This is a genomic window from Sphingobacterium humi, assembly GCF_009768885.1.
Taxonomy (GTDB): Bacteria; Bacteroidota; Bacteroidia; order Sphingobacteriales; family Sphingobacteriaceae; genus Sphingobacterium; species Sphingobacterium humi.
In genome coordinates this window covers 115,343-164,120 of record NZ_WSQA01000013.1, presented here as the reverse complement: position 1 = coordinate 164,120, position 48,778 = coordinate 115,343, and the positions used below count along the sequence as shown (strand labels likewise).

General features: G+C 39.7%; 39 protein-coding genes (1 of these 39 only partly in view). 24 read left to right on the top strand and 15 right to left on the bottom strand.

Going from position 1 to position 48,778, the window contains the following annotated elements:
• The first annotated feature begins 192 nt into the window (after positions 1–192).
• The 5 genes from GQF63_RS16025 to GQF63_RS16005 are packed head-to-tail and all read left to right on the top strand — an operon-like array spanning position 193 to position 5,803.
• Positions 193–618, top strand: coding sequence for a sensor histidine kinase (locus GQF63_RS16025; protein WP_212592611.1), 426 nt, complete (start codon positions 193–195; stop codon positions 616–618).
• A complete protein-coding gene (locus tag GQF63_RS16020; protein ID WP_160370245.1) occupies positions 618–4,193 on the top strand; it encodes a response regulator in 3,576 nt (1,191 codons plus the stop codon). Before GQF63_RS16025 ends, GQF63_RS16020 begins: the two co-directional genes overlap by 1 nt.
• Positions 4,194–4,211: 18 nt before the next feature.
• Positions 4,212–4,577: a response regulator gene (locus tag GQF63_RS16015; protein ID WP_160370244.1), complete on the top strand. Its 366-nt coding sequence runs from the start codon at positions 4,212–4,214 to the stop codon at positions 4,575–4,577.
• A gap of 19 nt (positions 4,578–4,596) precedes the next feature.
• On the top strand, positions 4,597–5,388 hold the full coding sequence (locus GQF63_RS16010) for a CheR family methyltransferase (protein ID WP_160370243.1): 792 nt from the start codon (positions 4,597–4,599) through the stop codon (positions 5,386–5,388).
• Between the two features lie 52 nt (positions 5,389–5,440).
• Entirely contained in the window at positions 5,441–5,803 is a 363-nt protein-coding gene (locus tag GQF63_RS16005; RefSeq protein ID WP_160370242.1) for a response regulator, read from the top strand.
• A 1,687-nt stretch (positions 5,804–7,490) separates the two neighbouring features.
• Here GQF63_RS16005 and GQF63_RS15995 read toward each other — a convergent pair.
• Genes GQF63_RS15995 through GQF63_RS15985 form a run of 3 tightly spaced genes read right to left on the bottom strand, consistent with a single transcriptional unit; the run spans position 7,491 to position 10,297 of the window.
• Positions 7,491–8,483: an ABC transporter permease gene (locus GQF63_RS15995; RefSeq protein WP_160370240.1), complete on the bottom strand. Its 993-nt coding sequence runs from the start codon at positions 8,481–8,483 to the stop codon at positions 7,491–7,493.
• Between the two features lie 7 nt (positions 8,484–8,490).
• Positions 8,491–9,450 carry an ABC transporter ATP-binding protein gene (locus GQF63_RS15990; RefSeq protein ID WP_160370239.1) on the bottom strand — a complete coding sequence of 320 codons (960 nt, stop codon included), beginning with the start codon at positions 9,448–9,450 and terminating at the stop codon, positions 8,491–8,493.
• Between the two features lie 19 nt (positions 9,451–9,469).
• Positions 9,470–10,297 (bottom strand): COG1470 family protein, encoded by an 828-nt coding sequence (locus GQF63_RS15985; protein WP_160370238.1) that lies wholly within the window; start codon positions 10,295–10,297, stop codon positions 9,470–9,472.
• A gap of 872 nt (positions 10,298–11,169) precedes the next feature.
• Here GQF63_RS15985 and GQF63_RS15980 point away from each other — a divergent pair.
• The gene (locus GQF63_RS15980; RefSeq protein WP_160370237.1) at positions 11,170–11,349 is read left to right on the top strand and encodes a hypothetical protein; all 180 of its coding nucleotides are present in this window, start codon (positions 11,170–11,172) and stop codon (positions 11,347–11,349) included.
• A gap of 49 nt (positions 11,350–11,398) precedes the next feature.
• Complete coding sequence (locus GQF63_RS15975) at positions 11,399–13,087, top strand: fibrobacter succinogenes major paralogous domain-containing protein (RefSeq protein WP_160370236.1); 1,689 nt, start codon at positions 11,399–11,401, stop codon at positions 13,085–13,087.
• Positions 13,088–13,393: 306 nt separating this feature from the next.
• On the opposite strand, the gene GQF63_RS15970 is transcribed toward GQF63_RS15975, so the two are convergent.
• Both GQF63_RS15970 and GQF63_RS15965 read right to left on the bottom strand, forming a co-directional pair.
• On the bottom strand, positions 13,394–13,549 hold the full coding sequence (locus tag GQF63_RS15970) for a hypothetical protein (RefSeq protein WP_160370235.1): 156 nt from the start codon (positions 13,547–13,549) through the stop codon (positions 13,394–13,396).
• A gap of 387 nt (positions 13,550–13,936) precedes the next feature.
• Positions 13,937–15,283 carry an amidohydrolase gene (locus GQF63_RS15965; RefSeq protein ID WP_160370234.1) on the bottom strand — a complete coding sequence of 449 codons (1,347 nt, stop codon included), beginning with the start codon at positions 15,281–15,283 and terminating at the stop codon, positions 13,937–13,939.
• 231 nt (positions 15,284–15,514) lie between these two features.
• Between GQF63_RS15965 and GQF63_RS15960 the strand changes: the two genes are divergently transcribed.
• The 4 genes from GQF63_RS15960 (at position 15,515) to ybeY (ending at position 19,200) form a co-directional block, all read left to right on the top strand.
• Positions 15,515–16,183 carry an ankyrin repeat domain-containing protein gene (locus GQF63_RS15960; protein WP_160370233.1) on the top strand — a complete coding sequence of 223 codons (669 nt, stop codon included), beginning with the start codon at positions 15,515–15,517 and terminating at the stop codon, positions 16,181–16,183.
• 2 nt (positions 16,184–16,185) lie between these two features.
• Positions 16,186–17,397, top strand: a complete 1,212-nt coding sequence (locus GQF63_RS15955) for an amidohydrolase (RefSeq protein ID WP_160370232.1) — start codon at positions 16,186–16,188, stop codon at positions 17,395–17,397.
• 171 nt (positions 17,398–17,568) lie between these two features.
• Positions 17,569–18,426: a helix-turn-helix domain-containing protein gene (locus tag GQF63_RS15950; protein ID WP_160370231.1), complete on the top strand. Its 858-nt coding sequence runs from the start codon at positions 17,569–17,571 to the stop codon at positions 18,424–18,426.
• A gap of 336 nt (positions 18,427–18,762) precedes the next feature.
• Positions 18,763–19,200: an rRNA maturation RNase YbeY gene (gene ybeY, locus GQF63_RS15945; protein ID WP_160370230.1), complete on the top strand. Its 438-nt coding sequence runs from the start codon at positions 18,763–18,765 to the stop codon at positions 19,198–19,200.
• Between the two features lie 460 nt (positions 19,201–19,660).
• Here ybeY and GQF63_RS15940 read toward each other — a convergent pair whose 3' ends face one another.
• Both GQF63_RS15940 and GQF63_RS15935 read right to left on the bottom strand, forming a co-directional pair.
• Positions 19,661–20,419, bottom strand: a complete 759-nt coding sequence (locus tag GQF63_RS15940) for a carboxypeptidase-like regulatory domain-containing protein (RefSeq protein WP_160370229.1) — start codon at positions 20,417–20,419, stop codon at positions 19,661–19,663.
• 1,220 nt (positions 20,420–21,639) lie between these two features.
• Positions 21,640–22,059: a nucleoside-diphosphate kinase gene (locus tag GQF63_RS15935; RefSeq protein WP_160370228.1), complete on the bottom strand. Its 420-nt coding sequence runs from the start codon at positions 22,057–22,059 to the stop codon at positions 21,640–21,642.
• A 289-nt stretch (positions 22,060–22,348) separates the two neighbouring features.
• Here GQF63_RS15935 and GQF63_RS15930 point away from each other — a divergent pair, with 289 nt between their 5' ends.
• From GQF63_RS15930 to GQF63_RS15910, 5 genes are all read left to right on the top strand, one after another.
• A complete protein-coding gene (locus GQF63_RS15930; RefSeq protein WP_160370227.1) occupies positions 22,349–22,870 on the top strand; it encodes a hypothetical protein in 522 nt (173 codons plus the stop codon).
• Positions 22,871–22,928: 58 nt separating this feature from the next.
• A complete protein-coding gene (locus GQF63_RS15925; RefSeq protein ID WP_160370226.1) occupies positions 22,929–23,777 on the top strand; it encodes a 4-hydroxy-3-methylbut-2-enyl diphosphate reductase in 849 nt (282 codons plus the stop codon).
• Between the two features lie 72 nt (positions 23,778–23,849).
• The gene (hemH, locus tag GQF63_RS15920; RefSeq protein ID WP_160370225.1) at positions 23,850–24,884 is read left to right on the top strand and encodes a ferrochelatase; all 1,035 of its coding nucleotides are present in this window, start codon (positions 23,850–23,852) and stop codon (positions 24,882–24,884) included.
• 1 nt (position 24,885) lies between these two features.
• Positions 24,886–26,142 (top strand): metallophosphoesterase, encoded by a 1,257-nt coding sequence (locus GQF63_RS15915; RefSeq protein WP_160370224.1) that lies wholly within the window; start codon positions 24,886–24,888, stop codon positions 26,140–26,142.
• Between the two features lie 78 nt (positions 26,143–26,220).
• Positions 26,221–27,489, top strand: a complete 1,269-nt coding sequence (locus tag GQF63_RS15910) for a chloride channel protein (RefSeq protein WP_160370223.1) — start codon at positions 26,221–26,223, stop codon at positions 27,487–27,489.
• Positions 27,490–27,527: 38 nt separating this feature from the next.
• Here the strand turns inward: GQF63_RS15910 and GQF63_RS15905 are convergent, their stop codons facing one another.
• Both GQF63_RS15905 and GQF63_RS15900 read right to left on the bottom strand, forming a co-directional pair.
• Positions 27,528–28,166 (bottom strand): gluconate 2-dehydrogenase subunit 3 family protein, encoded by a 639-nt coding sequence (locus GQF63_RS15905; RefSeq protein ID WP_160370222.1) that lies wholly within the window; start codon positions 28,164–28,166, stop codon positions 27,528–27,530.
• Between the two features lie 7 nt (positions 28,167–28,173).
• The gene (locus GQF63_RS15900) at positions 28,174–29,910 is read right to left on the bottom strand and encodes a GMC family oxidoreductase (protein ID WP_160370221.1); all 1,737 of its coding nucleotides are present in this window, start codon (positions 29,908–29,910) and stop codon (positions 28,174–28,176) included.
• Between the two features lie 210 nt (positions 29,911–30,120).
• On the opposite strand from GQF63_RS15900, the gene GQF63_RS15895 reads away from it, so the two are divergent.
• Genes GQF63_RS15895 through GQF63_RS15880 form a run of 4 tightly spaced genes read left to right on the top strand, consistent with a single transcriptional unit; the run spans position 30,121 to position 35,181 of the window.
• Positions 30,121–31,179 carry a UDP-glucose--hexose-1-phosphate uridylyltransferase gene (locus GQF63_RS15895; protein WP_160370220.1) on the top strand — a complete coding sequence of 353 codons (1,059 nt, stop codon included), beginning with the start codon at positions 30,121–30,123 and terminating at the stop codon, positions 31,177–31,179.
• Positions 31,169–32,326, top strand: coding sequence for a galactokinase (locus GQF63_RS15890; protein ID WP_212592610.1), 1,158 nt, complete (start codon positions 31,169–31,171; stop codon positions 32,324–32,326). Before GQF63_RS15895 ends, GQF63_RS15890 begins: the two co-directional genes overlap by 11 nt.
• Positions 32,327–32,346: 20 nt before the next feature.
• Complete coding sequence (locus tag GQF63_RS15885) at positions 32,347–33,513, top strand: aldose epimerase family protein (protein WP_160370219.1); 1,167 nt, start codon at positions 32,347–32,349, stop codon at positions 33,511–33,513.
• Between the two features lie 3 nt (positions 33,514–33,516).
• Positions 33,517–35,181, top strand: a complete 1,665-nt coding sequence (locus GQF63_RS15880) for a sodium/sugar symporter (protein ID WP_160370218.1) — start codon at positions 33,517–33,519, stop codon at positions 35,179–35,181.
• A gap of 36 nt (positions 35,182–35,217) precedes the next feature.
• Here GQF63_RS15880 and GQF63_RS15875 read toward each other — a convergent pair whose 3' ends face one another.
• Positions 35,218–36,405, bottom strand: coding sequence for a trans-sulfuration enzyme family protein (locus GQF63_RS15875; RefSeq protein WP_160370217.1), 1,188 nt, complete (start codon positions 36,403–36,405; stop codon positions 35,218–35,220).
• A gap of 102 nt (positions 36,406–36,507) precedes the next feature.
• On the opposite strand from GQF63_RS15875, the gene GQF63_RS15870 reads away from it, so the two are divergent.
• The gene (locus tag GQF63_RS15870) at positions 36,508–39,006 is read left to right on the top strand and encodes a M14 family metallopeptidase (RefSeq protein ID WP_160370216.1); all 2,499 of its coding nucleotides are present in this window, start codon (positions 36,508–36,510) and stop codon (positions 39,004–39,006) included.
• Positions 39,007–39,182: 176 nt separating this feature from the next.
• On the opposite strand, the gene mfd is transcribed toward GQF63_RS15870, so the two are convergent.
• Both mfd and GQF63_RS15860 read right to left on the bottom strand, forming a co-directional pair.
• Positions 39,183–42,518, bottom strand: a complete 3,336-nt coding sequence (gene mfd / locus GQF63_RS15865; RefSeq protein WP_160370215.1) for a transcription-repair coupling factor — start codon at positions 42,516–42,518, stop codon at positions 39,183–39,185.
• Positions 42,519–42,560: 42 nt separating this feature from the next.
• Positions 42,561–43,112 (bottom strand): hypothetical protein, encoded by a 552-nt coding sequence (locus tag GQF63_RS15860; RefSeq protein ID WP_160370214.1) that lies wholly within the window; start codon positions 43,110–43,112, stop codon positions 42,561–42,563.
• Positions 43,113–43,309: 197 nt separating this feature from the next.
• Here GQF63_RS15860 and GQF63_RS15855 point away from each other — a divergent pair, with 197 nt between their 5' ends.
• A complete protein-coding gene (locus tag GQF63_RS15855; protein WP_160370213.1) occupies positions 43,310–44,170 on the top strand; it encodes an AraC family transcriptional regulator in 861 nt (286 codons plus the stop codon).
• A complete protein-coding gene (locus tag GQF63_RS15850) occupies positions 44,161–44,604 on the top strand; it encodes a DUF983 domain-containing protein (RefSeq protein ID WP_246163580.1) in 444 nt (147 codons plus the stop codon). The genes GQF63_RS15855 and GQF63_RS15850 overlap by 10 nt, the downstream gene beginning before the upstream one ends.
• 252 nt (positions 44,605–44,856) lie before the next feature.
• Here GQF63_RS15850 and galE read toward each other — a convergent pair whose 3' ends face one another.
• Positions 44,857–45,885 carry a UDP-glucose 4-epimerase GalE gene (gene galE, locus GQF63_RS15845; protein WP_160370212.1) on the bottom strand — a complete coding sequence of 343 codons (1,029 nt, stop codon included), beginning with the start codon at positions 45,883–45,885 and terminating at the stop codon, positions 44,857–44,859.
• A 26-nt stretch (positions 45,886–45,911) separates the two neighbouring features.
• Positions 45,912–46,865: a GDP-mannose 4,6-dehydratase gene (locus GQF63_RS15840; protein ID WP_160370211.1), complete on the bottom strand. Its 954-nt coding sequence runs from the start codon at positions 46,863–46,865 to the stop codon at positions 45,912–45,914.
• Positions 46,866–46,924: 59 nt separating this feature from the next.
• On the opposite strand from GQF63_RS15840, the gene GQF63_RS15835 reads away from it, so the two are divergent.
• Positions 46,925–48,169: a 3-deoxy-D-manno-octulosonic acid transferase gene (locus GQF63_RS15835; protein ID WP_160370210.1), complete on the top strand. Its 1,245-nt coding sequence runs from the start codon at positions 46,925–46,927 to the stop codon at positions 48,167–48,169.
• A gap of 40 nt (positions 48,170–48,209) precedes the next feature.
• On the opposite strand, the gene GQF63_RS15830 is transcribed toward GQF63_RS15835, so the two are convergent.
• Positions 48,210–48,778 carry the end of a glyceraldehyde-3-phosphate dehydrogenase gene (locus GQF63_RS15830; RefSeq protein WP_160370209.1) on the bottom strand. Its footprint extends 880 nt past the window's final position, so 569 of the gene's 1,449 nt are visible here — the last part of the coding sequence; its start codon lies beyond the right edge, outside the window; its stop codon occupies positions 48,210–48,212.

Here is a 48,778-nt window from a genome sequence, read left to right as displayed (position 1 = left end):
AAAAGGACAATATACGCTCATTTAGTAACACAGATAGGATACCTTGCCAGTAATTAACCGAATTCTTCAATTGAACACGAATGGAGAAGGATTTTTTATGCCAAAATATTTATTTAGGACAGTACTGATATTTCAAGGCTTGAAAATGTTGGCCTTAAATTAAATATTCAAAAAATTAACATTGACGACTTTTTGGATAAGGTTTTAGAATCCATAAAAATGGCTTATCCAAATGTTGAAATCTTACATGATCGATCGTCTTTTAATACAATTGTTCGAGCAGATGCACTACGGATTGAACAGGTTATAAATAATTATATTTCTAATGCAGTAAAATATACGCCGAATTGCAATGAAATAATACTGAAAACTTTTGTTGACGGGAATAATTACCGGCTTGAGGTTTCCGATAATGGAGTTGGTATTCCTCACTATCAAATCCCCCTTGTTTTTGATAAATTTTACCGAGTTGAAGAAAATTCTTCCAGGTTTCAAGGACTAGGGTTGGGGCTTCATATTTGTAAAGAAATAATTCAACAACATGGAGGTGAATGTGGAGCATCTAGTGTATTAGGAAAAGGTTCCACGTTTTATTTTACTCTACCAATTCTATCATAATGGCACATAAAGTTCTAAAGAATCTACAACTAGGTTTTGGCTTTTCTATGTTGGTTTTAATATCCTCTGCATTAGCTATGTACATCTCTCTGCAAAGACAGCGGGCGAATAAGGAGGTGGTTGATCAGACCAGTGCAAATATTACAGCAGCTCAGCTGGTTTTAATCGATCTGCAGAATGCCGAAACAGGCCAGAGAGGATTCTTACTTACAGGTCAAGATAAGTTTCTAGAACCTTTTCAAATAAGCAAAATTTCATTGCCGAAACATATTGATGATTTATTGCACTCAGATTTAAAGAGTGTTCAAGGCCAAGAAGTAGAAAAGTTGGCAATTTTTGCCACAAGAAGGATGGCAATTCTTGAGGATTTAATAAAAGATAGGAAAATTTTACAACAACCTTCCCAAGATATGCTTGATGAAGGTAAAAAGCTAATGGACTCCTGCAGGACCATAATTCATAATATTCGAGTTGATCAGGAAGAAAGATTGGAAGTACAATCTCAAAAACTAGATTATGCTTCCTGGTTAACTTCATTATTAATTGGTATTGCTTCTTTTGCTTCATTAATAATTACATCATTGTTCTTTTGGAAGCTTCGATCCGATTATTCACAACGCATAAAGCTACAAGAAGAATTAGTGGCTAAAGAAAAGGAAATGAAAATGCGATTAAATCTCATTCGAGGTATTGCAGAAAAAGTAACCAAAGGTGATTTTAATATTTCAATTGCTGATAGTGAACAAGACGATTTGGGAAACATTGCCCAGAATTTGCTCCTAATGACAAATTCCTTAAAACAAAGTTTTCATAAACTGAATCAAAATGATTGGAAGAAAAATGCTATTGCTCAATTAAATAGTGGTTTAATGGGGAATAAATCACTAACTGAAATCTGTGAATACAGTTTAAGATTTATAATTCAATATATGAAGCTAGAAAACGGAGCTTTTTATATCTTCAAGAAACCATCTCTAACTTTAAAAGCATCGGTTGGACTAAAAGATAAACTTCCAAGAGAAATAGATACCAAAGAAGGTCCTATAGGAGAGGTATTACAAAGCAAAACCGTTAAGGTTATTAAAGATATATCGCCGCATGAATTCCATATAAAATTGGCCAATGGTGAACTGTATATTAAAGATGTTGCATTATTTCCAATACTTTACCAACAAGAATGTATTGGAGTCCTTGAATTAGGTAGTCGAGTAAATATAACAGAAGAAATAATTGATTTAACGCAAGAACTCGGAGAAAATATTGGTGTAGCTATTACGGATGCCCACAGTCGTGAACGAGTACAACAACTATTAGAAGAAACGCAAACTCAAACTGAGGAATTGCAGGTGCAACATTCTGAACTAGAAAATTTGAACGTAGAATTGGAAGCACAAACCCAAAAATTAAAAGTATCAGAAGAAGAGCTTAGATCGCAACAAGAAGAATTATTGATTTCAAATCGCCACCTTGAGGAACGTTCTTTAATTCTAGAAGAAAAAAACCAAATGATTGCGATGAGGAATAAGGAGATTCAAGAGAAAGCGGAAGCCCTAGCTCTCAGTACTAAATATAAATCCGAATTCTTAGCTAATATGTCTCATGAATTACGAACTCCCCTAAATTCTATACTATTACTTTCAAGAGTGTTAAGCGAGAATAATGAAGGAAATTTGAATTCAGAGCAAATAGAAAGTTCAAATGTCATTTGGAGTTCTGGAAATGGTCTATTAAATCTCATAGATGAAATTTTAGATCTTTCAAAAATCGAAGCAGGGAAGATGAATTTAGAAATTCAAGAATTTGAAGTCTCATCTTTGATTGATGATGTAAAACAAATGTTTAAACCTCTCATAAACGAGAAAAATTTAAAATTTGAAGTTGAAAATTCTTTAATAAATGAATTTACCATTTATAGTGACCGACTGAGGGTTGAACAGATACTGAGAAATTTACTTTCCAATGCACTGAAGTTTACTGGAGAAGGAAGCATAAAACTAAAGGTTGAGCGGGTTAAAAATGAGGATTTCGTAACATTTGAAATTTCTGATACAGGAATTGGAATCGCTGCAGATAAGATTGAAGTTATTTTTGACGCATTTCAGCAGGCAGATGGTTCTACTAGACGGAAATTTGGGGGAACAGGATTGGGGTTATCAATTAGCAGAGAATTAGCCCGCCTACTGCAGGGAGAGTTAAGTGTGCAAAGTCAATTAAATAAGGGTAGTACCTTTAAACTTCGAGTTCCAATTACCACTAAACAGGAAATTCCATTAAGTGAAGAAGATAAGATAATACAAGAATTCTCTCCATTTGCTGAGGTAAAATCTAATAATGATTTATTAGCAATGGAGATTCCTGAGGAAATCCCTGATAATCGATCTGAAATTAAAGAAAACGATAGGGTAATTTTAATTGTGGAAGATGACACTGTATTTGCAAAATCACTAATTGCATTTGCAAATAAGGCTGGTTTTAAAGCAATCTGCGTGGTAAGGGGAGATTTGGCACTTACCACAGCTTTGAAATATCAACCTGTCGCAATCCTTCTAGATATTATGCTTCCAGTAATGGACGGCTGGCAAGTTCTTGAATCGCTAAAGACAAATGTAGATACGCGACATATACCGGTACATATGATGTCTGCAGAGAATATCAAGAAACATGATAGTATCAGAAATGGAGCTATTAATTTTATTAATAAGCCTTTTAATATAGAAGATTTTCAAGATATATTTACAAAAATAGATTCTGCATTAAATTCAGGACCCAAAAAAGTCTTGATAATCGAGGAAAATACAAAACATGCCTCTGCCCTCTCATATTATTTGGAAAGCTTTAAAATTTCAACAGAAATAAAATCAACTTTAGAGGATAGTGTGCAAGCACTAAATTCTCAACGGGTAGATTGTGTAATTTTAGATATGGGCGTGCCAGACGCCGTAGCTTATGATACTATTGAGGCGATTAAAAGTAATTCAGGTTTAGAGGATTTACCTATTATAGTTTTCACCGGCAAAAGCCTATCCCCTCAAGAAGAACTGAAAATTAAGCAGTATGCTGATTCTATTGTTTTAAAAACAGCCCATTCCTATCAGCGGATTCTTGATGAAGTCAGCTTGTTTCTTCATTTAGTTGATAAACAAAATGGATCAGGATATAGAAATTCAACTATACCATTGGGAAGCATTAGCGAAATACTGCAAAATCGCAAAATCTTAATTGCTGATGATGATATAAGAAATGTATTCTCTTTATCCAAATCACTTGAAAAATTTAATGTTAAGGTTTTTACAGCTATGGATGGACAAGAGGCATGGGATAAATTACAGGAAAATCCTAGTATTGAAATTATTTTAATGGATATTATGATGCCAAACTTAGATGGGTTTGAGGCGATTAAGAAAATTCGGAATGATTCACGCTTCAAAAATTTACCAATTATAGCAGTGACGGCGAAAGCCATGATAGGGGATAGAGAAAAATGTATTTTAGCTGGAGCTTCAGACTATATTTCTAAGCCTGTAGATCCCGATCAATTAGTTTCATTATTAAGAGTTTGGTTATTTGATCATTAAAAATTTGAATTACAATTTATGGACTTAAATGCTTTGATCATAGATGATGATAAAAGAAATATTTTTGCATTGAAAACAGCATTGAAATCAAGGGGAATCCTATCATATGGTGTCTGCTGTGCAAAAGAAGGACTTCTCCTTTTACGAGCCCCACATACATTTAATGTGGTGCTGTTAGATATGATGATGCCAGAGCTTGATGGCTATGAATTTTTAAAGGCATTAAGAAATGATGATCATTTTGATCATCCACCTATTATTGCAGTAACAGCCAGAGCAATGATTGGAGATCGGCAGAATTGTATAAATGCAGGGGCAGATGGATATGTTGCCAAACCTGTAAATATTGATGTTCTGATTAAAGAGATCAATTCGGTGATTTAATGAAAAGGTGATTCAATAGATGCGAAAATTCACAAAAGAATTATTTGATTATACCGGTTATGATTTTTCTGATTATAGCCAAAGCTCGTTGAATAGAAGAATACAACGTATCATGATTCTTTGGAAAGTGGAAAATTTAGAAGGTCTTTTACAAATGCTAAAGAATAAACCTGAATTAATTAGCAATTTTGTTCATCTTCTGACCGTACCCTACACTTCCATGTTTCGAGATCCTACTTTTTTCTTATCCCTAAGAACATATGTAATCCCATACTTAAGAACTTTTCCTTTAATCCGGATTTGGTCCGCAGGTTGTTCAACTGGAGAGGAAGCCTATAGTATTGCCATATTATTAAAGGAAGCTGGGTTATTAGAGCGTGCATTGATATATGCGACAGACCTGAATCCATTTTCATTAGAAATTGCTAAAAAAGGGGTGTATCCTTTAGATTATATCAAAGAATATTGTGGAAATTATCACAAGGCAGGAGGATTAAATGGCCTTTCTTCGTATTTTACAGCTAACTATGGACATGCAGTATTTGATGAAGAACTAAAGGGCAAAATAATTTTTTCCACTCATAACCTCGTATCTGACGCCTCATTTAATAGCTTTCAACTTATTCTATGTAGGAATGTATTAATATACTTTGAGAGGGTATTGCAGAATAAAGTAATTAAATTATTTCATGAAAGTTTGGAAAATTCTGGTTTCATGGGATTGGGTTCTAAAGAGACGCTATTATTTTCTGATCATTTAGAATACTATAAGAAAATTGATGATAATAAGATATGGCAGAAGATAAGTTAAACTACATTTAAATTCATTCAAGTTTCACAAAGAACCTATATTAAAATAAAATATGAAAAAAAAAACAATATTAATTTTTGAGGATGACCCGAACGTTCTCTATATCTTTTCTTTAGTTTTGGAGGATTTAGGCTATCAGGTGGAGCATTCTAATACTTCCGATGAAGTTATTGAAAAAACGTTGAAATATAATCCAGATTTAATATTAATGGATAATTGGATTCCTAAAATTGGAGGTGTAGAAGCTATAAGATTATTAAAAAAGGACCCAAAGCTTAAAGATATACCAGTAATTTTAATTTCTGCTAATAGTAGTATTCATGAACTGGCAAATAAAGCCGGCGCTAATGGTTATTTGGCTAAGCCGTTTGATTTAGATCAATTAGAGCAAAAGGTAGGAGAATATATTGTTTGATTTGTTTGAATCTAATTGGAGGTAATATATGTTTTTGGAAACTTAGGCATACTATCGCTCCTCATACATTTGCGAATATTGATTGGCATGACCATGATATTGAAGTGAAGTTTTTGAGAATTCACCCTAATCCAACACTTAAACATCATCATCGTTATCAGCCTTTTTATTTCCCAATAATTTATGGAGTTCTCTACCTTGCTTGGATTATAGATTATGAAAAGTATTTTAGACAAAGGTGAGATAGGGATTCAGACAAATTTAACATCCCACCTAAAGTTAAAAGGATATTTTGGATTAGTAAAATTCTTCATTTTACTATGGTTTTAATTAATCCAATCATATGTGTAGGTAATGTTCCCACACTAATTGGATTGACAACCGCAGGTATTTTATGTGGATTATGCCTGGCAACAGTTTTTCAACTTGCCCATGTTGTGAAAGGTACCGAATTTAAAACTATTGGAGCAGACAAAGTGGAATAAGATTGGATGGTCCATCAAATTCAATCTACATCTAATTTTGCAACATCAAATAAATGCTTAACTTGTATTTTTGGGGGCTCAATTTTCAAGTAGAACACCATCTATTTCCAAAAATTATTCATGTTCATTATCCTGAACTGAATCATATTTTTAAGATCACATGTAAAGAGTTTAACGTATGTTATAATGAACATAGAACTATTGGTGATTCATTTAAGTCTCATCTCATGTTGATCCATCAGATGTCTTATCAATCATCTATTTAGGACAACCATCAAACGAATTTGAGTAAAAACTTTCCGTAAATATCTTCGAATTAGGCCATTTTCTATTTCCTCAATAATTTAGTGTTTAAAATTTTTGTCTACTAAATCATAATTTGAATTTATCTTCTATTATCAAGAAGCATTATCGTTAAATATTATGAAACATAAATCGTATGGGAATGGTTGGGATTATTATTGGAACAGATAATGTTGGACTTGATTCTTAACTTCTATCCATAAAATTATCTTTAAGCTATTTAATTCCTAAATTAATACCAAAAAACGATTTTAATTATCAATTTGTTTCGAAGGAAAATACACTTTATAATTATTAGATACAGTATAAGGGACAAAGTTAGCGGGACAACCGAAAGTTAAACAGCATAACTTCCTTCTGTGTTTTTTAGGAGAAAAATTTTTATCAATTAGAATACCTACAGATATGATATGTAATAGGCGAAAAATGGCAAGGAAGCCCTATCTATCGGGAAATTGGCAGCACCATTTTTATGGTCTTTTTCAATTAGAATTTAAAGACAGTGATTATGATTAATTAACAGAAGTTTACCTATGATTAGGCTCTTTTTATGTTATCACAAAACATAATTTAATTGGAATTGCTGATTTATTTCAAGGCTATTGTTGTTAGACTTGCACAAGTCTTCTAGAACTACAGAATTTATTTTAATCTATTCCTATATTAGTTCACCCAAATGAATAAAAAATGCTGATATCTAAAAATAAGAGACGATTTTTTTATTAGTTATCACTAAGAATAGTAGCATTTTGATTAAACATAAAAACTATATATCTAAATGTTTTCGAAAAATAAGGTTTTAATTGTTTAACTGTAATTACCAAATTCATATGACGTCTATTATAAATAACAGAAGTTTTCAAGGATAAAATTACCTGTATTCCTGCTTAGGATCCTATCTAACCCTTTATCTCTTGACGCATAAATTTATAGTAGCAAAAAGCAAAAAATGATATCGATACGGCGATTAAAGCCGTTATTTGAGGGAAAACAATAATTACGCTATTCTCAATTGAGAGCTCTGAAGGAATAGCTCCATAGGTCTGTTCTAGGCTTAATGGGCCTAAACTTCTAATTGTAGGCGTCAATAAGGTGGTCGTAGCGTCATTGTAAAGTTGACTTGGGGAGAGACGTTGCAGAGTTAGGATATTATGGGTAACTTCCATAAATTCTTTTTCGTTTACGCTCATCAAGCCTTTATAAAAAGTACCGATAAATAAATTGATAAAAAATGGATAGAAAACAATTAAAAATAACCAACCTCCTATACAAAACAATGCAGAAGTTGAAGGTTGTTGAAATATAATTGAACTTAGAATTCCAAAGCCTAACCAAAAGGATACATACAGGACAGTTATGAATATAAATAAAAAAATCCTAATAAATTCAGCTGGACTGATAGGTAAGCCGGTTAAGAGGATAACCACTCCAATTAGTAAAAATGTAATACTTAAAAAAAGTATAGCTATTAAAATTATAGGAGCTAAAAATTTACTTAGTAGTACACTATCTCGATAAATAGGTTGTGACAATAGGCTAATTAAAGTGCCGCCACTTCGCTCTGAATTAATTGCATCGAAGCCAAGTGTAATTCCTAACAATGGGCTTAAAAAGCTTAAAAATATATAAAAAGGGGGTAGGGAGAGCTCACTGGCAGTAAATAGCCTTAAATAAAGATGAAATTTTTCACCTCCGACAAGGTCTCTTATTTTTCCTAATGATTCTAGGGAAACATAAACCGAAGCGATAAAAATTAGTGATATTAACGTTGTTAAAATTATAAATTTCCAGCTATGAATAGCTGCTGTTATTTCTTTTTCAACCAGCACCCAAAAAGGACTACGTACCTTATTACCTTTATCCTGTAAATAATTTGAGCCTTTAATTTCCATTATTTTGTTATAAATTTTGTGTTGGAAGTGGGAGATGTCTTTCATAGATATCTGATAAATTTAAATGATTACTACGAACTTCTTCCACAGCAATCTTATTGTTTATACATACTTCCACTATACTCGGAGTACAAGCAACCGGACTATTGACAACCATATGATCCTCACCCCATTCGATACTAATAGAAGGTTCAATAGATTTTATTATTTTGGATAATTTCGATAGTGGAATATTTATCTCCCCTTGCCAACGAATAAAGGTTTGAAAGCCATTATTAGCTCCTAATCCTGCTGCAAGTGTCTCCAAACTTCCAATTGCCTTTATTTTTCCGCAAATTAAGATACATACACGATGACATATTTTTTGAACCTGTTCTAGGTTATGGGAGGAAATAATAATAGTAATGCCGTGCCTTTCATTGAGTGTCTTAACAAGTGTTAATAGTTCCTGAACACCTGAAGGATCGAGCCCCAAAGTAGGTTCGTCTAAAATTAAAATTTTTGGAAATTTAACTAAAGCTTGGGCAATGCCAAGCCTTTGTTTCATCCCGCGAGAATAAGTAGAGGTTTTTTTATTTGCAAATTTCTCCATATCAACCATTTGCAAAAGTGTCTCAACTCTATGAGGGATCAGCCCACTTTCTATCTTATTAAGTTTACAAATCAACTCTAAATTTTCGCGTCCTGTTAAATTTTTATAAAAACCTACGTTGTCCGGTAAATAACCAATTAATTGTTTTGCCTTTGCACTTCTATGAATTACCGGACTTCCACAAATATTAATGAACCCAGAATTGCATTCCGATAACCCTAATAGCATAAGTATAATGGTGGTTTTTCCTGCTCCATTAGGGCCAAGTAACCCAAAAATTTCTCCAGATTGAATGGATAAATTTAGATTGTTTAAAGCAATATAATTACTGTATTTCTTGGTGACATTTTTAAATTCTATTACTGGATCACACATAATAAAAGAAGTTTATAGATTATCTCCGACCGTATTTTTTTATAAGCCAAAATACCAATCCTAAAGCTATCAAGATTGAAAGAATTCCGAGCCAAGCTGATAAAATTGAAGCTTTTAGAGTAACTCTGATATCTATTGCTGAGTTAACATACGGATTTTGAACTTGTATTTTTGACATATAATCTCCTGCAATACTCTTTGCAGGTGTTTTTATTTTCACCGTAATTTCTTGGCTTTTTCCTGCTTTGAGGTTGAGTTTTTTGGGGTTTATTTCTGATTCCCAGTAGCTTGGAAGCTGATTGCTGAATTCTAAGTCTTTCAAATCCAAAGAGCCTTGATTTTCTAAAATCAACTTTATGATTTTACTATCTCCGGAAGTAATAGTAGTGTTTAATCGTTCATCACTGCTTCTTAATAAAAGTTTATAGTTCCCTTTTATAACAGTTTGAAGGGAAAGACTAACCGAATCTTTAGAAGAGAAAGCTTTTACAAAAACTGGGTAAGTTCCTGCAGATGAATTTGGTGAGGGATATAATTCCAATGTGATTGGATAATCTTCTTTTGGCGGAACCTGAACCGCCCGTACCCCACTTCCTTGAGCTTGAAAATTGGCTTGCCATCCATTAGGAAGCTCGGCTTGAAGATCATAAATCTTCTTTTCGTCAGAATTATTCTTCAAAATAAGTTGAAAGCGGAATACATCGGTCGCTGATGCTTCCAGATTAATTAAATTTGAAGTAATCTCGGTTTTTTGAGCCATTAATAATCCAAGTGGCAAGTGAAAAATAATAGATAAAAGAAGGGTTGATTTTAGATGATAGATTTTTTTGTAAATAATTGTTTTCATAACAAGATTTTAAACTAAGATTTATGATGTTACACAATAATAGTCTCAAATAATGGAACGAAGCTATTTAAATACGCGGTCCGAGGTTCGAAATTAAATATCGAATTAGAAATTTGCAAATAAATTGCCATTTTTTAAAATGAGGACTTATGAATTGGTGAAATTTGAAATCCAAATATTATAACACTAAATGTTGATTTGCCATTTTCTTAATTTCTTACCTCGAAAATATTGTCCGACTCTGTGATTGGTTCTTCTGTAGTTTGTTGTAGGTTTTTTTGTATAAATTATAGAATGAAGCATTTTTTCAATCCTTCTTTGTGCCTAATATGACTAAGGTCAATTGTGTATACAATAAAAGAGGCAGATCTGATTTGAAAAAGAGGTCTGGTTTGTCTTAATTACATGCCATTATCTTTCCGAAATTTCTATACTAAACAATTTGATTTTTATTACAAGGTATTTAAAAATGCTAATTGAAAAAATAAAATCAATTAAACAGGGTTTTAATTAATAGTTGCAAAAATGCTCAACATGTTGTTAGCGAATGTAGTTAGAAGATTACAAATATTCAGATTAGTAAGTTATTTTAGTTTTTCATAAAAAAATAATATTATACTTGATTCGGCAAACATTGTAACACTGGGGTGTAGTGAATCTATGAAATGAGAGAAAAGATATCTTTTTGTGAAAAAAAAGATATTCTATTTAGCAATACATTTGAAGATCGTTAGACTTTGTTATAGACGTAAAATTGAAAGAGTTTTGAACACAATAGTATCTTTGTGTGAAGATTATTAATTGCATACCCCTTTATTTACTAACGTCTTAGTGTTTTATTGGGATGAAATTGTAAAAAAAACTGAAATCAAATGAATAATAAAATGTTATATGTTTCACCCTGTATTAAACTGGAAGAAATTGAATTGGAAAATGGCATTGCTACCAATTCAGCTACTCTCCAGCCAGGGAAAAAAACAAATCCTTTTGTTCCTGAAGTTGAGGATTGGAAGGACAATGGTTTTCAAACAAATGATTTTGATGTACTTTAAGTTTGAATAGTATTAAACTTTAATTTATCGAAAGTAAATAATTAATATAATGAATTTTAAAATTTTCTTACCACCGCAGTTTTTTCCTTCTCTACTTACTTTATTTATCCTTTTTACTTCTTCCTGTAGTAAATCGAAAAATGATAATATTCAGGTTTCCGATGGAACAACAATTAAAATTTCCGTTAACGGATTGGCAGATGGTGGTTTTTTTGAGGAATTAAGTGCATCATCTCGCCTATCCTCTTCGAGAAAAGTAAAGGAGACCAATGAAGAAATAACTATTTCTGCAGGCGATGTGGAAGCTTTAGTATACCAAATTGATAAAAATTTAAATTCTGGAAAAGATGAAAAATTAGCGAATAAAAGTGAGTTTAAGTCAGAGGCTAAATTTTTAAAATCCGCGATATCTCCTTTGAATAATATGGTTAAATACAGGTTGTTAATTTACGATCAAAATAACAATTTGGTGCATAATAAAGTTGCTAGTGTAGGGACTGATCCAGTTTTGGGGGTAAACAAAGGATGGACATATAAGTGGTATTCCTATTCGACTAATCAAACTTCAGGCGTGCCTGATATAAACGCAAATGGTATTGTATCTAAGACTGGTCTTTCTAATAAAGATGTTCTATACGCTTCAGGAACTATTTCTACTGTCGCTGGAAATAATCACCTTGATATTCTGTTCAAGAGAAAGACCTCTAGGATTCAAACCAGGATAAATGTCAGAGGTATGTTTGGATTAATTAATGACGGCACCTCTGTTTCCCTTGTTCAAAGTAATTCTCAAGGAAATCCTGTCGTAACAATGGGGGATTTGAATGTTTATAGTGGGAATTTCTCGAATATATCATCAGTTAATTCTAGTGTTTCTGGTGCTGATATGCAGTTGGATAATGCAACAGAGGGGAGTTCTGTAAAAATAGCGAATTTTTATACATTAAATATTTCAAATTTCTTACCAGGATCGATTGCTGTTAATTTAGCTCCCTTAAAAATAAAGTTAGATGATAATCGGGAGCGAACTTTTAATTCTCTACAATTTTCGCTTCCTAAGGCATTGGAACCTCAAATTGGTAGCACACATATGGCTACTTTAAGACTGGTTGAATCTCCTATTTTAGTTAAAGGTGTCTATTGGGCTAGAACAAATTTGATTTATGATGCTGGAAAGCTTGATAAATATAGATTAAAATCGATGCCTGGTGGTAGTGATGCTTCTAGGAAAGATCAGGATTTTTGGAACTGGATGGCTGAAACCCCTACTTCTCCTTCTTCAAATTTTGATGCATGTTCTAAGTTATATCCGGAAGGTACCTGGAAGATGCCAACAATCTCGGATTGGCAAAATATGGGTCAACCAGATGGCAAAGAGGAAAGGATGGGACTTTTTGTGGGTGCAGATTATGGTTTCTTTTGGGATAAACAGGCTAGTTATCCGAACAATGCCGCTTATGATGATAATCGGCTTTATATCTCCTTTGGTGGGTATAGAACAACCAGTGGTAATGTTTCTGGAAGTCCTGCAGGCATATTATTAGGCGCGGCAGCATCAGGCCAATGTGATTATTGGTCCTCGTCCAATCATAACACTAATCAAGCAAAAGCGGTTTACTCTAGTATGTCAAAACTGTTTTGGATATTTTCCTGGGGTGATATTAGTTATCCAAATCGTAACAAGTCAGAAGGGAGGAATGTTCGTTGCATTAGAGCAAAAAATAACCCCATTTCGTAAATGGTAACTGATTAATCACGCGGAGGGTTTTCTAAATTAAAAACATGTGCAATCCAAAATTAACTAAATCCCGCAAATCCTATGCATCACTAAATACGGCTAATCTTAAACAGGTTGTGTTTTGGTTAAATGAATGAGTGAAGTCATTCATGATGAGTATTTTCCATCGGATGAAGGAAAATTATCCGAAAGTTTTCCATATAGGATGGGTTAAATAATCATGGTAAATTGAAGCCGTTAGTAAATTGTTTTCCCAATTCCAAATAACTCTTACAAATCCATTAACTGCTTTTGATAATCAAGTCCCTAAAAAAGTCCGCCCATTAACATTAAAGCTTTAGCAGGATTTCTTATTTCAGGAGGTGCAATTTCTGCTTCCATTGAATAAAACATACGGGGAACAACAGAAGTATTCTCAACAAAAAACCTAGTATATAAGGTATCTTTTGGTACAATGGTCATAGTCAAAAGGCAATGGCCATTAGAAAAGATTAGTCAGAAGTAGTTTTTTTGGTTTATCATATCTCCTAATGGTACCATTAATAATAAACCTAATGCAAAACCGATTTGACCTAAAATAGCTTAAAAAGTAATCTGAGATTGGTTTACTTTAAAATCTTTAGACATCAAACCTAATAAAGGTTGATTTTAATGATTATTACCAACCACCATTACTGATGTAACGCTAATGAGCCATAAAGTAAATGGGGTAGTAATGAATTTACCTCTATTGTTGAGGTAATAGTTTTATGCTTATCCTTTTCATTATTTGATTTAATTTAAAATCAAACCAAAAATAGGCGACTAAATATTTAAATAGTACACATTTTGTTTGATAAAATGAAGTCATTAGTACACTATATTACCTTGGTGTATTAATGATTTAACTGGAGAAATTCTTGAAATAGCTTCTGCAGTACAGCTTGCATCGATTAAAACTACATTTGCTGTGTCGCCTGCTTTTGGCCATTGTTGATTTCCTTTATCGTCTAAAGGTAAAATGTTGCCTGTTACTAGCTTTAAACATCTCGACAATTTAAATTCGGTTTCGTAACCATAAAGTTGTGCCATGAGATTGGTTTTTTGTAAAACGCTACCACTACCCCAAGTATTCCAATGGTCAATAATACTATCGTTACCCGTCATTACGGATACGTTGTGCTTGTATAAAGTTGGAATTGGCATAATTAAACGTCCAAAAGGAATAGTAGAAACAATCCCAATACCTGCATCACCTAATTTAGCAGCTACCGCTTCTTGTTGAATAGCTTCTAATCTTCCTAAAACAAAAGCATGACTTATAAAGGTTTTCTTTTTTAAAGAAGGGCTTTCGTTTACCTTATTAATTAAATATTCAACCGTTTTTAAGCCCGATTCTCCTGATTCATGTAAATGTAAATCGATTCCTTTGTTGTGATCTAATGCTAACTGAACAGTAAAATCAATGGTTTTTTCAATCTCCCCATCGATTGAATATGGATCAACTCCGCCAATATAATCAATGTCCATTTTAGCTGCTTCTTTTAAATAAGGAACAGAATCTGTGTAAAAAACACCATGTTGAGGGAATGCAACCAATTCAGTAGTAAAACCTTTTTTCTTGTTTTCTAAGGCTTTTTGAAGGTTTTTAAGCGATTGTAATTTCGATGTAGGTTCAATATTTACGTGACTTCTTGCATAAGAAGTTCCTTTTGATTGCAATAATTCAATCAATCTTTCGGCGTGAACCGTTGAAGTTTTCAACATTTCTGGTAAGATTTGTTTTTCTAATTCAATCATGCCTTTTACGCCACCTGTTTTGCTTCTTACGGCTTGCCAATCACCACCATAAAAAGTTTTGTCTAAGTGAATGTGCATATCTCTAAATGCAGGTAACATCAATAAACCTTTAGCGTCAATCGCATCTGGAGCGTTTGGTTTATTTGGTTTTACACTTTTTATTTTTCCATCTAGAATGGCAACGCAAAACAAACCTGTTTTTGTACGAATAATTTCCTCACCATCATACTCAAAACCCGTTTCTAATAAAACATTCTTTAAAATACAATTTCCCATATTGGTTGTCTTTGTATTATTAACTGGTTCGTGCGTTAAAATAGAATCCGTTCCTAATAAACTTGGGACAAGAAGACCTCCCATAAGCCCTAATCCTGATGTTTTTAAAAAATCTTTACGTGATATATCAGATTTACTCATAACTTAAAATTATATACTTCAAATTTAGGGCGTTATTTAGCTTTATACGTGTAGAATTCATTCAAAAATTTGAAGTATTTATCATTAAATAAGGGTACTCTGCAACTGGACTTCTTGTGATGAATGATTTTTTGTGATAAATAATTCAAGTATTACTGTGTATTTTACAAAGATATGCCAATAAAGAAATCGAATTTTGTTACTATAAATTTATTCGTTATACGGAATAATATGAAAACAATAATGTTTCTTATCGGAATGAGTTTGTTCACGGCTTGTGAAGCAAAAGAAAGTCCTGAAAATATAGAGGTAGTTATGCAACAGAAAGAATTGGTACAGTTTGTAAATAGCAACAATATCGATGCAGTAAAAAAAGCATTAGAAAACGGCGCAAATGTAAATGCCCAAGACAACAATAAACGTAATTTATTGTTGATTGCTACTAATAATAAAGACGTAGAAATGGCGAAGCTTTTGATAAAATATGGTGCCGATGTAAACATGCAAGCTGATAATTTAGATAGTGCATTTTTATATGCTGGTGCAAGCGGACAAAGCGAATTGGTTCGTTTGTTTTTGGCAAACGGGGCTCGTTTCGATGTATTTAATCGCTATTACGGAAGTGCCTTAATACCTGCCTGTGAACGCGGACATGTAGAAACAGTTCGTTTATTGGTAAGTACTCAAAATTATCCAATCGATCACGTAAATCGATTAGGTTGGACTGGTTTAATGGAAGCCATTTTGTTAGGTGATGGTGGAAAAAGACATCAAGAAATTGTTCAAATATTAAAAGACGGCGGGGCTAATCTTCAAATTCCAGATTACAATGGAGTTACGCCTTTGCAACATGCAAAAACCAGAGGATTGACTGAAATTATAAAAATCTTATCTAATTAAAAATGGGGGATAGATCATATAGTTTAAAAAATGTATTGCTTGAAACAGGTTTTGATTACATAGACAAAGACGTTATAAAAACAAAAACTGGACTTTTTTGCGTAGAAGTTGATAACGGAAAGATTAAAAATATAAAACCAAACCAACCTAGTGCCAATTTAATCGATGCAAAAGGATATCTAATGATACCAGCGTTTAAAGATATGCATGCGCATTTAGATAAAATGTTGTTTGGTTTACCTTGGCAGGCAGTTTCCGAAAAAAGGAAAACGGTAAAGGACATGATTGCTTACGAGCAAAAAATGATTCCTATTTGGCTGGAGACTTCAATTGAAAGAACCGAAAAAATGATCGATATGCTACAAGGATTCGGCACCAATTTTATCCGTTCGCACTTTAACGTTGATCCAACTTCCGGTTTAGATTCGCTGAAAAACTTAGAAAAAGCTTTGCAAAACAAAAAATCAACTGCCGATGCTGAATTGGTTGCTTTCCCTCAACACGGTTTGTTTTATACTGATACATTGCCGCTTTTAAAAGATGTTGCAAAAATGGATGCCGTTAGTTTTATTGGCGGTGTTGACCCGTATTCATTAGACGGAAGTATCGAAAAAGCAATGGGAGCTATCGTACAGTTGGCTTTAGATCATAACAAAGGTGTCGATGTGCATTTACACGAAATGGGTAAAAGCGGAATTAAAACCATTGAGTTTTTAATCGATCGTACTTTAGAAAATCCCCAGTTGCGCGGAAAAGCTTTTATGAGTCACGCTTTTGCATTGAGCCGATTAAGTACACTGGAAGCTGAAAAAATTGCAGCTCGTTTGGCAGAAGCAGGTGTTGGAATTGTTTCTTCAGTACCTTTTGGCGATATCATTATCCCAATTCCAATTCTTAGAAAACACGGAGTTGAGGTTTTAGTAGGAAATGATAATATTCAAGATCACTGGAATACGTTTGGTTCAGGAAACATGTTGCAAAAAGCAAACTTAATTGCCGAATTGTATGGTTACCGAACCGAATTTCAATTGTCTAGAACCTTAAGTTTTGCAACACGTTACAAATTGCCATTAGACGACAATGGAAATCAACAATGGCCAAAAGCAGGTGATGCTGCCGATATGGTTTTTATAGACGCAAGTTGTTCTGCCGAAGCGGTTTCACGTATTTCACCGGTAAAATCGTTAATTCACAATGGAACGGTTGTGTTTTAAAATTATAAATGTGGTAAGCAAGATGATAATAACTTCAAAAGAAACGTTTAATAAGATTACAATATTATTCCACTAATAAAAAGAACGGACTGGAAAATCAATCTTTTTCAATTCATCTTTATTTTATAAATTTCCATATAATCCCCAATGCAAGAATAATTAGTTGAACTTATGAGTGTAAATCAAGAAAAAAAACATGTTCCTATAGTCGGTATTCAAGAGTTTAGAAAAGAGCAAACCGCAGGAAGAAAAGAATTGGTTTACAACGAACTTTACGGCGAAAAACATATCCATAAGCCTCATAAGCATGATTTTTTTATAATTATATTATTCGATCATGCAAAAGGGACGCATTCAATTGATTTTCAGGATTATGCAATTGGTGATCGACAAATTCACGTTTTGTTTCCCAATCAAGTGCATAAATGGCACATCGAACCAGATTCTAATGGATATCAATTAATGATTGATAAAATTTTTTTTGAAAGATTTGCGCCATATTTTCGTTTTTCGTTCACCAATTACATCAATCATCCAGTGATTTCACTTACAGATAGTGTTTTTAAGTTACTTAAATACGAATTTGAGGCTATAAAAGACGAACTTCAAACGGAGCTTTCACTTCAAGATATTATCAGTGCGCGTGCTGCAGTTATTGCTGCGATAGTAAGTAAAGCCGCAGAAGCTATTTTTGCTGATGCTAAAGTTTTTCAATCGAATCCAAGGCTTGCTAAATTCAATTTGTTGATTGATCAGTTTTTTAAAAAAGAAAAATCAGTTGCTTTTTATGCGGAAAAACTTAACATATCAGCAAATTACTTAAATATCCTGTGTAAGAAGAACCTAAAAGTATCGGCAACACAATTTATTCAACAACGTGTTTTATTAGAAGCAAAACGTATGCTTCAGTCAACTAATTTATCGATAAAAGAAATTGCTTTTGAACTCGGTTTTGTGGATCATGCGTATTTTTCGAATTTTTTTAAAAGTCAAACTCAATTTACACCAAAAAAATTTAGGGAAGAATAATACTTTTCCAAGAACGGCTTTGTGTAGTATTTATGGTTATACACTAAAGACTATTTTATCATTGCAAGGATTTCTAGCGTATTTACTTCTATCGTCAATAACAAATACTAAAACATTGATTGCAATTTTTTTGTAAAAACATTTTTTCTAATATATTTACTTTGAGCGAATGAAAACGTATAAAGACAGTGCATAAAGAACCTTTTACTAAAACTTAGACCCGCTTTTTTTGCTATCCTTGTAGAAGCTTATTATTCTACTTTTATAGCTTTTTCCTGAAGTCTTTAAAATAAAATAATAAGAATGTACATTTGTCAATAAGTAAGTTAGAAGTCTATGAGTAAGATAAATTTTTTTAATGAGGGATTAGAGTTTGATGTGAAAGGTAAACAGAAAATTAGGAAATGGGTAACTAATACTATCTCGGAAGAAGGGTTTTTTAAAGTGTCTGAACTTAATTTTATTTTTTGCTCCGATAATTATCTACTTGATATTAATCAGAAGTATCTTAATCATGATACTTATACTGATATAGTTACTTTTGACTCTTCTGAGAATAATGACGAAATCGCTGGAGATATATTTATTTCTATTGATAGAGTAAACGAGAATGCAGAAAAATTTAAAGTGGATATGAAAGATGAGCTTCATCGGGTAATAATCCATGGAGTTTTGCACTTATGTGGATATAAGGATAAAACCAAAGAGGAGAAAAATAAAATGACACAAAAAGAGAATCAATATTTGGGGCTACGGTCTGCCATTGATTTGTAATAATTTTTATTATTCTATTTACACTCCTGAAATTTTCAAATTATACGTTATTTATATTAATAGTTGTTTACCTTAGTATTTATAAGACTCCCCGTCTTTAATTAATAGTTAGTGTATATCCCCCGAAATATCTTCGGGGGATATTGTTTTGAAGGCGTTTAGTAGTTATAACTAAACTTAATAATAGTGTAACTTTAAGGTCGGACCAAATTAATAATAAAAAATTATTTTTTTATGTAAAAATATATTTAATTGATTGTGTCAATTCATTCAAAATGAGGTTTTGCCATTCCTAAATAAACCCTAATGATATTAGATTCAAAATAAGAATAGGATATAAATATGAGAAACTTAGTAGGCACAATTTCCTGGGGTTTCTAAAGTAGTAATGATTTTTATCTCCAAATTGGACCAAGTTACGGTTGATTTATCCTTTAAACCTATTGACTACTATTATTTGTTAATATCCTAGGACAATTGCGGCGCTGATTGTGGGGCGGAAATCTGAGATATCAGGCTGGAAATCTAGTTGTAACGTAGATACAAAAGGACCTTTGCTATGCCAGTTTTGGACTTTTAGAGGGGTTTTGCTTCCTTCCTTTTTTAAAGAAGCCGTTACATTATAACGCCCCACAGGAAAATCATTAATGTATCCATATTCTGTCCAATATTGATCACCAGCTGTCACATTTATTATTTTACCTGCCGAGCCATCAATCAGTGGGCCGGAAGGGGAGAAAGTGAGTTCGATATTTTCTTGGTTCTCATAAAAATTATTTGCCATATGTATTGTAATTCTACCACCATAATAATACATATCATTGTCAGGATCCACACCTTGCAGTTTCCAGGTGAAGTTTCTAATACCGCCATCTTCACCTAAAATGCTACTGTTGTCTGGATAAGCTTGAATGGAGTAGGTTTTTCCATTATAGGTTGTTTTAAAGTTGGCATACACTTTCCAAGCTCCTTCCATTAATTTGATCTTATACACGCCATTTTCAGCTGTTGTTCCTTGTATCTGTGAATCATAATAAGCCACATTGTCAGCGAGAATTTTTACACCTGCAATGGGGTTGCCTATCCCATCCACCACTTTACCACTGACATAACCTTTTTCGGTAATGGGTTCGGTACCATTTTCATGCTCCTTCGAACAGCATGATAACGCAAACCCTATTAGTAATAATATTCCTGTGTTTTTGATTGTTAGTTTCATTTTTAATTTAATTATACAGTTTACATTTCTCTTTAAATTAAGGTTAAGGATGCTTTGTTGGTAAGCCTCTTTCTCTAATAAGCAAAGGTAGAACAAGAGAATTTTTCGTTATACCCCCAAAAGGGGGATATATAAGTCAGCTAAAGCTGTCTTTGTAGAATGATAAATCTTAATAAGCCATAATATTAAATTAGATTTCAAAAAAAAATCAAGTAAAGTGATACTGTAAACTACTAGCTTCTAATTCAGCTTTCTGGCTGCTTTTGATAATCAGTTAGTTGTTAAAGTAACAGGAATTGGTAAACCCTTCGAGATAGAATAAGAAGGGTTCGAAGGTGAGAAATAATAGAGGGTTAGTATGCGATCATCTATAGTTTATAGCAATGGAGAACAATTAGTTGTTGATTATTAGGAAATAGGTCTCTGAGCTACCATAATAAGACAATAAAAGTAATAAATGGGTTAACTAGTTATTGAAGTTAAGCATGTGGATGTCACGGTATATTGGGAACTAAATTGATGAATTTATCCAATCACTAGCATTTAATTGGAAACATTTCGGATATAAACTTTTGAAAAAAAATGAGGAAATAATATTGCCAACTAAATAATTGGCAATATCAATAAACTAACTACTAATTGTACAATGATTATATGTAAATATAAACATAAAACAAATAATTACCCTTTTATTTTTAATAAATGATGCTAGTTAGGTCGGAGTAAGTTGCTGTTAAATAGCGACAGATATTATTGCTTACCCAGCAAATATGGAAACGGTTAACACATATTTTATCTAGATTGGATTAACTACATGGTGTTTTAATTCTACTTTCTTAACTTAGTAGTTGTTGGACTCTCCATCTCATAATAATAGTTAGTGTGTATCCTCCGAAAATCTTCTGAGGATACTGTTTTGTATCTCTTCCAGTTATTGGGGGATGTTTATTGTTTTGTTTTTGGCGTGGATTTAGGGTTCCTTTAGTAATAACAAAACTCAACTATATTTTTGTTTTTAAAAGGATAGTGTTTAACGTGCTTGTGAATATGTGATGTAGAATATAATTTAACAGTTTTCTAGTTAAAATTTGTATTTATAAAAATTTCCATTCCACCATAGTAACAAAGTCAGGATTGCAAAATGTTGAAAGCTTTGGAAATATAAAATATTATAGAAAAAGGGAGCTTTGCTCCCTTTTTCTATAATATTTTAATACGGATTAAAACTTCTCGAATTGGTTGAAGAAAAAGTTTCCTTCGATTTCTGCGTTTTCATCAGAGTCTGAACCGTGAACTGCGTTAGCATCTATGGATTTTGCATATTTGTTACGGATAGTACCTTCAGCAGCTTTTGAAGGATCTGTAGCGCCAATTAATGTACGGAAATCTTCAACCGCGTTTTCTTTTTCTAAGATAGCAGCAACGATAGGACCTGATGTCATGAAACTTACTAAATCGCCATAAAAAGGACGTTCTTTGTGTACTGCATAGAAATTACCTGCAGAGGTTTCTGTCAAGTGAATGTATTTCATTGCTACGATTTTGAAACCGCCGGCAATAATGTCGTTTAAGATAGCACCAATGTGACCATTTGCAACCGCATCTGGTTTAATCATTGTGAATGTTCTGTTTGTAGCCATTTTACTCTAAAAATTTTTTGCAAAGTTACGCTTTCCTATCAAGAATTAAACAGTAATGCTATTAATTGTCCCTCTTTTTTTTTGTAAGTGTCTGACTTTAATGATGATTTCGTATAGTGTTGATGCGCAGAACAACCCGAAAAACCTTGAGGTTATTATCAGTCCGAATATAGTTTAATCCTTTTATTTTACAGGTAAACTCGGATTTAAAGTATTTTGGCAAGTTATTTGTCCAAACAGCTGAAAATTTTATACACATAGAATATAAATCACAAACATCATAACGGATATGAAGAAAATCATTTTACCTGTACTATTGTCATTCGGATTACTTTGTGCTTTTAAAGGGGTACAAGCACAAACTCCATACCGTACTGCTTTAGGCTTGGGTATTGACGCTGGAGATGGACAAACATTATTTGGCCCGCAAATTAAACATAGCTTTGGAGGCTACAACGCCGGTAATGCCCAACTGCTGTTCGGTGATCATATTACTGTTTTGGGCGCTGATTACTCTTATAATCAGCGCATTTCTGGTGCCAACGGCCTATCTTGGTATATAGGTGTTGGACCCCAGTTATCTTTCATCGACCATGGGAAGTGGGATGACGATTGGTTCGACGATGATGACCGTTGGGATGAAGATAATCATGTCGATGTGGCAATCCGCCCGGCAGTAGGTTTGGAATTCAGAATTCCGTCAACACCATTAGCAATGCATTTTGACTGGAAACCTTGGTGGAATCTATCACATAGTTCACATTTTGAACCTGGTAGGTTTTCATTAGGATTCAAGTTTGTGCTAAAGTAATGAGCAGAATTATGGTTCAAGATGTTGTTTAGTTTACGTTAAACCGTAACTTTGTAGTATGTCGAAGAACCTGAAAGTGACAATAGATAAGGATTCCGGATTTTGCTTTGGAGTCGTGTATGCAATTGATATGGCCGAAGAAATTTTGGATGAGGAAGGCTATCTGTATTGTCTAGGGGATATTGTGCATAACGATGAAGAGGTTGCTCGCTTAAAAGCAAAGGGATTGCGTATTATTTCGCATGAGGATTTACATGGCCTGCGCGACGTGAAAGTGTTGATCAGAGCCCATGGTGAAGCACCGGAAACCTATAAATTAGCGCTGGAAAACAACATTACCCTAATTGATGCGTCCTGCCCGGTGGTGTTGAAATTGCAGAATCGCATTAAAACATCTTTCGATGATCAGGAGAAAATCCTGATTTTTGGAAAACATGGCCATGCCGAAGTGATTGGTTTGCAGGGGCAAACCAATAATGAGGCCTTGGTATTTCAAGATATTACCGAATTAGATCAGGTCGAGTTACCTGCGAAATTCACATTATACAGCCAAACCACGAAGTCGGTCGATCGTTTTTACGAAATCAAGGACGAACTCTTACGCAGAGGGTATGAGGTGAAAGCCAACGATACCATCTGCCGGCAGGTTTCAAACCGATACGAAGACCTCGGCACCTTCGCCAAACAATACGATAAGATTATTTTCGTCTCCGGCAAGAAATCGTCCAATGGAAAGGTCTTGTTTGAAGTATGTAAGCAAGTGAACCCGGAAACGTATTTTATTTCCGACCCGGAAGAATTAGATGCCAACCTATTTTCAGAAAATGATACAATTGGTATTTGTGGGGCTACCTCCACGCCAATGTGGTTGATGCAGAAAGTGAAGGAAACGATCGAAGCCTATTAATCGTCATCTTATTTTAAAATTCTATGCCTAAGCAGGTTTGCTTGGGTTTAATAACCTATTTTTGTGCTACGTATGAGGAATAAAGCAAAAAAGGGGGTTTTGTTAGTGCAATTGGGGACGCCTGACTCACCTACCAGAAGGGATGTGAAAAAATACCTAACACAGTTTCTGATGGATCCGCGCGTGATGGATATTCCTGTTGTTTCCAGAACCTTATTGGTAAAAGGGATTATTGTTCCGAAAAGATCAGGAACATCCGCCCAAACCTACGCGAGTATTTGGGATGATGAAGCGGGATCGCCATTGATGACCTACAGCTTATATCAGCAACAGAAGTTGCAAGAGGTGTTGGGCGAGGAATACCATGTAGAATTGGCCATGCGCTATCAAAACCCGTCTATTGACGCGGCAATGGAACGCATGGAAGCAATGCTTTTGGAATCTATTGTGGTCATTCCTTTATTTCCACAGTATGCTTCTGCGACTACCGGATCTGTGATTGACAGGGTCATGGAAATTATGCGAACCTGGCAATACTTTCCGCGTGTAAACTTCGTTAGTAGTTATTATGATGACCCACTAATGATAGAGGTTATCGCGGAGCACGCCTTGAGACACGATTTAAATTCATACGATCATTTTCTCTTCAGTTACCATGGATTACCGGTGCGTCAACTTGGAAAAGTAGATAGCAAAGGGGAATTATCATGTCCTGACTTTGGTTGTGACCATTGTAAAACGGATGTGAACCCTTATTGTTACCTCTCGCATTGTTACGCAACTACCCGTGCCATTACCGACAAGCTGAACTTGCCCAAGGAAAAATTTACCGTTTGTTTCCAATCGCGTTTAGGAAAAACGCCTTGGATACAGCCATATACGTCAGATACGTTACATGAACTGGCCCAGAAGGGGGTAAAACGAATATTAGTTTTTAGTCCGGCCTTTGTGGCTGATTGCATTGAGACCATTGATGAAATTCAGGTGGAATATGCCAATGAGTTTAAGGATTTAGGTGGGGAAGAGGTGCATATGGTGGAAAGCCTGAACCGCAATCCGAAATGGATTGAGGCCCTGCGCAGAATGGTCGTAGCAAACAGCAATTAACATGTTAAAATTAAATACAATACTATTATTTATACTGGACTTCTATATATTCTTTGCCCTGCGCGCAACGAATATTCAGTTCGTTAAAACAAAATGGTTTTCCTTTTTGTGGTGGGGATATTCCATTTCCCTACTAATAGGCTTGTATATTTCTTTTCAATATCCCATTCCATTAATGTACCGCTCGATTATTCTGGTGGCCTTCTTTATGACGGCAGTCAGTAAGTTTATTTTTGCGGCGGTACTGATTATCGACGACCTCCGTCGGGGCGGAATCTGGGTTTCCCGTTTATTTGGCGGGAAGAAGCATGAGCGTGTGGAAGAGCGGTTCGAAGAATTGGAAGAACCCCTGCCTGAGGTGCCGAAAAATGGTATTACCCGGTCGGAATTCCTCATGAAATCGGGCTTATTTGTGGCAGCCTTGCCGATGTTCCCCTTAGCTTGGGGTGTCATCTCCACGGCCTACGATTACCGCATCAGACGTCAAAAACTCGTGTTGCCGAACCTGCCGAAAGCCTTCCATGGATTAAAAATTGCGCAGATCTCTGATGTGCATTCCGGCTCCTTTTATAATAAAAAGGCCGTGCTTGGCGGGGTAGAGATGCTGTTGGGCGAAAAACCCGATATGATTTTCTTTACGGGCGACCTGGTGAATAATGTGGCTTCCGAAATGCGCGATTATCAGGATATCTTTTCCAAGGTTAAAGCGGATTTAGGGGTGTTTTCTACCTTAGGGAATCACGATTACGGCGACTATTATTACGGCAAGGAGGACTCGCCGGAAAAACGTAAAAACCTACAGGATGTCATCGATACCCATAAAGTGATGGGTTGGGATTTACTGATGGATGAGAATAGAACCTTGAAAATGGGGGCGGATGAGCTTTCCATTGTCGGCGTTCAAAACTGGGGAACGGGTCGTTTTCCGAAGAAAGGGGATATTAAAAAAGCCCTGATCGGTACGGAAGATAAGCCGGTGAAGTTGTTATTATCGCATGACCCCTCGCATTGGCGTGCGGAAATATTGGATACGGATATTGATGTGATGTTCGCCGGGCATACCCATGGGATGCAATTCGGCGTTCGGGGAGAGAACTTCCAATGGTCGCCAGCAAAATATATTTACAAAGAATGGGCAGGGCTGTATACAGAGAAGAATCAGCAACTCTATGTGAATACCGGTTATGGTTTCCTAGGGTATCCGGGCCGCGTAGGCATTGCGCCTGAGATTACCATTTTTGAATTACAGACGGCGTAAAACAAGAGGCTAGCTTACAGGTTGCTAGATCCTTAAGCTTTTTATAATTTTGCGCTGTCCCCGAGCGTACAAAAATTAATGAAAAGAAAGAAAATTACGAATCGAAACTTGCTTATGCTGGGCCTGGCATCGGCCTTGGTCAGTATCTGCAGTTTAGTGTTGGTGTATGCGACCCAGTATGCCACTGAACATATGGAAGAGCTGCTTTTTGAAACTGTTTCTAATTGGCAAAAGATACTCTTCATTTTTCTCCCTACCATAGGTATCACCTCCATTTACTTTTTAAGGAAATTTTTATTTAAAGGACGTAAGAATAAGGGGATTACAGAGATTTATAAAACCTTAGACCAGCGGAAGGACCATCTGCCGCCATTTAAAATCCCTTCCCACTTAATCAACGGTTTTCTTACGGTGTCAACCGGTGGTTCTACCGGCATTGAAGTGTCTTCGGTGGTGGCCACAGCAACGGTGGGGAATATGGTCCATAGTCAGCATTTTACCGCGAATATCTATAAAAAGGAGCTGATCTGCGCCGGGGTTACCGCTGCGGTGTCTTTGCTGTTTGCGAGTCCTTTAGCTGGATTTTTCTTCGCTTTGGAAGTTATTTCCCGAAAGACCAGCAAGACCCTATTCTTAAGTTGTGGCGTCTCAGCCCTCGTATCATGGGTATTTCTTTTGGGTATAGGTGGGCCGGCGTTCTTGCCCATACAGTTGGAGCCCTGGAAAGGCTATGCCTTGCCCTTGTTTGTCCTGCTGAGTTTAATGGGCGGATTGTTGTCGGTTTATTTTACCCTATTGGTGACCCGGATGAAGAAACTATTCGGTAACATCAATAATAATTTTCTACGGGTCAATCTGGGGGCAATTTCCGTGGGTCTTCTCATCTTTTTCTTTCCGGCCTTATATGGCGATAGCTACCACGGATTGAAACATATTCTGAGTCAAACCGAAACGATTTCCTTGTTAAGTGTAGGGCTATTGATTTTTCTGAAACCCTTGGCGGCTTCCCTTACTTTAGGCGCGGGAGGGGATGGGGGTGTTTTTGCACCCAGTATTGTGGCCGGTGCTATTTTAGGTTTTGTGTTTGCCCAAGTCTGTAATACGCAATTTGGGATGAACCTGTTGCCCTTAAACTTTGCCTTAGTAGGGGCTGCAGCCACCTTATCGGCCTCCATCTATGCCCCATTGACGGCCTTGGTTTTAGTGAGTAGCCTGGTGATGAATGGCAATCAATTATTTATCCCCTTGGTTTTAGGCAGTTTTGTTGCCCGCTATTTTGCCAGTTTCGTGCTGCCTTATAATGTATATACCTACGATTTTTACTTGGCACGCCAGCAACAGCAATAAGTGGGGCAAGGCAGGCCAGCTTAATAGGTTAATAGCGTTTAGGATAAGGACGACTGTTCATCGAATCCGTGGGCTTTCAATACATCGGCCGGCACGCCATTCCATACCCCCGGTACATTGCCTACATAGCCTAAATCTTTAACCCCTAACTCACTGGTAAAAAAGCCGGAGGAGGTTAAATCGCGCATAAGCGAAAAGAAAGCAACCCCCTGCATCATTTCAGGCTTGGCCTGTTCCGGATAGGCGATATCGTCTACCAGAGCAAGCTGCTCTGCTGCTTTACATTTGATAAAGACATTGGCGTAGCGTTTCTGGCATTGCATATCCAGCCATTTTAAGCCGCCCCGCATGGCCGTTTGATTGGATGGAATATCCTTCATCATAAATTCGATAAAGGCCGGTACCTCGGCATCTGAGGCCGAACCGGAATGTTCATCCTTCGGAATAATGATATCGGCCAATACGGTAATTGTGGCCATTTCATGTTCCGTAAAGAAGGTTTCTTTTTGCAGGCTTAGGTTTCGTTCATGTTCAAAATCCTGAACGCCGGGCAGTTTATCGGCATCGTCTACTGAGCTGTTCGCTTCGGTTTTCTTCGTATCCTTGCAGGCGGCGGTCGCAACAGCTGAACCGGCAGCCAATAGCCCTAGGGCTTTTAATGAGTCTCTTCTATTCATAACAGGCTTAGCTGTTTAATTTCTTCTTCTGTTCTAAAATATATTCGGCAGTACGCATGGACAGGGCCAAAATGGTCCATGTCAGGTTTTTGTCGCCTTGCTGCACAAAAGGGCCGGCATCTACCACATACACATTCGGGCAATCGTGCGCTTGTCCCCATTTATTCAATACGGAGGTTTTCGGGTCGTTGCCCATCCGGGTGGTGCCACCTTCATGGATAATCTTGCCGGGGGCTTCTAAGCCATATAAGGTGTCCGCCGTATGGATCTTTGAGGTGATAATAGCGCCCATGCCGTGCATAATCTCTTGAAAGGTATCCATCATGTGCTTGGCTTGCTGAATTTCTTCATTGGCCCATTTATAATGAAAGCGTAAGATTGGAATACCGTATTTATCCACTTTCGTAGGGTCTATTTCGCAATAGTTATCCTTTCGGGCGAGGGCTGTGCCGCGACCTGCCATGCCTACATTAGCACCATAAAACCGGCGATAATCTTGTTTTAATGCTGCGCCATAGCCTCCGGCCTGTTTGGCCTGCCCATCGCTGCCCGGCACTTGGCCGTTTACCGATGGCACCCAATTCATAAAGCCATAGGATGGCATGCGCATGCCTCCACCATATTCGATATGGTAGCCCCTTGGGAATTGCAGCTTACTGTGGTCGCCCCACCAAGGGGAATAAATATGAACACTGCCTGTGCCATCTTCGTTATAGCGTTTTCGATCGAGCAATTGCGGTAGAAAGCCGGATAATCCTGCGCCCGTAGAGTCGTGCAGGTATTTGCCGACCAAGCCGCTGCTGTTTGCTATTCCGGCAGGATGTGCCGCAGATTTGGAATTTAAGAGCAAGCGCGCACTCTCGCAGGCACTCGCACCTAGGATGATCGTTTTTCCGCGAACCGTATATTCCTGAAGCGATTTGGTATCTACATAGGATACGCCCGTGGCTAAACCTTCAGCATTGCTGAGCACTTCGCGTACCATGGCATTGTCTATTACTTTTAAGTTTCCGGTTTTCATGGCCGGGATAACCAGGCAAGAAGAGGAGGAAAAGTCGCCATAGACCTTGCAGGCACGCCCGCACTGTCCACAGTAAAAGCAGGTGCCTCGGCCTTTTATCTCTTTTGAAGCCTCGGTTAATACGGCTCCACGACCCGGAATAACAGGTACGCCCGCCTTTTTAGCACCCCGAGCAATGTATAGTTCATTGAGGCGGGGTTTCGGTGGCTTCATAAAGATGCCATCGGGTTCATTTCGAATGCCTTCCACGGTGCCATAGATCCCAATCATCCGGTCTACACGGTCGTAAAAAGGCTTTACCTCATCATAGCTGATCGGCCAGGCATCGGTGATGCCGTCTGTGGGTTTAAAGTCGTCAGGACCCATCCGCAGGGATATACGACCCCAGTGGTTGGTCCTGCCGCCCAGCATACGTGCCCTAAACCATTCGAACTCCGTCCCATTCACCTTGCTATAGGGTTCTCCTTCCAATTGCCAGCCACCATAAGCAGCATCGAAGTCGCCAAAAGGTCGAATGGTAGATGCTCCGCGGCGTGGCGATTCCCAAGGCCAGCGCATTTGTAAGGCATCCTTAGCAGGGTCAAAGAAAGGCCCTGCTTCCAGCATCAATACCTTAAGACCGGCATTTGCTAGGATATAACCAGCCATACCGCCGCCGGCACCTGAGCCTACAACAATGGCATCATAAACTTCAGGGATTTCTTTTATTTGGAAAGCACTCATGAGCGAATAAAAAGTTTTGTAATTACGGTTTACGTTTCGTTGGCAAATTGTTGCTATGATGATTTAGCAGCTTGAATATAGCAAAACTATCTTATACTTAAGGGTTACCGTTTATAATTTTTTCGATACATGCTACAGGGATAAAACTTATTGAGTTAAGGCAATTTATTTATGGAATTTGTATATTAGGTTCAACTTAAACCAAGCTACATGCATAAATTTGATATGGATGAATGGCCGCATAAAAGGAAAAACCTTTTAACGGGTGAGTATATCCTAGTTTCTCCGCATCGCGCCAAGCGTCCTTGGCAAGGGCAGGTGGAAGATGTGCCCGCGGACAATAGACCCAAATATGATCCCGGATGTTACCTTTGCCCCGGAAATAAAAGGGCCGATGGAACGGTAAATCCTACCTATCAAGACAGCTTTGTATTTGTTAATGATTTCTCTTCCTTATTGGAAAACACGCCTGAGGCACAGTATAATGAGGAGGATCTTCTGCTGGCAGAAACCGAACGGGGGATCTGTAAGGTCATCGCCTTTAGCCCGCGTCATGATTTGACCTTACCTGAAATGGAAACCGACGATATTAAAAAACTGGTCGATATTTGGCAGCAGGAATTTCAAAACCTGGCAAAGCTGGAATGGATGCGTTATATTCAGATTTTCGAAAATAAAGGCGCTATTATGGGCTGTAGCAACCCACATCCGCATGGGCAAATCTGGGGTGAAAGTGCGGTTCCGGAAGAGGTGCTGAAGGAAGAAAAGCAGCAAAAGGCATACTTTGAAAAGCATGGGGAAAGCCTGCTTACGGCCTATGTGGCCCTGGAATTGAAAAAGCAAGAACGCGTGATTATCGATAATGATCACTTTGTGGTGCTTGTTCCGTTTTGGGCGGCCTGGCCATTTGAAACCATCCTGATTTCAAAGCGTCAGGTGCAGGATATCTGCCAGTTTACCGAGGACGAAAAATTAGACTTCGCCAAGACCTTAAAGGAATTATGCATTCGATATGATAACATCTTCAATAATTCCTTTCCTTATTCTGCGGGGATGCACCAGGCTCCTGTAAACCTGGGTGATCAGCCTTTCTGGCATTGGCATATGCATTTTTACCCACCATTGTTGCGGTCGGCCTCCGTTAAAAAGTTTATGGTAGGCTATGAGATGCTCGCGCATCCGCAAAGGGATATTACGGCAGAGAAAGCAGCTCAGCTATTGAAAAACCAAGAAACCATACATTATAAAGCTAATTTACATGATCAGTAAGTCTCAATTACAAGAGCGCTATACCTATATTTTTGGGGAGGAAGCCCAGTTGTTCGCAAAATCTCCGGGTCGCATTAATATCATTGGCGAGCATACCGATTATAACGAAGGTTTTGTTTTGCCAGCAGCCATTGATAAGGCGGTGTATGTGGCTGTAGGAAAACGAAACGATAATCGCATTCGCCTCTATGCGGAGGATTTTAAGGAATTATTTGACACGAGTTTAGATCAGGTGGAACCCAGCAATTTGGGTTGGCCTAACTATATTTTAGGCGTAGTAAAGCAGATGCAAGAGGCAAACCTGCAGCTCGCTGGTTTTAATTTGTATGTAGATGGGGATATTCCCGTAGGTGCTGGATTATCGTCTTCGGCAGCCTTGGAATGTGCTGCAGGATTCGCCTTGAATGCGCTGTTTGACCTGGGACTCGATCGGGTGACCTTGGCAAAAATGGGGCAGCAGGCTGAACATGAATATGCTGGCGTAAAATGTGGTATCATGGATCAATTTGCCTCCATCCTGAGCAAGGAAAAGCAGGTGATAAAGTTGGATTGTCGCGATTTAAGCTATACCTATGTGCCGCTGGAATTGGGCGATTATGAAATCCTGTTGTTAAATACAAATGTGAAGCATGCCCTGGCTTCTTCGGCCTATAATGATAGAAGGGCGGCCTGCGAACGTGCCGTGGCTATTCTTCAGGAAAAACATCCTGAAGTGATGAGCCTACGCGATGCTACGTCGGAATGGTTGCTACAAGAAGTACAACCGGTAGATGCGGAGGCGTTCCGGAAAGCGCAATTTGTACTAGCAGAAAATAATAGGGTAGTTAAAGCTTGTGAGGCCTTGGCGCAGGGGGATATTCAAGCTTTAGGAGAACAATTGTTCTTAGCCCATGAAGGCCTGAGCAAGGAATATGAGGTGAGCTGCGCAGAATTAGACTTTTTAGTGGAAAAAGTAAAAACCATGGATGCTGTATTGGGTGCCCGTATGATGGGCGGTGGCTTTGGTGGATGTACCATAAATATTGTTAAAAAAGGCTATGCTCAGCAGGTTGTTGATGCCCTAAGGCCGGCTTATGAAGCAGCCTTCCAATTGCCATTGAGCCCTATTTTTGTGCAAAGCAACCCGGGCACCGCATTACTAAATTAGATTCGCTTATCAACTAAATTATGAATAGATTCTTAACCAAGCTGCTGGTTTCCATTACGGTGTTGGCGATGCTGGCCTGCCAGCAAAAAGCCAAGAAGGAAACTTCGCAAGCAAATCAAGAGGGGCCTGCCGAGGTATTGGATTCCACGCACTTTAATGAGCTTGTCGATGGTAAACAGGTTCGTTTGTATACCCTGAAGAATAAAAACGGGATGACTGCTTACCTGACGGACTTTGGAGCCCGCCTTGTTGGGCTGTTGGTCCCGAATAAGCATGGTGCCCTGACCGATGTCGTGCTGGGGTTTAATAAAGCCTCCTTATACAACAATCCGGAGGAACCTTATTTTGGAACCATCGTTGGCCCTTTTGGGAACCGGATTGCCAAGGGGAAGTTTACCTTGGATGGTGAAACCTTTACTCTACCAACCAATAACGGCCCCAATACCCTACATGGTGGATTAAAAGGCGTGCATTTTGCCCATTGGACGGCAAAGCAGGCCTCCGATCAGGAAGTCAGCTTCCAGTATTCCCTGCCGGATAAGCAAGAGGGCTTCCCCGGGAATATGCAGATGACTGTTACTTATAGCCTATCGGATGATAACGAACTGACTATTGCGTATGAAGCGAAAAGCGATCATAAAACCGTGATAAACCTGACCAACCACGCCTATTTTAATTTAAATGGAGAAGGCAGCGGCGCCATTACAACACATCAGCTGCAGCTCTTTGCCGATCGATATACTCCAGTAGACAGTACATTGATTCCTACAGGTGAGTTAGCGCCGGTGAAAGGAACGCCTTTCGATTTTACAACGGCGAAAGAGATCGGTCGCGACATAGAAACGCAGGACCTGCAGTTAAGCTATGGTAAGGGTTATGATCATAACTTTGTGCTCAATGGGACGAAAGTGGACGGCATGAACCATGCAGCCAAAGTGTTGGGAGATAAGTCGGGTATCGTGATGGATATTTACACTGAGGAACCGGGGATTCAATTCTATTCCGGCAACTTTATGGCAGAGAAAGTGACCCTAAAGAATGGAAATAAAGATAGCTTCCGTACCGGATTTTGTTTAGAGCCTCAACACTTTCCTGATGCGCCGAATCAGCCTAATTTCCCATCAACAGTATATGATGCGGGGGCAAACTATCATACGAAATCAATTTATAAATTCTCAGTTCAATAGGCCATGGATATTAAAGATTATATTGTATTTCTTTGTTATTTCGTCATAGTAGTAGGCTATGGCTTATATATCTATTACAAGAAGAAATCAGCATCGGGCGATTCCAAGGATTATTTCCTTGCGGAAGGTTCGCTAACCTGGTGGGCAATCGGTGCTTCACTGATCGCCTCCAACATCTCTGCAGAGCAGTTTATCGGGATGAGTGGCTCCGGATTTAAAATCGGATTGGCCATTGCTACTTATGAATGGATGGCCGCCGCCACCCTCATCGTAGTGGCTGTATTTTTCTTACCGGTCTATCTCAAGAATAAGATATTTACCATGCCACAGTTCCTGAATGTACGTTATAACGGAACAGTATCCATGATTATGGCGGTATTCTGGTTGCTGTTGTACATTGTCGTGAACCTAACTTCGATTTTGTTCTTAGGAGCTTTAGCAGTTTCCAGTATCTCGGGATTAGATTTTCAACTCTGTATGATCGGTTTGGCGGTCTTTGCCATTATCATTACCCTCGGTGGGATGAAAGTAATTGGCTATACGGATGTGATCCAGGTTTTCTTCCTGATTCTGGGAGGCTTGGCCACCACTTACTTGGCCTTAAATCTGGTGTCCAACCATTTTGGAGGAGATAGCCTGCTGCATGGCTTCTCCATGGTTCAGGAGAAAGCAGCCGATCATTTCCATATGATCCTGAAACCTGACAATCCGAATTATATTGATCTTCCAGGACTCTCGGTATTAATCGGGGGGATGTGGGTCATCAACCTAAGCTATTGGGGATGTAATCAATACATTACGCAACGGGCCTTAGGTGCTGATTTAGGAACAGCCCGCAATGGATTGCTCTTTGCTGCGGTGCTGAAGCTGCTGATGCCTCTGATTGTTGTGCTTCCCGGCATTGCAGCTTTTGTGCTATACAACGAAGGAGATGGCCTTTTTCAAAAGGAAATGCTGTCAGCAGGGGAGTTAAATCCGGATAGAGCCTATCCGATGTTGTTAAGCCTATTGCCAACCGGATTAAAAGGACTGTCCTTTGCCGCTTTAACAGCTGCTGTAGTGGCTTCCTTAGCGGGTAAAGCCAATTCCATTGCTACCATCTTCTCCTTGGATATTTACCAGAAAATATTCGATAAACAAGCCTCAGAGCGCAAGCTGGTGAATGTAGGGAAATTGACGATTATTATTTCGATGGTACTGGCCATCATCATTGCACCACATTTGGGAATCGATAAAAAAGGAGGCTTTCAATACATCCAAGAGTACACAGGATTTGTATCGCCGGGTATTTTTGCAATGTTCCTCTTAGGGTTCTTTTGGAAGAAAACGACCTCCAATGCGGCCTTGTTTGCTACGATTGGCGGGTTTATCATGTCCATCGTGTTGAAATTCTTACCGAATTTTATGGATTTATCCTTCCTAGCTTCCAGCGGATTCTCCATCCCTGTGAATGGCGTATATGAAATACCATTTATCGATAGGGTAGGTTTTGTCTTCCTGTTCTGTATTATCGGCATGTACTTTATTAGTATATATGATAATAAACGCGGTATTGTACCGAACGGGCTGGAAGTGGATACGAAGATGTTTAAAACGAAAACAGGTTTTGCCGTGGGGGCCTTGTTGGTGCTCGGTATCACGGCGGCATTATATACCATCTTTTGGTAATTAAAAAGCTCGGTTTTTAAAACCGAGCTTTTTTTATCATGCTTTAACATCCGCCATTGCCTGCTCAAAATCGGCAATGAGGTCATCGATGTGTTCTATTCCTACCGAAATACGTAGCATCCCGGGGGTAATTCCGGATGTTTTCTTCTGGGCTTGGTCATGGTGCGATCCCCACATACTCGCTGGGTGCACCACTAAGGATTCCACGCCACCTAAGCTAGCGGCATTTGCGAATATCTCCAGTTTATTCAATACCTGCTGTGCATTTTTATAAGCCTGCTCGCCTTCACCGACCAATTCTATGCAGAGCATGCCTGTGCCGCCGCGCATCTGCTGTTGTGCCAGCGCATATTGCGGATGGCTCTCCAAGCCGATATAGGCCACATGCTTTATCGCCGCTTGCTGACTAAACCATTTCGCTAGCACAAGCGCATTGCTGTTAATCTGTTTTACTCGCATGGCCAATGTTTTCAAGCCACGAAGTAATAACCAAGAATCAAAAGGACTTAAGGAGCCACCCAATACAAGCGATCGGCGCCACACCTGATGAATATACGCTTTACTGCCGCAGACCACACCAGCTGTGAGGTCGCTATGGCCGCCCAGGTATTTTGTAGCACTATGAATCACCACATCGATACCAAAGCTTGTTGGGTTTTGATTAATGGGCGATGCAAAGGTATTATCGGCCATCGTGGTAATCTGCTGTTTCTTGCCTAGGGCACCAATAAAGGCCAAATCCGTCACATCCAGGTTTGGATTAGAGGGCGTTTCAATATAAATCAGTTTCGTATTCGGTTTAATGGCCGCTTCAAAGGCCGCATTGTCCGTTTGATCCACATGGCTTACTTCCACACCATAATCGCTTAAGAATTCCTTAAAGAACAACATAGCACCAGAGTATAGCGAGTTCTGGGTAATGATATGATCACCACTTTTAACTAGGGCTAAGATGGCGGTGCTGATGGCTGCCATTCCGGTGGCCAATACCAGGGCATCTTCGGTATCCTCAAGGCTAGCGATAATGGCTGCTGCCTGCGAGTTTGTCGGGTTGCCGTGGCGGTGGTAAAAGTTAGGGTGTTTGGTTTCGGTTGCTGCAATAATATAGGCCTGTAAATCGTCGTCTGCATAATATGTAGAGGTTTGATAGATTGGGCTAACGACAGCTTTACTTTCATTGAAGGCTCGTCCTTTATGGATGAGATCGGTTTCTAACTGTGACATGCTGATTATAAAATATTTAAGATGAAATTTAAAGAAAATACCGGGCAAATCCTTAAATTCATAAACTAATTTATTAAAAGAATCATTTTTTAACCTATAACGATGAAAAATTTTGTTTTAAGTCTGTTATTCACAGGCCTTTCCTTGTGCTACGCGCAACTGAAATCCCCTGCCGATTTCCTCGGGTACCCTATAGGTACCAAAGTAACGCCGCATGCACGTATCCTAGCGTATTATGATTATTTAACTGCCGAGCGCCCAGAACAAATGAAAATGGAAAGTTATGGTTTATCCGTGGAAGGAAGACCCTTGCGCATCTATTATGTTTCATCTCCAAATCATATCCGCAATTTAGAAAACATCCGACAGAACAACCTGCGTTTAGCGCGTGCTGCAGAAGGCGAGGGGCAGGTGCAATCGCCGGCCATTATCTGGATCAGTAATAATGTGCACGGCAATGAGACCTCTTCGGCGGAAGCTTCCATGCTGACGATCTACGAATTGCTCAATCCGCAAAACAGCAAAGCCAAGGGTTGGTTGGAAAAGAGTTTGATTATTATCGATCCCAGCTTAAACCCAGATGGCACAGATCGCTATGCCCATTTTTACAACAGTGTAGCCGGTAAAAACTACCATCCGGATCTCTATTCGCGGGAGCACCGCGAACCCTGGCCGGGCGGACGCTACAACCATTATTATTTTGATTTAAACCGCGACTGGGCCTGGCAAACGCAGGCCGAGAGTATACAGCGCGCCGTAATCTACAACAAATGGCTACCCCATATCCATGTCGATTTCCACGAGATGGGCATCAATGCGCCGTATTATTTCCCGCCGGCAGCAGAACCTTTCCATGAGGTCATTACCAGCTGGCAACGCGAATTCCAAACCACCATCGGTAAGCATAATGCCGCGTACTTCGACTCCAAGGGCTGGCTGTATTTCACCAAAGAGCGATTTGACCTGTTCTATCCATCCTATGGTGATACCTATCCCTTGTATTCCGGAGCTATCGGGATGACTTATGAAAAGGCCGGCAATTCCTCCGCCGGATTAGCCGTATACACCGATAGTAAAGATACCCTAACCTTGGTCGATCGGGTGATCCAGCACCATGCTTCCGGCTTAAATGTCATCGAAATCGTCTCCCAACATGCCGATCAGGTGGTAAAAGAGTTTAAGAAGTTTGGCGATGATGCTATGGCGGGTAAGCTCTCTTCTTACCAAACCTATGTATTAAAGCATGATGCCGCGCATGAAAGCCGTATTCGCGCCTTGTTGCATCTCCTGGATAAAAACAACATCAAGTATTACAGTGGCTCCGGTTCGTTGAGGGGTTTGGATTACTTCACGAAAAAAGAACAAAACCACAGCCTGCAAGCCAAGGATGTTATAGTGCCGGCCAATCAGGCGAAGGCAGCGTTAATCCGCGTGTTATTTGAGCCGGAGGCCAAGCTCTCCGATTCCATCACCTACGATATCACTGCTTGGGCGTTGCCTTATGTCTATGGCATTCCGGCCATAGCTTCCAACAGCAAGCCCGGCAACCTGCAGGCCTATCAATTGCCTAAAGTGCAGCAAGAGCTTAGTAAAGGCTTTGGCTATGCCGTAAAATGGGATGGGTTTGCCGCTGCACAATTAACAGCCGCATTGCTAAGCCAAAAAGTAGCGGTAAAATCTTCCGAGCAAGCCTTTAAAATAGGGAAGGAGGAATTTCCGAAGGGATCCCTCCTTATTTTGCGGGAAGCCAATAAGCGGGTCGATTTAGAAAAAATACTGAAAGAGCAGTCCGAAAAGCTTCAAGTGCCCTTACATAACCTAACAGCAGGCATTATGGAAGGCGGGAAGGACTTAGGCAGCGCTGAGGTGAAAACCTTGAAAGCACCACGGGTGCTGATGTTGGCGGGCGAAGGGCAACGGGCCACCAATGTTGGGGAAGTGTGGCATTACTTCGACGAGCAGCTAAACTACCCCTTGATCTTGGTGAATCCTGCGGATTTCTCCCGCATCAAATGGTCCGAAGTTGATGTGTTTATCATGCCGAATGGGCAGTATCCATTTTTGAAAAACAGCAGCCAAGTGGCCGAATTTACAAGCTGGCTGAAAGCAGGGGGTAAAGTCATCGCTTTAGAATCGGCGGTTAGCCAATTGGCGGCACTAGATTGGACGGCATTAAAACCCTTGAAAACAGATTCCGCCACATCCAAGACGAAGCCCAATCTCTTGAAAAAATATGGCGACCGCGAGCGGGAAGCCTTGGAGGAATATACTGCAGGCGCTATTTATCGGGTAACATTCGACGATAGCCATCCCCTGATGTTCGGCACCAAAGATTATTTTACCTTAAAGCAAGGCGCGAATCTTTACCAGTATTTTGAAGCTGGCAAGGGTTGGAATATAGGCTATATCAAGGAAGGCGCGAAAACGGCCGGTTTTGTAGGCCATAGCCTGGCTAAGAAAATGAAGAATGGTTTAATCTTCGGGTCAGAATCCGTAGGGCAGGGGACAATTATTTACCTAGCCGACAATGTGTTGTTCCGTAATTTTTGGGAGAATGGCAAGCTGATTATGGCCAATGCCGTATTCTTGACTGCAGACTAAAATTACCTACTTCTGGGGATTGATTGCTATGGCCTGAAGGGCTAATTTAGCATAAAATCTATTCTGCATCGTGAATATAAAACACATATCTCGCCGTCCGACGAAAGTAATGGCCTATTTAAAGTTTGGAATAGGCTACTTTAAATTCCTTTATCGGACGGCGATTAAACCTTAGCTTACTTCATGGCCGACAGCAAATCAATAGCATATTCTATGCTGTTGACATTGTTGATGGCCAGGCGCAATTGCCCTTTTACCTCTTTTAAGTTGCTGATGCTGGCATGGGCTTGTACAAAAGCCAAGACTTTCCCGAATTGATCAGACTGGTAATAAGCCGACTTGGCATTGCTCACGAAGAAGCCTTTCAGCGTATCTTTCTTGAAGGAAATTTTCTCAAAACCTATTTCTTTACCCAGCCATTGTAGGCGCAAGGTATTGAATAGCTCAAATACCGGCGCAGGAATAGGGCCAAAACGATCGGTTAGTTGTTGTTCAAAGGCTTGTAATTCTTGCTCGTCTTTCAACTTCGCAATATCATTATACAGGTTGTATCGCTCTGATATATTGGTTACATACTCATCAGGAATCAGCACTTCCAAATCGGTGTCAATCTGCGTGAAGCTAACGTATTTACGGTTGCTATCATCGGCAAATAAATCGCCAAATTCATCGTCTTTTAATTCCTGTACGGCTTCATCCAAGATTTTATTGTACATCTCGAAGCCAATTTCAGCGATAAAGCCCGATTGCTCGGCACCTAATAAGTTTCCAGAGCCGCGGATATCCAAGTCCCGCATCGCTACATTGAATCCCGATCCCAATTCAGAGAACTCTTCAATCGCCGATAAGCGTTTGTACGCCTCATTGGTCAGGGTCGATAGCGGTGGGCTCAACAAATAGCAGAAAGCCTTTTTATTGGAACGCCCCACCCGGCCACGCATCTGGTGTAGGTCGCTTAACCCGAACATATGTGCATGGTTAATGATAATGGTGTTGGCATTCGGAATGTCAAGGCCGGCCTCAATAATGGTGGTGGCAATCAACACATCATATTCGTGGTTAATGAACTTCAGCATCACATCTTCCAGTTCATCGCCCTCCAATTGGCCGTGGGCAATGCCCACACGCGCACCAGGCACCAATTTACGGATCATCATACCCAGTTGCGGCAAATCGGCCACCCGGTTATGGATAAAGAATACCTGTCCGGCACGCTCCAACTCATAGCTCACCGCTTCTTGAATTAAGGCTTCGTTAAACACGTGCAGTTCCGTTTGCACGGGCTGCCTGTTTGGTGGTGGCGTCGAGATAATACTTAAGTCACGCGCCCCCATTAAGGAGAAGTGCAAGGTACGCGGGATAGGGGTTGCGGTTAAGGTGAGCGAGTCCACATTGGCGCGCATCACCTTCAATTTCTCTTTCACCGATACGCCGAATTTTTGCTCCTCATCAATAATCATCAGGCCCAAATCCTTAAATTTCACATCCTTGCTTACCAGGCGGTGGGTACCGATAATAATATCTAATTTTCCTTCTTCCAGCTTTTTCAGGCTATCTTTTATCTGTCTGGAAGACTTGAAACGGTTAATGTAGTCTATATTCACGGGCAAGCCTTTTAGGCGTTCCGAGAAGGTGCGGAAATGCTGTAGGGCCAGAATAGTCGTCGGCACCAATACGGCTACCTGCTTGCTGTCTGCTACCGCTTTAAAGGCGGCACGAATGGCCACTTCCGTCTTACCGAATCCCACATCACCACAAACCAAACGGTCCATCGGGTGTGGTGATTCCATATCCTTTTTCACATCGTTGGTTGCTTTTTCCTGATCGGGGGTATCCTCATAAATAAAGGAAGCCTCCAATTCACGTTGTAAATAGGTGTCGGGGCTAAAGGCATTTCCTGTTTGGGCTTTCCGCTTGGCATACAGCTGAATCAGATCGCGGGCAATATCCTTAACTTTCCGTTTGGTGGTTTTCTTTAGTTTCTCCCAGGCATCCGTTCCCAATTTATTCATCTTAGGCACAGCGCCTTCCTTGCCTGAATACTTGGAGATGCGGTTTAGGGAGTTGATGTTTACATAAAGCAGGTCATTGTCCGCATAAATCAAGCGGATCATTTCCTGGGTTTTCCCATTGACGTCTACCTTTTCTAAACCGGCATATTTCCCGACCCCATGATCGATGTGGGTAATAAAATCGCCGGGTTTTAATTCGCCGAGTTCTTTGAGGGTAATGGCTTGCGAACGTTCATAGCCTTTTCTACGCTTGTATTTATAATAGCGGTCGAAAATCTGGTGATCGGTATAGCAGGCCAGTTTTTGCTCATCATCTCTAAAGCCTTCCCGCAGGGCTTTGTAAACCGGGGTGAAGCTAACGGTTTTGTCCACATCATCCAGAATGGCATAAATGCGCTCAATCTGTTTGCTGGAATCCGAAAAGATCAGGTTGACGATGGCATTTTTCTCGTTCTCCTTAAAGTTGTGGATCAATAAGTTGAAATCCTTATTAAATGAAGGTTGAGGGTGTATGTCGAAGCTGATGATCACATCAGCCTTATAGTAAAATTGCTTACCGAATTCGATAATCGGGAACTCAAACAGCATGGCGCTGAAGTTCTTCTCATCGGTGAAAGTGAAGCGCGGATCGACCCAGTCCGGATTGCGTTGGATGTCTTTTTCCGTGAGGGCTTTCCAGAATTTGGAAGAACGCTGATAGCCTTCTTTCAGAATATCCAGGGTATACTGCACATCCTTAATCCACACCAATGCATCCTTATCAATGTATTCCAATAATGAAATATGATTGTTCGCCAGGAATTTTGCCTGTACGTTCGGCACGATCGTTACGCTATGGATTTTCTGTACCGAAAGCTGGCTCTCGATATCGAAGGTACGGATGCTTTCAATCTCATCGCCAAAGAACTCGATCCGATAGGGAAGGTCATTGGAAAAGGAGAATATATCCACAATACCTCCACGAATAGCGAATTGACCCGGTTCATAAACAAAATCTACGCGTTCAAAATCGTATTCGTATAAAAACTCATTGATGAAGTCTATGCTCAGCTTGAGGTTTTGCGTAATCTCCAGGGTATTTTTTTCCAGGTCCTGTTTGTTAATTACCTTTTCGGCGATAGCTTCCGGATAGGTCACCACGATACGCGGTAATTCAGACTGGTGGTTTAAAGAACTTAAGGTTTCTGCCCGTTGCAATACGTGGGCACTATCCAATAAGCTGATGTCATAAGCCTTTTTATAGGAGGCCGGAAAAAATAAGATCTGCTTGTCGAATAAGCTTTCCAAGTCGCTCAGAAAGTAAGAAGCATCTTCATGTGTAGGGAGTATAAACACATTCATACGCTTTTCTTGCTGATACAGGGCTGCAGCGAGCATGGCATCGGAAGACCCGATCAGTCCTTTTAACTGAACCTTGGGTTTCGCTTGCTGTACGCTGGCAAGAAGCTGTTTAACTTGGGAAGATTGACTGTATTTTTCTAATAGATCTTGGATGTTCACTACGCTGTGCTATTTTTGCGAAGTTACAAAATTTATCCTAGGCTAGACAAGAAGCACCGGTTTTTCCGCCACAAAGTGCAGTACCTCATCCATTTGTGCCTGTAGGTCGAACTGCAGGTCTTCATGCAGTTTTGAATAGGCCGTGTTCGCATTTTTTATGCGCCCCTGCACATATTTATGAAGTTTCCATGCGGTGCTGATGGCTGCCGGTTCGAAGAGCTTGGGGAACCGCGAGAAGGCTTCCTCCAATACAATCAACCGACACTCGGCCACACTAAATTTATCTTTTGTTACTTTTTCATGCTCATTAATTAAGCCGCTGGCATGGCGCATCGCCGCTTGCAATTGCTTGTAATTGCTGTACTGCGGAATGTTTTTGATATGGTCTGCCGCTTCCTCAAAAAGGGCGTCCAATTTGGCTTTTAAATCGCTAATACGATCCTCCAGATCCGATTCATCCTCCAATAATTCATAGTGCAACTGCTTGAGCAGCATCTTATCCTTATTGATCAGGCGCAGCAATAATTTGTCTTTTTCTTTTTGGGAAAGGTTGAGTACCGCCTCCTTCAGGGTTTCATCTTTATATAATGACATCTTTAAAATTAATCAATGTTTTTTACTTTAGCAGGATAATTAACCGGCTTGCTAGCGATTTATTATTGAAAAGTACTAGGCAATGCGCCCTTTTGTGGTATTAATTCCATGTCATAATTACATAAAACGTAAATAATACCATTGCAGGTTGGTTTTGTACCATTATTCATGGTAGTTATTGCCTACCTTTGTATCGTATGGCAAAGATACCTGTAATTGAACAATGTACGGTGTCCTACAAGGACGACAAGCAGCTTTTAGCAGACCGCTTGGACGTATATTTGTCCAATAACCGGAACCTGGTTTTTCCGCACAGGCATAATTTTTACCATCTTGTTCTTTTTACCGATGGTGCCGGCGCACATGAAATCGACTTTAAAACCTATCCGGTTACTGCCGGGCAGGTGTATTGCATGGGCCCCGGGCAGGTACATTCCTGGATGTTCGAAGGCAATATGCAAGGCTATATCTTGAACTTTGATATCGATTATTTCAAATCGCTATTATTGCATCCGGATTATGTGGAAAACCTCGCGTTGTTTTCCTCTTTGAACGAGTCGGTATTTAATTTGTCGACGGATACCTTAGCCGAGGTGATTCCCTTGTTCAATCAGCTGGTCGACTTGAAATACAGCCCGGCCGAAGTAGATGTAAAACGCGCCTTGCTCTTGTATATTCTGTTGAAGTTAGAGCAAGATTATATCCCGAGTTTTCCGCGGAAAACCATGGATTACCAAATGCTATTGATTAAGAATTTCATTGCTTTGGTAGATCAACGGTATAAAGAATTACATTTGCCAAAGGAATATGCCGAGCTGCTCTTTGTGACGCCCAACCATTTAAACGGGGTGTGCAAAGAATACTTGGGCATGCAAGCCGGCGAAGTAATCCGGGGTCGGATACATCTGGAAGCCAAAAGGCTCTTGATCTTACCCGATTGGACCATATCACAGGTGGCCTATGAGTTACAATTTAGCGATAACTCCTATTTCACCAAATTTTTTAAGAAAGTAGAAGGGATGACTCCCGAAGAATTTAGAAAAGCACAATGGAAGTAAATATTAATATGGAAAATCAATACCAAATCCCATCCGAACTAAAAAGCGCCGTTGATGGCAAATGTCCGCGTTGTCGAACGGGCGATATGTTTGCTGCTCCTCTGTTGAGTTTTAGGTCCAAGAAAATGCATGTAAAATGCCCGGCTTGTGATTTAAAATTCGAGAAGGAACCTGGATATTTCTATGTGGCGATGTATATCAGTTATGCGATGAGTGTGGCCGAGCTGGTGGCTTCATGCGTGATTACCTATTGGTTAACCGGCAACATGGAAAGCCCATGGTTATATGTGATTGTAGCCTTGGCCGCTACCCTGATTTTCGCGCCATTCAACAACCGCTATTCGCGCGTTATCTTATTGTATTGGATGACACCTATGTTTAAGTTCAATCCAAAAATATACCAACAGGTTAAAGAGGGCACGCTGAAGGCGTAACGTATAAGGCTTCAAAGCAAAGAAAGCTAGGGCACGCCTAGGCCTTCTTTTGCTTAGTCCCCTTTCACTCCCCTTTCACACCCCTTTGAAACCCCTTTCAATGCCCTTTGCAATGGGTTGAGAAATGGAAGAAATAGGGGGCAGAAAAGGAGCTTATCAGAAGCTGATGGAAGGAGGAGTAAAACAGGTTATAACAAAGCCGGGCAGCACCATAGAAAATGGGCTGCCCGGCTTTTTAGGTTTTTATCCCGATTATTGAATGGGGTTTTCGCTTAAGTATTTTTCCCAAGCCCAAGCGGAAGACATCATTTCATCGATGCCAAGCTCGGCTTTCCAACCTAATTCATTGGTTGATTTGGTTACATCGCCCCAAACTTTAATAATATCACCTTCACGGCGTGGGCCAATGACGTAGTTTAGTTGTTGTCCGGAAGCCTTTTCAAAAGCGGCAATCGCTTCCAATACGGAGTACCCGTTTCCTGTTCCTACGTTAAAGACATCGTAACTGCCGTTAGGATTTCCTTTTTCCAACAGTTGAATGGCGGCTACGTGTGCTTTTGCCAAATCGACAACATGGATATAATCCCGAATGGCCGATCCGTCCGGCGTATCGTAATCATCGCCAAACACGGTTAATTTCTCGCGTTTGCCAATGGCCGTTTGGGTAATGAAAGGCAAGAGGTTCTGCGGCACGCCGATAGGCAATTCGCCAATTAAGGCCGATTCATGCGCACCAACGGGGTTGAAATAACGCAGGGCAATGACTTGGTAATTATCATAAGCTGCTGCTGTTTCTTCGAGTATTTCCTCGGCAATCTGTTTGGTGTTTCCGTAAGGGGAAGTAGCTCTTTTTACGGGTGCTGCTTCGTTTACCGGTAATACATCCGGCTCGCCATAAACAGTACAGCTGGATGAAAACACGAAATTTATTGGTTTTTTACGATAGGCCTCCAAGAGATTAATCAGGGAGAAGAAGTTGTTGTGGTAATATTTCAAGGGGTCTTGTACCGATTCGCCCACCGCTTTAGAGGCTGCGAAATGTATAATACCCGAAATGTCGGTATTTGCCGCAATAAAGGCATTTACTTGCGCCACATCGCATAGGTCAAATTGATGAAATGCTGGTTTCACACCGATTATTTTCTCAATCTGGTCTAAAATCTTGACGCTGGAATTGGATAGGTTGTCTACAATAACAGGGGTATAGCCTGCTTTATGTAGCTCTACCACGGTATGGGAACCTATAAATCCTGTTCCGCCAGTAACTAATATTTTGCTCATTGTATTGCTTTTTACGTATATGTGGATTAAGAATTAAAAAACGTTTTATAATAGGCGATGGTTTTTTCCAGGCCTTCTTTTCGGCTGACGCGGGGCGACCAGTTTAACAAGGTTTTGGCCTTGCTGATATCAGGTCTGCGTTGCTTCGGATCGTCAACAGGCAGCTCTTCAAAAACGATCTTGGAGCTACTTCCCGTCAGTTCGATAATTTCTTTGGCCATATCCAACAGGGTCATTTCATCGGGATTGCCGATGTTTACCGGCAGGGCATAGTCGCTAAACAGCAGTTTACAGATGCCATCAATCTGATCGGTGACATAGCAGAAGGAGCGGGTTTGCAGGCCGGTGCCAAAAACCGTCAGGTCTTTGCCTTTTAAGGCTTGGGAAATGAAGGTTGGCAAGGCACGTCCATCGTGCAGGCGCATGCGCGGGCCAAAGGTGTTAAAGATGCGGGCGATGCGGGTTTCCAGTTGGTGGGTGTTGTGGTAGGCCATGGTCATGGCTTCCTGAAAGCGCTTGGCTTCATCGTACACCCCTCTTGGCCCCACCGGGTTCACATTGCCCCAGTATTCTTCCGACTGTGGCGATACCAAAGGGTCGCCATAGACTTCCGAGGTGGAGGCCACCAGAATGCGTGCTTTCTTGCTCTTGGCCAAGCCCAATAAATTATGGGTACCTAAGGATCCGACCTTCAAGGTTTGGATGGGGATTTTCAGGTAGTCGATGGGGCTTGCCGGAGATGCAAAATGCAGGATATAATGCAAATCGCCTGGTACATGCACGAATTTGGAAACATCGTGATGGTAAAATTCAAAGTTGGGAAGCTTAAAAAGATGCGCGATATGGTCGATATCGCCGGTAATTAAGTTATCCATTCCAATGACATGGAAATCTTGCTGGATAAAATGGTCGCAGAGGTGTGATCCTAAGAATCCCGCTGCTCCGGTTATTAATATTCGTTTGCGCTTCTTCTCTTGCACAATAGTGAATTTGAAAAGGTTTAAATATCTTTGACGAAGATAAGCAATATTTTTACACGATGCGTTTACTTTACGACTTAGGGATACTAGTTTATGGGGCTCTGCTACGCTTGATAGCACCTTTTCATGCGAAAGCGAAGCTTTGGGTATCTGGCCGTAAAGGCTTGTTCCAGCAGTTGGAGCAATCGGTTGATTCGTCGCAAAAACACATCTGGTTCCACTTTGCCTCCCTGGGTGAATTTGAACAGGGCCGATCGGTGATGGAGCAGATTAAACAGCAGTATCCGCAGGAGAAAATAATTGTAACTTTTTTTTCGCCCTCGGGCTATGAGATCCGTAAAAATACGGCCTTGGCCGATTATGTCTGCTATTTGCCGGAAGATACGGCAGGAAATGCGCGCCGCTTTCTGGATATCATCAATCCTAAATTGGCCATCTTTACCAAGTATGAATACTGGTATCATTACTTCACGGAACTGGAGAGACGAAAGGTTCGCTTGTTGATGATTTCGGCGATCTTCCGCGAAGACCAGCTTTTTTTCAAACGCTACGGAGGCTTTTACCGCGGGATTTTAAAGAAGGTTTCCTTCTTTTTTACCCAGAACATGGAAAGTGTGCACATGTTGAAATGGATAGGCATCTGTAATGCCGGCCTGGCGGGCGATACGCGCTTTGACCGGGTTGTTACGCTGCCCTTGAACCATAAACGGATAGCGGAAGTTGAGACTTTTGTGGCCGGAAAACAGACCTTGGTAGCGGGCAGTACCTGGCCGGCCGATGAGGAACTGTTGCAGGCCCTGATGGCGCAGCAGCCCGATTGGAAACTGATTATTGCGCCGCATGAGATTCATGAAGGCCATATTCAGCAGCTGTTAAAGCTCTTTCCACAGGCATTGCGTTTTTCCTTATTTGCGAAGTATAGCCAACAAGAGGTAGCCCAAGCCCAGGTGCTGCTGATCGATAATATCGGGATGCTGTCTTCCCTGTATTATTATGGGCAAATTGCCTATATCGGTGGTGGTTTTGGTGCAGGCATTCACAATACCTTAGAAGCAGCGACCTATGGGGTGCCGGTTATTTTTGGGCTGAAATACGAGAAGTTTAAAGAGGCGGTGGATCTGTTGGAACTGGGGGGCGCATGGGCTATTGGCGATGCGGAAGAATTGAAGGCGGTTTTTCAGGCTTTGCAACAGCCGGAAAAAAGAACACATGCCGCCCAAGCCGCAAAAAACTACGTGAGCACGCGGGCCGGTGCGACCCAGATTATTATGAAGTACTTAATTACTGAACGATTAATCGGATAACAAAAAAGAGGGCCTGTTGGCCCTCCTGCTGTATAGTTTCCTAGTAATAGGTATAGCGTCTAACGCCGGCAATATGTCGGGCCAAGCGCATCACTTGATGGGTATAGCCATACTCATTGTCATACCATACGTAGATAACGGTATTCTTCCCATCTTCCGAAACAATGGTGGCCGGGGCATCCAATACGGAGGCCGCACTGGTGCCCACAATATCTGAGGATACCAATTCGGCATTGTTGGCATATTTAATTTGTTCTACCAAATTGCCTTCCAAGGCTGCTTTCTTTAAGATGCCGTTGATTTCCTCTACACTGCTGATTGATTTTAATTCTAGGTTCAAAATCGCGAGGGAACCATTCGGAACGGGTACACGGATTGCATTGGAGGTTAGTTTTCCTGCTAATACGGGCAATACTTTGGCCACAGCACTCCCAGCACCTGTTTCGGTAATGACCATATTGAGGGCAGCGGCACGCCCGCGACGTGATTTCATATGCATATTATCCACCAAGTTCTGGTCGTTGGTATAGGAGTGGATGGTTTCAATATGGCCTTTTACTACGCCTAATTTCTTTTCGATTACGGCAAGGATAGGCGAGATGGCGTTGG

Bases quoted from the DNA above. Each gene is read 5' to 3' on its own strand.
- GQF63_RS15910 (WP_160370223.1), top strand. From the start codon at position 26,221: ATGAAAAGAAAGAAAATTACGAATCGAAACTTGCTTATGCTGGGCCTG.
- GQF63_RS15900 (WP_160370221.1), bottom strand. From the start codon at position 29,910: ATGAGTGCTTTCCAAATAAAAGAAATCCCTGAAGTTTATGATGCCATT.
- GQF63_RS15980 (WP_160370237.1), top strand. From the start codon at position 11,170: ATGAATAATAAAATGTTATATGTTTCACCCTGTATTAAACTGGAAGAA.
- GQF63_RS15950 (WP_160370231.1), top strand. From the start codon at position 17,569: ATGAGTGTAAATCAAGAAAAAAAACATGTTCCTATAGTCGGTATTCAA.
- GQF63_RS15930 (WP_160370227.1), top strand. From the start codon at position 22,349: ATGAAGAAAATCATTTTACCTGTACTATTGTCATTCGGATTACTTTGT.
- GQF63_RS15855 (WP_160370213.1), top strand. From the start codon at position 43,310: ATGGCAAAGATACCTGTAATTGAACAATGTACGGTGTCCTACAAGGAC.
- GQF63_RS15995 (WP_160370240.1), bottom strand. From the start codon at position 8,483: ATGGAAATTAAAGGCTCAAATTATTTACAGGATAAAGGTAATAAGGTA.
- GQF63_RS16015 (WP_160370244.1), top strand. From the start codon at position 4,212: ATGGACTTAAATGCTTTGATCATAGATGATGATAAAAGAAATATTTTT.
- GQF63_RS15905 (WP_160370222.1), bottom strand. From the start codon at position 28,166: ATGAATAGAAGAGACTCATTAAAAGCCCTAGGGCTATTGGCTGCCGGT.
- GQF63_RS15895 (WP_160370220.1), top strand. From the start codon at position 30,121: ATGCATAAATTTGATATGGATGAATGGCCGCATAAAAGGAAAAACCTT.
- GQF63_RS15935 (WP_160370228.1), bottom strand. From the start codon at position 22,059: ATGGCTACAAACAGAACATTCACAATGATTAAACCAGATGCGGTTGCA.
- GQF63_RS15885 (WP_160370219.1), top strand. From the start codon at position 32,347: ATGAATAGATTCTTAACCAAGCTGCTGGTTTCCATTACGGTGTTGGCG.
- galE (WP_160370212.1), bottom strand. From the start codon at position 45,885: ATGAGCAAAATATTAGTTACTGGCGGAACAGGATTTATAGGTTCCCAT.
- GQF63_RS15860 (WP_160370214.1), bottom strand. From the start codon at position 43,112: ATGTCATTATATAAAGATGAAACCCTGAAGGAGGCGGTACTCAACCTT.
- GQF63_RS15850 (WP_246163580.1), top strand. From the start codon at position 44,161: ATGGAAGTAAATATTAATATGGAAAATCAATACCAAATCCCATCCGAA.
- GQF63_RS16010 (WP_160370243.1), top strand. From the start codon at position 4,597: ATGCGAAAATTCACAAAAGAATTATTTGATTATACCGGTTATGATTTT.
- GQF63_RS15940 (WP_160370229.1), bottom strand. From the start codon at position 20,419: ATGAAACTAACAATCAAAAACACAGGAATATTATTACTAATAGGGTTT.
- GQF63_RS15915 (WP_160370224.1), top strand. From the start codon at position 24,886: ATGTTAAAATTAAATACAATACTATTATTTATACTGGACTTCTATATA.
- GQF63_RS16020 (WP_160370245.1), top strand. From the start codon at position 618: ATGGCACATAAAGTTCTAAAGAATCTACAACTAGGTTTTGGCTTTTCT.
- GQF63_RS15890 (WP_212592610.1), top strand. From the start codon at position 31,169: ATGATCAGTAAGTCTCAATTACAAGAGCGCTATACCTATATTTTTGGG.
- GQF63_RS15955 (WP_160370232.1), top strand. From the start codon at position 16,186: ATGGGGGATAGATCATATAGTTTAAAAAATGTATTGCTTGAAACAGGT.
- GQF63_RS15975 (WP_160370236.1), top strand. From the start codon at position 11,399: ATGAATTTTAAAATTTTCTTACCACCGCAGTTTTTTCCTTCTCTACTT.
- GQF63_RS15970 (WP_160370235.1), bottom strand. From the start codon at position 13,549: ATGACCATTGTACCAAAAGATACCTTATATACTAGGTTTTTTGTTGAG.
- GQF63_RS15880 (WP_160370218.1), top strand. From the start codon at position 33,517: ATGGATATTAAAGATTATATTGTATTTCTTTGTTATTTCGTCATAGTA.
- GQF63_RS16005 (WP_160370242.1), top strand. From the start codon at position 5,441: ATGAAAAAAAAAACAATATTAATTTTTGAGGATGACCCGAACGTTCTC.
- GQF63_RS15870 (WP_160370216.1), top strand. From the start codon at position 36,508: ATGAAAAATTTTGTTTTAAGTCTGTTATTCACAGGCCTTTCCTTGTGC.
- GQF63_RS15965 (WP_160370234.1), bottom strand. From the start codon at position 15,283: ATGAGTAAATCTGATATATCACGTAAAGATTTTTTAAAAACATCAGGA.
- hemH (WP_160370225.1), top strand. From the start codon at position 23,850: ATGAGGAATAAAGCAAAAAAGGGGGTTTTGTTAGTGCAATTGGGGACG.
- ybeY (WP_160370230.1), top strand. From the start codon at position 18,763: ATGAGTAAGATAAATTTTTTTAATGAGGGATTAGAGTTTGATGTGAAA.
- GQF63_RS15875 (WP_160370217.1), bottom strand. From the start codon at position 36,405: ATGTCACAGTTAGAAACCGATCTCATCCATAAAGGACGAGCCTTCAAT.
- GQF63_RS15960 (WP_160370233.1), top strand. From the start codon at position 15,515: ATGAAAACAATAATGTTTCTTATCGGAATGAGTTTGTTCACGGCTTGT.
- GQF63_RS15835 (WP_160370210.1), top strand. From the start codon at position 46,925: ATGCGTTTACTTTACGACTTAGGGATACTAGTTTATGGGGCTCTGCTA.
- GQF63_RS15985 (WP_160370238.1), bottom strand. From the start codon at position 10,297: ATGAAAACAATTATTTACAAAAAAATCTATCATCTAAAATCAACCCTT.
- GQF63_RS15990 (WP_160370239.1), bottom strand. From the start codon at position 9,450: ATGTGTGATCCAGTAATAGAATTTAAAAATGTCACCAAGAAATACAGT.
- GQF63_RS15925 (WP_160370226.1), top strand. From the start codon at position 22,929: ATGTCGAAGAACCTGAAAGTGACAATAGATAAGGATTCCGGATTTTGC.